Genomic DNA, 57,671 nt, shown 5'->3' on the forward strand with positions numbered 1-57,671 from the left:
GCCCGGCGCGTTATGCGCGGGGCGGCCTGGTTATCGAGCTGTTGCTATCAGCCGATGTGCGCCGAAAGATCGGGGATCATCCGGTAGACCTCGGACTCCCAGTTCCGCCAGTTGTGCACGCCGACGGGCGGGAAGCTGTAGGTCACGTTGCCCGCACCCAGCGTCATCATGCGGACCTGGAAGGCCCTGGTATTGACCAGTGCCAGCGCCTCGAGCGGCATGCCCTGGACGATGTCCAGCGGCGCGGTGGCGTCGGCAGGGCCGGGCAGGCCGCTACCGGCGGCGATCCAGAGCCGCGTGTTGTTGTCCTTGAGCCGCGGCGCGAACACGAACGGATCCATCCGCAGCCACTGCGGACCCCACGGCGGTGCCATGGCGTCGATGTTGTAGCCGCCCGCGCTCAGCATGGCCATGCGTAGCGCCTCACGCATACCCGGCGCGGAATTGTTCAGGTAACCGGAGTAGGAGCCGGCGAAGCTGAACTGATCCGGGTGATAGGCGGCCAATGTCAGGGCGGCGCTGCCACCCATCGACAGGCCGAAGACACCGTTGTTGTTCGGGTTGAAACCGAGCCGGTCACGCAGCGCCCAGCGCAGGTGCTTGGTGAGGAAGGTTTCCCACTTGTAGGTGTTGGTCTTGCCAAGGGTCTCGGTCCAGCCGGACGACCCGGTCGCCGCGGAGCCGGAGGACGAACCCGAGGACGAGCCCGCCGAACCGGTGTTGAGGCCGAGGAAGTCGCTCGGGCCGTTCCAGTCGGCGTAGAAGCTCGACGGTCCACCCACGGGCATGACCACGTTGATGTTCCATTTGGTCAGCTCACGGACGACCTCGGTCTCGATCTCCCAGCCGTTCAGGTCGCCACGGGCCCGCATACCGTCAAGGGCGTACACGACCCGGCCGGTATTGCCGTCCGCCGCGCGGAAGACGCGGGACTTGATCGGCCCCATCTCCGAGTCGACCCAGAAGTCGATCCCGGCGGGGTTGAATGCCGCCGATGCCGTCGCGCCGGGGCCTGCCACCGACGCCCCGAGCGGTAGCAGCACTGCCAGCGACATGAGCACCGATCGCTTCAACCAGGACCCTGCTCTTCGGACTCCCGGTCGGCCACCGTGCGCTCTGCGCGCGATCACGCCTCGCATGTGTTCTCGGCCTTTCGTCATGCGGCGGGTCGCCGCGTTCTTGGTGCCACCGTGCTCACGCCCACGTTTCGGGTAGAACACGGCGGGGTACCACGGCAGCCTAACCCGTGACCCATGCCGGAGCGTTATCAAAAAGAGACAAAGTGAGGCACGCCGCTTTGTTCACGACGCGCTCGACAACGCACTCAGCGCGGTGGTTGTGGGTAGGGATCGACCAACCCGCAACGCTGGATCTCGTACTTGGGCACCCGATCAATACGGTACTTCGCAAAGCTCAGCGCGTTGCGGAGGTTGTGCTTGAACCGATCCCATGTCAGCTCGTCCCGGTAGGAGAGCATCAGCGCATGGGTCTGTGGGCACGCCATCGCGACCCTGGCCTGAGTCACCCATTTCTCGTCCAGATACCAGGGCATCCACGGCTTCTGGTCCACCATGCCGGTGTCGACGATGACCCAGTCCGGGAACAGGCTCTTGTCGTGGCCGATGCGGCCGTCGTCGAGCCGGTCGGTGTGCGCGGCCAGCGGATAGGCCAGGCCCATCGGGTCGATCACCCGCACGTCCAGCGGGACGTTCATGCTGGTCATGCCCAAATTCAGGAAGTAGACCGTATGCCCGGCGCCGTCCTCGGGGATGGGCTGCGGCGGGGGCGCGACGTACCAGAACATGAACGACGGCGAATTCAGCAGCAGGCCGCCATTCGGATTGGCCATGATGTCGTTGACCATGGGCCGCATCCGGGCGTAGTCGAGGTAATCCTCGGCCAGGATCGGATGGTCGTGGCCGGTGTTGAGCACGTAGTAGACGCGTTCGTCGACGATGCCGGACGAGCTGATCTTGGTACCGGTCGTGATCGCGGTCGTGCCCATGGCGAACAGCGACCACACCACCGTGCCGACGACCGCGAGCGAGGTGACGGCGAAGGCGCCGCTGCTAGCGGAGACCGAGCGCAGCCCGCCCTCGGGCAGCCGCACCGGCAGCACCGCGACGGGGGCGATCAAGCAGAACAGCTGCGACAACAGCATCCGGCCGTGCATGAAGTCACCACCAACGCGCAGCGCGTAGATCGTCAGGATGACGCCGCTACCGAGCATCAGAGTGACGACAGCGCTCGGCGAGCGCAGCCAGGTACGGAACCGGACCGTCCACCGGACGCCTGCCTCCGTCGAGCTCTCCGCGGCCGCGGCCTTGTCGACGCCGACCCGCCCCGCCCGAGCCGCCACGATCCCGGCGACCAGCAGAATCAGCAGCGGCACCCACAGGGAGTACGGGTGGACCAGATCCCACAGATAGGTGAAACCCTGCTCCCATTTGGCGCCACCGGCATCCTTGGCCACCGCGGTGTTCGGGTACGGCAGACCGTAGTAGCCCATCCGCCAGATCTGGTAGCCCAGCGGCAGCAGACCCGCCACCGCGACGATGATCAACCGCAGCACGCTCGGGCGCAGCCGCGATTCGGGCATCGGCGCCAGGAAGATCATCATCAGCGCCAGACCGCCGACCAGAGTCATCTCCGGACGGATCAGCGGGGCGAGCCCGGCGAGGAACACCAGCCCGAACAGGCTCGGCACCCGCACCCGTTCGGCCTGACTCCACCACACCAGCAGCCAGAACAGCAGGCCGAGCCAGGCGATGACCAGGCCGCTCTCCAGACCGGAGGTCACATAGTCACGCGCGGGCGGGACCGCGATGTAGACCAGTGCGCCCGCGGGAAGCAGCAGCGCCGAGGACGTACCGCCCCACAGCCGCGCCGCGCCGAGCATGGCGAATACGATCGCCAGCACCGACAAGGTCATCGCGACGCCGAGCACCACATACTCCAGGCGCGCCTGGGTGAGCCAGCTGAAGAACCAGACGATGTAGGTCCATGCGGTACTTGTGTTGGTTTCGACCCGTTCGCCCGCGTTGAACACCGGGCCGTTGCCCGCGAGCAGATTGCGCACCGTGCGCAGCACGATCAGGCCGTCGTCGGCGATCCAGCGGCGTTGCCAGCCGCCGATCGCGAACAGTGTGGCGGTGAGCACCACCCCACCGACGAATGTGGCCCGGGATAGTCGGGTGAAACGCGAAGCCGGGGCGGTCTGCTCTTCGGCAGCCGCCCGCTCCGCGTATTCGGTTCCGTCCACTCCCGCTACCAGCATCTCGTCAGGTGAGATAGACAGCGACACCTACCGCTCCGATCCAGGCGATTGCGAGGAACTGGAGGATCCGATCCCCCAGTGCGATCTCTTCGGGTTCGCCGGCCTCGCCGCCATCGACGTCGACCGCGTACCGCAGGACTGCGATGGTGAACGGCACCATCGAAATCGCGTACCAGATGGTTTCGTTCTTTTCGCCCTGCTGGAACGCCCACAGACCATAGAAGATCACCAGGCCGGTCGCCGCGAGGGTCCAGACAAAACGCAGGTAGGTGGGGGTGTAATACTCCAGCGACTTGCGGATCTTGGCGCCGGTGCCCAGCGCGATCTGCAGTTCGGCGTAGCGCTTACCCGCCGCCATGAACAGCGAGCCGAACGCCATGACCAGCAGGAACCACTGTGACAGCTCGATATCGGCCGCCGCGCCACCGGCGACGGCGCGCAGCAGGAAGCCCGAGGACACGATGCAGATATCGAGCACGGCCTGGTGCTTGAGTCCGAAGCAGTAGGCGAGCTGGATGCCGATGTAGACCGCCATCACGATCGCGAGCTGCCACGACGCCAGCAGCGAGCCGAGGATCGAACCGGTCAGCAGCACAACGGCCAGCATGTAAGCCAGGTTCACCGGCACCACGCCGGCGGCGATCGGGCGGTACCGCTTGGTCGGGTGGGCGCGGTCGGCTTCGACGTCCATCGAGTCGTTGACCAGATAGATACCGGAAGCCGCCATGCAGAACACGACGAAGGCGATCGCGACGTGCCCGAGGACCGAGGCATCGCTCAGTACGTCGGGGCCCGCGGCCAGTGGCGCGGCGAGCACAAGGACGTTCTTGACCCACTGACGCGGCCGGACCGCCTTGATCAGGCCACCGGCCAGAGTCTTGGGCGGGCCCTTGACGACGGCTTCGGCCAGATCGGCGCCGGTCGGCTCTTCACTCATCTCAACCAAGGCCTTTTCTCGAGCGGTCACTGTTTCCGGGCCCGTCGTCGCTCACGTCGCGAAGCGAGTCGCTTCTCAGTACCGAGCAGCGCGGCAGCGGACGCGGCACCGAGCGCGGAACCGGCGAGCACGTCCGAGGGATAGTGCACCCCGAGAACGACCCGGGACAGCACCATCGGAGGGACGAGCACCGCAGGCAAGGGTAGCCCGGTCAATCGGCCGAGCAACACCGCAGCGGCCGCGGTGGAGGTCGCATGCGAGGACGGAAAGCTCAGTTTGCTCGGTGTCGACACGTTGACCTGCACCGATGGATCGTTCGGACGCGGGCGGCGGACAACCCGCTTGATCACGATCGAGGCCGCGTGCGCGCCGACCGCACCGACCGCGACCCCCGCCCACTGCCTGCGCCGCGGCTTGTCGACCAGCCAGCCCGCGGCAGCGATACCGACCCAGCCGAGCGCGTGCTCACCGAAGTGCGACATCCCACGTGCCGCCGAGACCACGGCAGGATTGCTGCCGATGGTGGCCTGCACAGCGTTGATGATCGCGACCTCGGGCGGGACCTCCACGTATTCGCCGCTGCAGGCGCAGTCGCCACCGCAGCCCTCGTCGACCAGCTCGACCTGGGGCAGGCTCGGGTTCATCGCGTTCACTTCTCGGTTCCGTTCTGACTGACGCCGAAGGTCTTCTCCCATGCCGCTGCGCTGGTCAGCTCGGCATGCGCGGCCCGGTAACGCTGCTGCATCTCCGGGAAGCGGGCCGTGAGCTCCTTGCGCAGCCGCAGCGCTTCTTTGAACAGGGCGGCCGCCTTGCGCGGGTCGCGCTTGCGGTAGACGACGCCGCGGCCGTCGGCGGTCGTCACGGTGACACCGTCGACCTGGGAGAGCAGGAACCACCGTGCATCCAGTGTCGGCACGTTCAACTGCGGGGTCTCGTGGTTGGCCGGATCGGCCTTGCGGAAGTTGTGCACCACGCCCTTGGCCAGGCGCGCCACCTTGGCGAGCGGATTGCCCGGCTCGCCGACCGCACCGACACTGTGGTGGCTGGGCAGCGGCAGTTCCGTCGACGACGGCAGCACCACCGCGTCCGGGTACTCCTTGCGCATCGCGTGAATCTTGCCGAGGGCACTCGGCAGTAGATCGAACAGTCCTTCGGGGCCTGCGAGGAAGTCGCGGATCGCCTCGTTCTGGATCGCGACCGTTGAGTACTCGAGGCACAGCAGGTGCTTCAGGGTGGCCTTGACCGTGTTCACGATCATCGGCTTGCCGTCACCCGGCAGATGCAGCGAGGCGACGACCAGGCGGTTACGCAGGTGGAAGTAGGCCTGCCAGTCGATGGCGTCGTCCTTGTCGGACCACGCCATATGCCACACCGCCGCACCGGGCAGGGTGACGGTCGGGTATCCGGCCACGCGGGCCCGCAAGCCGTACTCGACGTCGTCCCATTTCAGGAACAGCGGAAGCGGCTGACCGATCTCCTCGGCGACCTGACGCGGGATGACGCAGGTCCACCAGCCGTTGAAGTCGACGTCGATACGCCGGTGCAGCAGCTTGGAGTTGTCCCGGTCGCGCAGCGGGTACTTGGAGAAATCGTGGTCGTATTCGACATTCGGCGCGGCGGTCCACATGAAGATGCCGCGGTCGACGACCTCACCCATGGTGTGCAGATGCGAGCGTTCCTGCAGGTTGAGCATCTGCCCGCCGACCAGGATCGGCGATTTGGCGAACCGGGCGAAGGCCAGCGAACGCAGGATCGAATCGGGTTCGATCTCGATATCGTCGTCCATGTAGACGATGTACTGCGCGTCGGTGGTCTTCAGCGCCTCGTACATGACCCGGCTGTAACCGCCGGAACCACCGAGGTTGGGCTGGTCGTGGATGGCGAGCCGATCGCCGAGCACCGCAGCGGCCTCGGCGAAACCGGGTTCGTCGACCACCTTGCGGTTGCCCTGATCGGGAATGATCACGGCTTTCATCTGATCGAGCACCAGCGGATCGGAGCCGAGCGCCTCGAGTGTCTTCACCGCATCGGTCGGACGGTTGAAGGTCGGCATGCCTACCGCGATGCTGCCGTCACCGGGCGCCTCGACCGGGGCGTACCAGCCGCCCGCCAGCAGGGTGACCGCCGTGTCGGTGGTGATGTCGAACCAGATCCAGCCGCCGTCCTCGAACGGAGCCAGCTCGGTCTCGAACTCGACGAACACCGAATCGGTGCCCGGCTCGACGGCGAACTCCCGGCCCTGTACGTGGATGCGGGAACCGTCGGCCTTGGAGCGGTAGACGTCGACACGGCCGTGACCAGCCAGTTCCAGCCGCAGCACCACCGAGCTCAGGATGCTCCATCGACGCCAGTAGCTGGCGGGCAGCGCGTTGAAGTAGGTGCAGAACGACACCTCCGACTCCGCGCCGATCGACAGCGAGGTACGGGTCGGCGCGTGCGCGCGACGGGCGTTGGTCGGCGATTCCTCCAGGTAGAGGGTCCGCACGTCCAGCGGCTCACCCGGCCGAGGCAGGATGATGCGTTGTAGCAACGCCTTCGCTCGGGTCTCGGTCGTCATCTCTTCCAGAATCGGTTGCGAGGTCATTCGTTCCCTGTGGTCGCTTGGCCGGACATGCCTGCTAGGCGCGATTACGCCTGCGCGCTATCGACGAGCGGCGCGCCCGATTCCAGATGCGGCCTGAGCACATTGTCGAACATGCTCAGCGCGCTACCGATGGCCATGTGCATGTCCAGGTACTGGTAGGTACCCAGGCGGCCACCGAAAACGACCTTGGCCGTTGCGGTTTCGTTTTTGGCACGCTCGCGGTAGGCCAGCAGCTTGGCGCGGTCCTCCGGCGTGTTGATCGGGTAGTACGGCTCGTCGCCGGTCTGCGCGAAGCGGGAGAACTCACGCATGATGACCGTCTTGTCCGTCGGGTAGTCGCGTTCGGGGTGGAAATGGCGCGGCTCGATGATGCGGGTGTACGGGGCGTCGGCGTCGTTGTAGTTCATCACCGAGGTGCCCTGGAAGTCGCCGGTGTCGAGGACTTCGGTCTCGAAGTCGATCGTGCGCCAGCCCAGCTCACCCTCGGCGTAGTCGAAGTAACGGTCCAGCGGTCCGGTGTAGACGACGGGGGCGTCCGGGCTGGTGGCGCGGATCTCGTCACGCACGTCGAACCAGTCGGTGTTCAGGCGCACCTCGATGAGCTCGGAGGCGGCCATGTTCTCCAGCCACTTCGTGTACCCCTCCTTGGGCAGGCCCTCGTAGGTGTCGTTGAAGTAGCGGTTGTCGAAGGTGTAGCGGACCGGGAGCCGGGTGATATTGCCCGCGGGCAGTTCCTTCGGGTCGGTCTGCCACTGCTTGGCGGTGTAGTCGCGCACGAATGCCTCGTAGAGCGGGCGACCGATCAGCGAGATCGCCTTCTCCTCGAGGTTCTGCGCGTCGGCGGTCTCCACCTCGGCGGCCTGCTCGGCGATCAGCGCCTTGGCCTCCTCCGGGCTGAAGTAGCGGCCGAAGAACTGCGAGATCAGCCCGAGGCCCATCGGGAACTGGTACGCCTGACCCTTGTGCAGGGCGAAGACCCGGTGCTGGTAGCCGGTGAACTCGGTGAACTGGGTGACGTAGTCCCATACCTTCTTGTTCGAGGTGTGGAACAGGTGCGCGCCGTACTTGTGGATCTCGATACCGGTTTCCGGTTCGGGTTCCGAGTAGGCGTTACCACCGAGGTGATAGCGGCGATCGAGCACCAGCACCCGCTTGCCGAGCTGCGTGGCGGTGCGTTCGGCGACGGTCAGCCCGAAGAAGCCGGAGCCGACGACGATCAGGTCGAAGGGCGATGATGCGACGGTCACGGGAGCCCAGAGTATCGGACTTCGGCGGGAGGTCCCGGCCGAGTCATGGCCTGCGGTCGCGGCGGGCGTTCTGCCACTGCTTTCCCTACATGTACGGCGGGTGATCGTCGACAGGCGGGACCATCGGGATCGCTCATCGTGGTCCGCTGCGACGGACATGTTCGAGCCGCCTATCCAGCGCGGCTCGAACAGACTGCCCCGTCAGCCGGCGGTGGGTCCGCTCACTGGTACGGGTACTGCCCATACATCGGCGCGGCGACAGCCGGTGTGCGGGGGGCGCGGATCCAGCGGCCGGTGGCGCTGAGGGAGGCCAGGATCAGGACGGCGGCCACCAGGGCGAGGTCGATGAACATCGGGCCGACGACGGTACCGATAACGCTGATCGCCCACGCGATGTTGATCAGCGCCAGGACGCTGGCGATGATGACCGTAACGCGGCCGAACTTGGTGCGGCACAACAGCAGCAGGCCGCCGAGCAGCATGAGGAAGGCGATGAAGCCGGTCAGCCACAGCATCATGTCGGCGGTGTTCTGCGTGAAATCGAGGTCGATATCGATATCACTGCGGGAACCGCTGCTGCTGCCGCCGCCCCCACGCCGGCGCGCGCCACTCATCACCGGCGCGCCGAGCTCGTTGGACAACTGCACCGCGCGGAAGACGCCCCAGACATAGAGGCCGCCGCAGATCAGCGCCAGAATTCCTGCCGTGATACCCGTTCCGCCGCTTGCCGATTGCTGCGGCTGGGGCGGCGGGTAGTACCCGGGCGGCTGGCCGTACGCAGGCGGCGCGCCGTATCCGGGTGGCGGCCCGTAGCCGGGCTGCGCGGGGTATCCGGGCTGACCCTGACCCGGATGACCATATGGATAACTCATGGGACTCTCCCCCCTCTCGATGTCGGCGGAACTCTACCGCGCGCCGCCGACAGGCAGCCAGCGGAAGACGCCCGCACGCGGGAGGTTCCCCGTGCGGGCGTCGTCGAAACAACGATGGGTCGGCACCGTCGGCGGCTAGCGGAGGTTGCGCTCCGCGTAGATCCGCATGGCGTCACGGATGAGTTCGGCCGTGCCCGCGCCGTGCACGTCGTAGTTCGCCGCGAATCGCGGGTCGGCGACGTACATCTCGCCGAGGCCGGCGAAATGGTCGGCGCCCGGGCGCTTGCCCTGTGAGCCGCCCGTCACCCAGTCGTAGTGGCGCGCGGTGATGGCCTGCACCTCATCACTACCGGGGTCGAGACCTGCCGCGCGGGCCCTGCCGAAGTCGGCGGCGATATCGAGCTGGGCCTGCTGGAAGGCCTGCTTGTCGGCGGCGCCCAGCGAACGCCACCACCGGTCTCCGCTCTCGTAGGCCTCTTTGCCCCACCGCTCGATGACCTCGTCCTTGTACTGGGTGTGGTCGAACCCGTCGAAAACTTCTGCTGCCACGAGCTTTTCACCTCTTTCCATTTTCTGCAGCGTGGAGTTCACCGACTCGATCCGACGCCGGATCCGATCCTGTTCCTGCCGGAGCAGTTCCAGGTGCGTATGCAGTGCAGCGGTGGTGTCCTGTTGACCCGCGAGGACGTCGCCGATGACCGGTAGGCCGAGGCCGAGTTCTCGCAGCAGCAGGATGCGTTGCAACCGCACGAGGGAATCCTGGTCGTAGTAGCGGTACCCGTTGGTCCCGATCCGGCTCGGCGGCAGCAGCCCGAGCTCGCCGTAGTGGCGCAGCGTGCGACTGGTGGTACCGGCCGCCTTGGCCAGATCCTGAATGGACCATTCACCGGTCCGGGTGCCCGTCCCCATGACCTGACTCCTTCCTTGTCGAGGCGGTGCAACCAGCTTGCAAGTTGACGCTACGTCAAGGTCAAGAGTTGTTTCAGTGTGTCAGGCGCCGCCCGGAGCTCGAGGTACACCGAGGACGTCGGCTTCGCTCGGCAGCTCCGACCAGACCGCCGCACCAGGGGGCTGGACCTCGGGTATCCCGGCAGCCGGAGTGCGCTGTGTGTCCGGCGTACCGGTTGTCGGCGGGGCGGGTTCGGCGGAGGCTGGAGCTCCAGGTGCACCCTGACTTTCGACCGACTCGCCGGGTCCGGTTTCTGTACCGTGGGACGGCTCACTTCCATTCGGCGTATCGGATGTACCGGGCTCCGCGCTGCCGGGCGCGGAGTTGGTCAGGTCCGGAACCAGTTCGAGCAGAGTCGTGAAATCGACGACCTGGGCGCCGAGTGTGGGTGTGTAGATGATGACGCCGTTGCTGTAGAGCCGGTAGATACCCGCGTTCTCCGGCAGGATCATTTCCGGTCCGATCGGTTCACCGACCGAACTCGCCGCGCCGCCGAGCCGTGCGTATTCGACGTCGATCGGGGATTCGGTGTCGGAGGTCCGCGTGCGTGGGGCGGGGCCCGGCGGCGGCGAGCCTACGCTCAACTCGGCAGGCGTCGGGCCTACCTCGAAGGTTTGGATATCGGCGGGCTGGCCTCCGTCGGGCGCGGCGGAGTACTCCGAGCGCAGGATGTGTCCGTCACGCAAGAGCACCATGCCCGCAGTCGAGGCCACCGCGTCCGCGGTGCGCGGATCCTCTTTGGCGGTACCCGGATAGACCTGACAGTCGGTGGTGTCGCAGGTCTGCGCGTAGGGATAGCGCGTCTCGGCCAGCGCATACGACCGGGCCGCGATGGCCTGGGCGCGCAGGGCTTCGACGGCGCCCTTGTCCGCCCAGTTGGCCTGAACTTCGGCCGGGATGACGCCGAGCAGATAGTCCTCGACATCGACCCGGTTCACCGTGCGCGCCGCGCCGCCCTCGGTGGCCACCCCGAGCGAACCGCGATACGCACCGCCGCCGCAGAGGGTCAGGTGTTCGGCGGCCGGCCTGCCGGGTGACGGGTCCACCGGATAGACCCAGGGATCCGCGGTCGAGGTCTGCCACAGCACTTCACCGTCGCACCCGGTAGTGACCACGACATTCGCGCTGCCGTCGGGTAGCGCGGTGAGGTGGGCGGCTTCACCTGGGCCAATGATCCGGCCCGCCACCCGCGCACCCGAGTCGGAGTAGGCGTCGAGGGTCGAATCGTCCTGCGCCATCAGCCGGACGGCGAGGGTGGTCGGGCCGACCGCACCGAGTGTCGCGCCCGGGTAGTAGTGGCCGAGGATCCGGTCGGCTGTCCAGCCGTCTTGCGCACTCTGCAAGGCGCCGTGCTGGCTCATCCCGCGGCCGTGCCCCGGCCCGGCAAGCGGCCTATACACGTCGTCGCCGGTCCACAGCAGCAACGGTCCGGCGGCGAGCAGGGCGGTCGTGCCGACGACGAGAATCGAACTCCGCCTGCCTCGGCGCCGACGCATCGACTGCGGTAAATGCGGCGCTGCCAGCACATTCTTCGCCTTTGACGCAAACTCGGCGCTTGCGCTGTCGTTTCGTTGCGGCATCCGTTCACTCCCCTTGGTTTTCAGGGACCGGACAGGGTTCGGTGCCTGTCGGCATGTCGTTTAGACCGGCCACGATCCGAGAGCTACATTCGAGCACACATAATCCTCAACCAGAGGTTTAGATATGTGAAATTTGTGACTAGTGTGATCCCTGGGACATCTGGACGCAAGCATCGAAAGCACACGGATCACTGGTTCGACCTGATTGGAGAAGCTCGTGCCGTACCGCAAACCGAAACGCTCCTACGTGCTCCCGGTTGTCACCACGCTTGCGGTAGCGGCCCCGCTGGCCACCCTTCTGCCGAGCGACTCCGACTACCGCACCGCCAATGAGGCCCAGCTCGCCGCCGTCCCCGCACAACTGGCCGAGGTCGTGCTGAATTCCGCGCCCGATATCGTGCTGCCGCTGCGTGAATTGACCGGCCTCAACCTGCCCGACCTGCGCCTTTCCGATCTGCGCAAGATTCCGCTTCCGGCCTCGGTTCCGGTGCCGCCCGGCCTTCCGTTACCGCCTGGCATTCAATTACCCAGCGAAATTCCTTTACCCCAGTTCGACTCCGGCCAATCCTCCGCACCGCAGCTGGAGGCAGTTCCAGGGCGCATACCCACCGGTGCGCAATTCATCGCCGATCCCGCCGCAGGCGCGGATCCGAACACCCCGGCCCTCACCCCCGGTGCGATACCCCCGGAACTCATGTCCGAGGTCGGCGCACAGGTCAAAGAACTTTCCCGCGACACGCCGTTCAGTGTCGTCGCCCTCACCGCCGACGACTTGCTGAACACCAAGGCCATGATCCGGGCCAAACAGCCCGACGGCACCTGGGGACCCTGGTACGAGACCGAGCCCATCGATACCGCCGCCGCCGACAACGCCGCGCCGACCGGTACCGAGGGCACCGAACCCATCTACGTCGGCAACACCACCGCGGTGCAGGTCCTGGTGACGCGCAAGCCTGCCGCCGCGCCCGCCGGTCAGCCCGCACCGCAGGACCACGGTGCGCCGATCCAGCCGACGCCCGCCGCCGCACCCGCCGACGACCAGCCGCAGCCCGAACTCAAGGCGGTACTGATCGATCCGGGTCGCGGGGCCATTGATGGCACGCTCGGCGACGTCGCGGCCGCGCTGCCCGGTGGCGGACCGAATGTGATCACCCGCAGCCAGTGGGGCGCGGACGAATCCATCCGCTGCGACTCCCCAACCTACGACGACGGTTTGGGCGGGGTCACGGTGCACCACACCGCGGGCCGCAACGATTACAGCAAGGCCGAATCGGCGGGCATCGTCCGCGCGATCTACACCTATCACGCCCAAACGCTCGGCTGGTGCGATATCGGCTACCACGCGCTGGTGGACAAGTACGGCCAGATCTTCGAGGGCCGTTTCGGCGGACTCGACAAGACCGTGCAGGGCGCGCATGCGGGCGGATTCAACGAGAACACCTCCGGCGTCGCGCTGATGGGCAACTACGAATCCGAGACTCCGGCCACCGCGGCGATCAACTCGGTCGGACGGTTCGTCGGCTGGCGCACCAAGGTCGCCGGGCTCGACCCAAAGGGCTACACCACCATGTATTCCGAGGGCACCGAGTTCACCCCGTATGCCCAGGGGGAAGAGGTGCGGCTGCCGATCGTGTTCGCCCACCGCGATGTCGGCAACACCAGCTGCCCCGGTGACGCCGCTTACGCGATGATGGACCGGATCCGCGATATCGCGGCGGGCGCGCCCGGTGCGTCCGGCAGCACCCCGCCGTCCCGGCAAGTCCAATCCGATGTGGCCGCGCTGGCCAATCTGACCGCCAAACTGCTGACGATGGTCAACGACAACATCATCGCCAAGTACTGGGCCTCGAAGGGTGGGCCGGAGGGCCCGCTGGGTCAGGCCGCGTCCGAACCACTGCCTGCCGCGCACGGCGGACAGTACGCCAAGTTCGTCAACGGGTACGTGTACGCCACTCCTGAAGGCGCGGCGGTCGAGGTGGTCGGCAAGATTCTCGACCGCTTCCTCGAACTCGGCGCCGACGCGGGCGTGCTCGGCTTGCCGCTGGGCAACCCTTACGCCGTGCCCGACGGCCTGCGTGAGGACTTCCAGTACGGCTCGCTGATCCTGAACCAGGTCACCGGCATCGTCACCACTGTCTGGAAGACCTATAACGACACCTACCAGCAGGAGATGAACCGGCCGAACCCGGTCGCGGCACCCGATCCGGCCGTGCCCGGACCCCCGGCCGCCGCTCCTGCCCCGGCGGATGGACAGGTACCGGCTCCCGCTCCCACCGACGTTCCGGCACCGGTCCCGGGGCCTGCACCCGAGGCAGCGCCCGCGCCCGCACCTGAAGCTGCGGTGCCGGCTCCGGAAGCAGCTCAGGCCCCGGAAGCGCCGGCCCCGGCCCCAGCCCCGGACGCGCCGGTCCCGGCTCAGGTCGAGGCGCCGGAACCCGCTCCTGTTCCACCGGCGGCACCTGCTCCGGCCCCGGAAGGCTGACGAACAATCCACAATCGAGGCGCTGACCGCCTCGGTGACCAGGACGCATCGAACCCCGGAGTCGCAACGGTCCGACTGCTCGAGCAGAACGGACCGCCGCGGCGCCGGGGTTCGGTCGCTTCAACAGACTCGGAAGCTACTCAGACCCACCACCGTTCGAGAACCCGCGCCACACCGTCCTCGGCGTTGGTCGTGGTCACCTCATTGGCCGCCGCAAGGGCGTCGGGATGCGCGTTGGCCATGGCGACGCCGCGGCCTGCGAGGGTGAGCATCGGGATGTCGTTGGGCATGTCACCGAAGGCGATGGCGGAAGACGGGTCGACGCCGAGACGTTCGGCGACTGCGACCAGGCCCGACGCCTTCGTGACGCCGGGCGCGGACAGCTCGATCAGGCCGTGGTCGGTGGAGTAGGTGATATCGGCGCGGTCGCCGATCAGGGGAGCCAGTGCCCGCAGCATCTCACCGCTGCGGGCGCCGGGTAGCCGGATCAGCATCTTGATCGCCGGCGCGTCGATCACCTCGTGCCGCGCGACAGCGGTGTCGTCGGGGTTGAGCCAGGCGTGCTCGTATTCGGGTGAGCTGACGAATTGCGGGGTCACCGCGTCGTGCGCGCTGGCGCCGACCCGCTCGGCGGCCAGACCACAGCCGGGCAGCGTCTGTTCGGCGAGATCGGCGATCCAGGCCAGGGTGTCGATATCGAGGGTGCGGCTGGTCAGTACCCGGTCGGCGGCGCTGTCGTAGATGACCGCACCGTTTCCGCATACGCACAGCGGAGCGAAGCCGAGGCCATCCACCACCGGACCGATCCAGCGCGGCGGCCGACCGGTCGCGAGCACGAACGGCACGCCGTCGGCGACCAGCGCGCCGACGGCGGCTTTGGTGCGCGCGGTCACCCGCTCCTCGGGGTCGATGAGGGTGCCGTCCACATCGGAGGCGACGAGTTCCGGCTTCGGCAGATGCAAACGGGTCACCCATTCCATTGTGCTGTCTTTCCTCGTCGGGCGCCTCGCCCCCCGCCTCCAACGCCGAAGGGTTGCCGGGCTCCGCGCATTCGACATTGCCGATGGATGAACACGCAGGTAGCCCGTCGGGCGCGCGCGGCGGCCGGTGGCTCCCTATGATCAGGGGCTACACCAGGACTCGAGGGGACCGATGACCGGCTTTTTGCTACGACGTGCGCTCAACTATGTCGTGCTGTTGCTGCTGGCCTCATTTCTCACGTTCAGCCTCGCGTCACTGACCTTTCGCCCGCTGGACAGCCTGGAGCAGCGCAATCCGCGACCGCCGCAATCGGTGATCGACGCCAAGGCCGCGGAACTGCATCTGGACGAGCCGATCCCGCAGCGCTATCTCACTTGGATCAAAGGCATCCCGCAAGGAGATTTCGGCACCACCCTCTCCGGTCAGCCGGTGAGCGAGGAGTTGCCGCGCCGGGTCGCGGTCTCGCTGCGGCTGCTCATCATCGGTTCGATCATCGGCACCGTGCTCGGTGTGCTGATCGGTGCCGCCGGAGCGATACGCCAATACAAATTCAGCGATTACTTCACGACCATCGTGTCGCTGCTGATTCTGTCGACGCCGGTGTTCCTGCTGGCCACGTTGCTGAAATACGGTGCGCTGGAGATCAATTCGATGACCGGCCAGCAGATCTTCCTCTATACCGGGGAAACCTCGGCCAGCACCATCGAAGGCTTCGGCCCGCAACTGCTCGACCGGGTCCAGCATCTGGTGCTGCCGACGCTGACGCTCGCCCTCGGCGGTATGGCCGGTTACAGCCGCTACCAGCGCAACGCCATGCTCGATGTATTGCAGAGCGATTTCATCCGCACCGCCCGCGCCAAGGGTCTGACCCGCAGCAAGGCCCTCTACAAGCACGGCCTGCGCACCGCGCTGATCCCGATGGCCACCCTGTTCGCCTACAGCCTCGGCGGCCTGATCACCGGCGCGACCTTCACCGAGAAGATCTTCGGTTGGCACGGTGTCGGCGAATGGCTGGTCGATTCGATCAACGCTCAGGATCTGTACGTCGTGGTCACCGTGACCGCGTTCGCGGGTCTGGTGGTGCTGGTATCGGGGCTGTTGTCCGACATCGTGTACGCGATTCTCGACCCAAGGGTGCGTGTGGGATGAGCGTCAGGCCCGAAGGAGGCAGCTTGCGTAACCACGTAGGGCCCGCGAATCCCACCTTGGGGGCAGCGTGACCGAAGCCGAGATCATCGTCCAGGGCGCCCCCGAGGTCGCCGCCACCGGACGACGCAAGCTGGTATGGCGCCGCTTCCTGCGCAACAAGCCGGCGGTGGCCGGTGCGATCACCCTGATACTGCTGTTCATCGTCAGTTTCGCGTTGCCGCCGTTCCTGCCGTACGACTATCAGGAGCTCGACTACACCGCACTGCTGCAACCACCGAGCCCGGAGCATCCGTTCGGCACCACCCAGATCGGCCAGGACGTGCTGGCCCAAACGCTGCGCGGACTCCAGAAATCGCTGATCATCGGTTTCTGCGTGGCCATCATGTCGACGACCCTCGCCGCACTGGCCGGTTCCATCGCCGGATTGCTCGGCGGGTGGACCGATAAGGCCGTCATGTGGCTGGTGGATCTGCTGCTGGTGGTGCCGAGCTTCATCATCATCGCCCTGTTCGCCCCGCGCACCAAGGGCAGCGGCTCGATCGCGCTGCTGATCCTGCTGCTGGCCCTGTTCGGCTGGATGATCAGCGCGCGGATCGTGCGCGGGCTGACGCTGAGCCTGCGCGAACGCGAATTCGTCAGGGCCGCACGCTATATGGGCGCACCAACCCGGACGGTGATCATCAGCCATATCGTGCCGAACATCGCCTCGATCCTGATCATCGACACCACGCTCACCGTCGGCGCCGCGATCATGGCCGAAACGGGACTGAGCTTCCTCGGCTTCGGTGTGCAGCCACCGGATGTCTCCCTCGGCTCGCTCATCGCCTCGGGAACCAAGTCCGCGCTGACCTACCCGTGGCTGTTCCTGTTCGCCGGTGGGCTGCTGATCATCACGGTGCTGTGCGCGAATCTGGTGGGTGACGGGCTGCGCGACGCGTTCGATCCGAGCGCCAAGCGGGCCCGGTCGCGGAAGGCGAAGGCGAAGGCATGACGGATACCGCTGGGACGACGTCCGAGAAGACGCCGCCGGAGAAGAACTCGACCACACCGCTACTGGAGGTCACCGACCTTCGGGTGTCCTTCCCCAGCGAGGAAGGCCGCGTCGACGCCGTGCGCGGGGTGAGCTACACCGTCTCCGATAAAGAGGTCCTCGCGATCGTCGGCGAATCCGGATCCGGTAAATCGGTGTCCTCGCTCGCGGTGATGGGACTGCTGCCGGAGCAGGCCAGGATCAATGGGTCGATCCGTTTGCGCGGGCGAGAGCTGCTCGGACTCGGCGATAAACAGCTGTCCCAGCTACGCGGCAGCTCGATCAGCATGGTGTTCCAGGACCCACTCTCGGCGCTGACACCGGTGTACCGGGTGGGCGATCAGATCGCCGAGGCACTGCTGGCGCACGGCGCGATGAGCAAGGCCGATGCGGCGAAACGAGCCGTCGAACTGCTGGAACTGGTGGGTATCCCGGATCCGGAATTGCGCGCGAAGGCATTCCCGCACGAATTCTCCGGCGGTATGCGCCAGCGCGTCGTCATCGCGATGGCCATCGCCAACGATCCGGCGCTGATCATCTGTGACGAGCCGACCACCGCGCTCGACGTCACCGTGCAGAAGCAGATCCTCAACCTGCTGCGCAAGGCGCGCGACATCACCGGCGCAGGCGTCATCATGATCACCCACGACATGGGTATCGCCGCCACCCTCGCCGATCGCGTCGCGGTCATGTACGCGGGCAAGATCGTCGAAACCGCCTCTACCACAGCGCTGTTCAGCACGCCGCGGATGCCGTACACGGTGGGACTGCTCGGCTCGATCCCACGTATGGACGGCCCAGCCCGTACTCCGCTGATCCCCATCGTCGGCGCACCGCCCGCCATGCACGCCTTGCCGCCGGGCTGCTCGTTCGCGCCGCGCTGCCCCATCGCGATCGACGATTGCCATGCCGCCGAACCGCCGCTGGAACGCACCGGTCCCGGACATTCCGCCGCCTGCATCCGCACTGCCGACGTTGGGTCGGCAGAGCTGTTCGAGGCCTATCGCAGCGAGATCACCGAACCGGAGATCGTCGCCGAAACCGACCCCGACGTGGTGCTGCGGGTGACGGACCTGGTCAAGACATTCCCGATCACCTCGGGCGTGGTGTTCCGCCGCCGTAAGGGCGAGGTCCGAGCCGTCGACGGCATCAGCTTCGAGATCCGCAAGGGCCGCACCCTGGCGCTGGTCGGTGAATCGGGCTCCGGAAAATCCACCACGCTCACCCAGATCATGGATCTGGTGCGCCCGGAATCAGGCAGCATCGAGATCATGGGCAGCGATATCGCGACCCTGACCAAGGCACGCAGGCGCGAGATCCGCCGCAAGATGCAGATCGTCTTCCAGGACCCGACCGCCTCCCTCGACCCGCGCCTGCCGATCCATGACGCGATCGCCGAACCCCTGCGCATCGACGGCCGCCCCCGCGCCGAAATCGCGCGCCGGGTACCGGAACTGCTGAAACAGGTCGGCCTGCGCCCCGAACACGCCGACCGCTACCCCGCGGACTTCTCCGGCGGCCAGAAACAACGCATCAGCGTCGCCCGCGCCCTTGCCCTCGACCCGGAACTGCTCGTCCTCGACGAACCGGTCTCCTCGCTCGACGTCTCCATCCAGGCCGGCGTGCTCAACCTGCTGCGCGACCTGCAAACCGAACGCGGCCTGTCCTACTTGTTCGTCTCCCACGACCTGTCCGTGGTGCGCAACCTGGCCCACGACATCGCGGTCATGTATCGCGGCAAGATCGTCGAATCCGGACCGGCAGAACAGATCTTCGGCGACCCTGAACACGAATACACCCGGTCATTGATCGACGCGGTGCCCGAGCCCGTCGTGAGCCGATAGGAGGTTTGCCGTGCGGATCCACTCCCTCGGTGTGCGTGTGGCCATCGCGGCCGTCGCGACCGGTCTGGTCCTGTCCGGATGCTCGCGTTCGGACGATCCGGCGCCCGGCGCCGACGTCGCCGCTCTCGGCACCTCCAACGACATCAATCCGCGCGATGTCTCCGAGCTGCGCGACGGCGGGAACCTGCGGCTGGCATTGAGTTCGTTTCCCGAGCAGTGGAACGCGCTGCATATCGACTCCGACGGCGAAGTCAGCGCGGTCGAACGTCCGCTGATGCCGCGCGCGTTCCACACCAGCGCTTCGGGTGAGCTGTCGGTCAATACCGACTACTTCACCAGCGTCGAACTCACCGGCACCGATCCACAGCGCGTCGTCTACACCATCAACCCGGAGGCCGTCTGGTCCGACGGCACACCGATCACCTGGGAGGACATGCGGTCGCAGGCCGCGGCGTTGAGCGGAGCGAACCCCGAATACCTGATCAAGATGACCTTCGGTTTCGACCGGGTCGAGAAGGTGGAGCGCGGTGTCGACGACCGCCAGGCGATCATCACCTTCAAGGAGCATTACGCCGACTGGCAGGGCCAGTTCGCGGGTGAGGCGTTCCTGTATCCGGCCTCGGTGACCGGCACGCCCGAAGCTTTCAACAAGAGTCAGCTCGAGAGCCTCGGCCTTTCCGCGGGTCCGTTCATCATCCAGTCCGTGGACCGGGCGCAGGGCCGTTTCGTGCTCGGCCGTAACCCGAAATGGTGGGGCGACACCCCCAAGCTCGACACCATCACTTTCACCGTGTTGGCGAGCGAAGCGGTGATCCCGGCATTGCAGAACAATGAGATCGACGCGGTGGGTATCGCCAGCATCGACGATATGCGCACCGCGCAGAGCACTCCGGGCGTGGAAATCCGCCGGGCACCGGGCAACAGCTGGTCGCACCTGACCTTCAACGGCGCACCGGGCTCGATCCTGGAAGATCCGCGGGTCCGGGTCGCGATATCGAAGGCCATCGACCGCAAGGGTATTGCCGTCGCCATGCAGAACGGTCTCGTGGCGAATCCCGAACCACTCAACAATCACGTGTACGTCCAGGGTCAGATCGGCTATCAGGACAACAGCTTGCCGTTCGATCCGGAAGCCGCCGCCCGCGAACTCGACGAACTCGGCTGGAAGCTCAACGGCGAGTTCCGGGAAAAGGACGGCCGTAGGCTCGTCATCCGCGATGTCATGTACAACGCGCAGAGCTGGGTGCAGATCGCGCAGATCATCCAGCAGAATCTCGCGCAGATCGGCGTCGAGCTCGTCATCGACACCCGACCCGGCCAGGGGCTGTTCACCGATGTCTTCCAGCCCGGCGATTTCGATGCCGGCCAATGGGTGTGGTCGAGCGATGTGTTCGCGCTGAAGAACCTTCCGCAGGTCTACCGCTACGACCCCAATGACCTGCAGGGCAACTACGGGCGCATCGGTTCAGCGGAAATCAACGATCTCATCGACAAGGCGCTGGCCGAGCTCGATCCGAAGAAGGCGATCGATATTGCCAACGAGATCGATCGCAAGCTGTTCGAGATCGGTTTCTCGCTGCCTCTGGTGCAGTCGGCGGGTAACGTCGCGGTCCGCGCGGACCTCGCCAACTACGGAGCTCCCGGGCTCGCGTCCTATGACTACACGAAGATCGGGTTCGTGAAATGAGCGCTGCGCCGCACTTCACCAGCAGGAAGGACATTTCATGAGGATCCGATCCATGGGCACCCGCCTAGTGATCCCGATCGCCGCGATCGGGTTGATCATGACCGGATGCAGTGCCGACAATGCCAATGTCGAAGGTGGTGACGTCGCCATCGGCACCAGCAACGACATCAACGCGCGCGATCGAAGCGAATTGCGCGACGGCGGCAATCTGCGCCTGTCGATCTCGTCTCTGCCTGCGACGTTCAATATCTGGCATGTGGACAGCGACGCGGATGCCTCCGAGGTTGTCGCGTGGACGATGCCGTCGGCCTTCCAGTCCGATGCCGCTGGCAAACTGACAGTCGACCACGATTACTTCACCAGTATCGAGCTGACGAATACCAATCCGCAGCAGATCACCTACACGATCAACCCGAAAGCGGTCTGGTCCGACGGCAGTCCGATCACCTGGGAAGACATGGCAGCCCAGGGCCATGCGCTGAGCGGGAAAGACCCTAACTTCCAGGTCTCCGCGAACATGGGATTCGACCGGGTCGAAAAGATCGAGCGTGGCGTCGATGATCGCCAGACAATCGTCACCTTCAACAACCATTACGCCGAATGGCAGGGGCAGTACGGGACCCTGCTTCCGAAGCAGGCCACTGCCACTCCCGAAGCATTCAACGATTTCTATCGCAATGGCATGCCGCTCAGCTCGGGCCCGTTCATGATCACCGCGATCGACCGCGGCCAGAACCGGATCACCTTGGGCCGTAACCCGACGTGGTGGGGCGATACCCCGAAACTGGATTCGGTGACCTACAGTGCGCTCGACATTCCGGCGCGAATCGCCGCGGTGCAAAACAATGAGGTCGACTCGGTGGATATCTCGGGTATCGAGGAAGTCACCACCGCCCGCAACACACCCGGTGTCCAGGTACTTCGGACCCCGCTCCCGCGTTTCTCGCATTTCACCTTCAACGGCGCACCGGGCTCCATCCTGGAAGACCCCGCACTTCGACGAGCCATCGCCAAGGGCATCAACCGGCAGGCCATTGCTTCGTCCACCCTGCTCGGTGTGGTGGATGACCCGAAACCGCTCAACAACCACATTTACATGCTCGGTCAGCAGGGCTACCAGGACAATGCGGGCGTGGTCGCCTACAACCCCGAGCAGGCGGCGAGGGAACTCGACGAACTCGGCTGGAAGCTCAATGGTGACGTCCGGGAGAAGGACGGGCGTCAGCTCGTGATCCGCGATGTCATGTACCAGCAGGACCTCTGGGTGCAGATCGCGCAGATCGCGCAGCAGAACCTGGCCGATATCGGCGTCAAGCTGGTCATCGAGACCTACCCCGGTCAGGGCCTGTTCACCGACATCATCGACCCGGGCAACTTCGATATCGCCCAGTTCACCTGGGTCGGTAGCGTTCTCCCGCTGGGTGCGTTGCCGCAGATCTACGCTTACGATCCCGCCCAGTCCCTGTCCAACAAGGGACGTATCGGCTCACCGGAATTGAACGACCTCATCGAGCGGACGATTTCCGAACTCGACCCGGCGAAGGCCATCGAACTGGCGAACGAGGCCGACACAATGATCTTCGAGGAGGTTCATTCGCTGCCGATCACTCAGTCGCCCGGCACCGTGGCTCAGCGCGTGGAGGTCGCGAACTGGGGCGCGTTCGGGCTCGCGTCGCCGGACTACACGAAAGTCGGCTTCCTGAAGTGATTCGCGGATCGGGCCGGAACGAACACCCACTGGCCTATCCGCTCACCGTCACCTTCGGCGCCCTCGCGGTCATTACCGCGTGGGCGCCGTTCGCCGATGTGGACCAGCTCAGTGCGCTCGCCGCGGTCGCGGCGGGGATCGTCGGGTATTCCGGGGTTCGCATCGCGCGGGCGGTCGGGTGGCTCGGTAGTGGGGTTGGTGTTCAGGAGCGGTTGGCGGTGAAGCGGGTGCGGCAGCAGCATCGGCTGGTCAGTCGGTCGTGGTTGGAGTTCACGCAGGGGCGCACGACTCGTTGGCTGCCGGTGTATTTCGATCCAGCGCTGATCACCTTGACCGAGGTGACGGCGGAAATCGATGAGCGGGCCGTCATTGTGGATGGGATTCGGCTCTACCCGTCGGGGCAGGCGCGCGATGCCGAACCGCCGGGTCGCTTGATCGATAATCCGTCCCGTCCCGATCCCAACGGCGCGGCCCAGGCTCGCGCGGCCGCTTCCCCACTTCGGCGGCTGCTGCTCGACGCGCAATCCGTCGTTGCGGCGCCGTTCGCCGGACTGTTCTGGATCTATATCGGCGGTGGGGGTATTTCCGCGTTCGCCGGCGCCACCTGCGTCGCCGCCGTCACCGCTATATGGCTCTCGGCCATTCGCGGCTCCGACCCGAGCTGAGCCGGCTCGGATCTGGACGCGTTCGCCCGGCTCCGCGCCACCAAGCCCGGGTTCGGGCAAATTGGTCTGACCACTTGACCTCCTGACCTATTGGGCGCACAGTGGACGCATGGCATTGCAACCTGTGGTGAAGCGGTCGGTGTCGGCGGATGTGTTCGAGCAGATCGCCGATGATGTGCTGAGCGGGGAACTTGCGCCCGGGACCGCATTACCGAGTGAGCGGCAGCTGGCGGAGGCGCTTGGTGTGTCGCGGCCTGCGGTGCGAGAGGCCTTGCAGCGGTTGTCGGCGGCCGGGCTGGTGGCGGTCCGGCAGGGAGATGCGACCACCGTGCTCGACTATCGACGCGGAGCGGGACTCGAGGTGTTGCCGCGGCTGCTGATTCGAGCGGGCACGCTTGACCCGGCCGTAGCGCGCAGCATTCTGGAAGCGCGGTTGCACAACGGGCCGAAGGTCGCAGAACTCGCCGCTACCCGAGTCGCGCGCGGTTCGGGTGCTCCGGCCGCGTCGGCCGCCGCCGACACTAGTGGAGCATCCGGCCGCCCGGACGTGGCCTGGCCGGTAGGGGCCACGAAGCTGTCCGATCCGACGCTCGGTGGCGGGCAGCCCGCCGGGGACGTCGGGGCGCTGGAAAGCACGTTGGTCGAACTGGTCGATTCGATTGCCGCCGCCGAATCCGATCCGATCGCACAGCAGCGGATCGCATTGGAATTCTGGGATCACATTGTCGACGCGGCCGATTCGATCGTGTTCCGGCTGATGAACAACATGCTGCGAGCGGCCTATGAGCCCGCACTCGCGGCATTGGCTCCGATCATGTCCGCCGAGGTGGGCAATGTGGCGGGCTACCGCGAACTGGCCGACGCCATCGTCGGGGGTCGCCCATCCGAGGCCGCCGATCGGGCGCGAGCACTGCTCGAGCCGGCGACCACCGCCCTGATCAGGGTCCTCGACGGGCACTGAGTACTACTTCGGGAAGCATCATGACCACAGCTCAACCCTCCGAATCCGGCTCGATCGACGCCACCGCGCGCGCCCGGGTACGCCGCGACGAACGCGCCCTGCGTCGCGGTCTCACCCTCGGCGCGGCGGCGCGCGAATTCATCCGGCACCCCTCGCCCTGGCTCATCGGCATCACGCTGGTCGCGGCGGTGACCGGCCGGTTCGTCGTCGGCGACTGGCAGCCGACCGACGCGCTGGTACCCGTGGTGATGCTCGCGGTCTTCCCGATTTTCGAATGGGTCGTGCATGTGACCGTATTGCATTGGCGCCCACGCAGGGTCGGCCCGATCGCGATCGATAGTGAACTGGCCCGTAAACATCGTGAACATCATGTGGACCCGCGGGATATCCCGCTGATCTTCATCCCGTCGAAAACACTTGCCGTGCTCGTCGTCGTCTTGGTCGCGCTCGCCCTGCTGGCCTTCCCTCGCATCGGCCTCGGGCTGACCTTCCTGCTCACCATCACCGCGCTCGGTCTCGGCTACGAGTGGACGCACTACCTCATCCACACCGACTACAAGCCGAAACACTCGCTCTACCGGTCGATCTGGCGCAATCACCGCCACCACCACTACAAGAACGAGCATTACTGGTTCACGGTCACCACATCGGGCACCGCCGACCGCCTGTTCGGTACCGCCCCCGACCCGGCCACAACGCCGACCTCACCCACCGCGCGCCGCCTGCACGCCACCTGAACCACCGCGGGTAGCGCTCGCGGCCCGACCGACGCACCGGCACCCACCCCAGCCGGCCTCTGCGTGGACCTGCCCGCCACCTGCCGCCGGCTCCCCACTCCAGGTCGCCGCACACAGGGGACACCCCGGCCGCCCCTTCAGCACATACGTCGACCCTCGCCTTCGCGCCGACCTGATCGGGCTCGCCCTCCACACCTGAGCCATCGAGCCGAACTCCCTGTTTCCCCAGTTCAATCCGATTGCGCCGACACCTCTCCGGTGTCGGCGCAGTCATTTGCAGCTCGAGCCTTGACAATTCAATACCCTAGGGGGGTATGGTACTGCGCAGTTGATACGGCTTCCGGAAGGGAAGGGACTTCTGATGACTACGCAGACCAGATCCACCACGAAAAAGTGGTGGGCGCTCGCGGTGATCGCCGCGGCGCAATTCATGGTCATCATGGACACCTCGATCATCGGGATCGCGCTGCCCAAGATGCAGGCCGAACTCGGGTTCTCCCAGGAGAATCTGACCTGGGTCTTCAATGCCTACGTGATCGCACTCGGCGGTCTGCTGCTGCTCGGCGGCAGGCTCTCGGACCTGCTCGGCGCGCGCCGGGTCTTCGCCGCGGGCTGGGTCGTGCTGCTCACTGGTTCGGTGATCGCCGGCGCCGCAGGCAATGTCGCGACCGAACTGGCCGGACGCGCGATCCAGGGCGGCGGCGCCGCGCTCATCGCACCGTCGGCGCTGACCCTGCTCATGATGCTGTTCGGTTCTTCTCCACAGGAGCTGACCAAGGCGCTGGCGGTCTACGGAGCCGCGGCCCCCGCTGGCGGTACAGCCGGGGTGTTCCTCGGTGGCGTGATCACCGAATACATCAGCTGGCCTTGGGTTTTCTACATCAATATCCCGATCGCGATCCTCGCGCTGATCGCCGTACCGCTGCTGATGCCCGCGGCGCCCGCGCGGTCGGGTTCGGTGGACATCCTGGGTTCGGTCACCGTCACCGCAGGCTTGGCCGCGGCGGTCTACGCGATCGTGCAGGCGCCGGAGGTCGGCTGGGCCTCGGGTCAGACCTTGGGCGTGCTCGCGCTGTCGGCCGCGCTACTGGCCGGATTCGTCTACATCCAGTCGCGCAGCAATGAGCCGCTGATGCGCCTCGGCATCTTCCGCGCGCCGAACCTGGCCGCCGCCAATATCGCGCAGTTGCTGCTGGGTGCGGCCTGGGTGCCGATGTGGTTCTTCCTGAACCTCTACCTGCAGCAGGTGCTCGGTTACAGCGCGTTCCCGTCGGGCGCTGCGCTGCTGCCGATGACGACGCTGATCATGCTCGGAATGGTTGTGCTCGCCCCGCGGGCGATGCAGCGCTTCGGTGCCAAGCCGATGATCGTGACCGGTCTGCTCGTCCTCGGCGTGGGCCTGGCGATCATGTCGCTTGTGCGTCCGACCGGCAATTTCTGGGTCGACGTCCTGCCGGCGTCGCTGGTCGCGGCGGGTGGCATGTCGCTGGCATTCATACCCTCGTTGGGTACCGCGATCTCGGCGGCTCGCCCCGAGGAGGGTGGCCTGGCCTCCGGCATCGTCAACGTCAGCTACCAGGTGGGTTCGGCCATCGGCCTGGCCGCCATGACCGCGGTCGCCGCCGCATTCGGCGCCGATCAGACCGGTGACCTGCCGGAACTGACGAACGGATTCTCCGCGGCCTTCCTCGGCGCCGCCGTCATCGCCCTCGCGGGCGCCGGTATCACCGCCGTCACCATGCGTTCGCCCGCACAGGAAGGAGTCGCCGCCAAGGTTTGACAAGTTACCCTAGGGGGGTATGGTAATAATCAAGTCAGTCGACAGTCCGGCGGCCGGCCTCCAGCCGGCCTGCCGACCGAATCCATCCACAGAAATCCACAACCACTACCCGGAAAACGGAGCCTCCCGATGAACACAACCACCAAGTTCGCCGGATTCGCCCTCGGCCTCGCGGCGGTCTTCGGGATCGCTCTCGGCGTCGGCGCCGCGGTCGGTCCGGAACCCTCCAAACCGGCCGGGCACGACACCCACGCGGCCGGATCCGCCACCACCGGTGGATCCGGCTCGGTGGAACTGCCCGGCGGGCTGCTCGCGAGCGAAGCCGGCTACACGCTGGCCCTGGACAACGCGACGACCACCACCACCGCCGACGCCCAGCTGCGGTTCCGCATCCTCGATGACAAGGGCGCCCCCGTCACCCGGTATGTGCGGTCCCACGACAAAGACCTCCACCTGATCGTGGTCCGCCGGGATATGGCCGCCTTCCAGCATGTACACCCGGTGCTGGACGCATCGGGCACCTGGAGCGTCCCGCTGAACCTGTCCCGCGCCGGTGACTACCGCGTCTATGCCGACTTCACCCCCGACGGCGGCGAGGCGCTGACCCTCGGTGCCGATCTTCGAGTCGCGGGCCAGTACGACGTCCAGCCGCTGCCCGCCCCGGCGACCACCGCCACTGTCGGCGATTACACCGTGACGCTGGACGGAGCGATCACCCCGGGTCAGTCCTCGAAGCTCACCCTGTCGGTCAGCCGAAACGGACAGCCCGTCACCGACCTGCAGCCCTACCTCGGCGCATACGGGCACCTGGTTGCTCTGCGCGCCTCGGATCTGGCCTACCTGCACGTCCACCCCGAAGGTGAGCCCGGCGACGGTGTCACCGCTGCGGGCCCCGGCATCACCTTCTACGCGACGGCACCGACGACCGGCGACTACCGGCTGTTCCTCGATTTCCAGCACGAGGGCGTCGTCCGGACCGCTGAGTTCACCGCGACCGCCGGGCCCGCCTCGACCGCACCGGCACCCGACGCGGGCAACGGCGCCGAACAGCCCGGCCACGGACACTGACCGGCTCGAACAGACAAGGAGCTGACCATGAGCACCACCCGCCCCAACCGACCCGCCGATCCGGCGCACACGCTGCGGCAGGCGCGACAGCAACCACCTGCCTCGACGGCGCCGGTCCGCCCGCTGCCGGTATCCGAGCCGGTCCGCCGCTGTCACTGACCCAGCCCCCATACCCGATCCGATCCCACCGAGCGACAATTTCCACAGCACCACAGAAACGGAGCGCCCCATGACCACCGCGACACAACCACCCGCCACCGGGCAGGTCGAATTGGTGATCGGTGGCATGACCTGCGCGTCTTGCGCCAACCGCATCGAGAAGAAGCTGAACAAGCTCGACGGCGTCACCGCGACAGTGAACTACGCGACCGAGAAGGCCCGCGTCGACTTCACCGGCGACATCTCCCCCGACGATCTGATCGCCACCGTCGAGCAGGCCGGCTACACCGCCGAACTGCCCGCACCGAAGGTAGAGGCAGCAGCCGCGGAACCGGCAGAGGAGGATCCCACCGCCTCGCTGCGCACCCGGCTGCTGGTCTCGCTGGTGCTCACCGTTCCGGTGATCGCCATGGCGATGATCCCGGCGCTGCAGTTCACCAACTGGCAGTGGCTCTCGCTCACGCTGGCCGCGCCGGTCGTGGTGTGGGGCGCGCTGCCGTTCCACAAGGCGGCGTGGACCAACCTCCGCCACGCCACCGCCACCATGGACACGCTGGTGTCGATCGGCACACTGGCCGCGTTCGGCTGGTCGATCTACGCGCTGTTCTGGGGTACGGCGGGCACGCCGGGCATGACCCACCCGTTCGAATTCACCATCTCCCGGATGGACGGGTCCGGCAGCATCTATTTAGAGGCCGCGGCCGGAGTCACCACCTTCATCCTGGCCGGACGCTTCTTCGAGGCCAGGTCCAAGCGGCGGGCCGGTGCCGCACTGCGGGCACTGCTCGAGCTGGGCGCCAAGGAGGTTTCGGTGCTGCGCGGCGGGTCCGAGCAGCGGATTCCGGTGGAGCAGTTGGCCGTCGGCGACCGGTTCGTGGTGCGGCCCGGTGAGAAGATCGCCACCGATGGTGTGATCGTCGAGGGTTCCTCGGCGGTAGACGCGTCCATGTTGACCGGTGAATCAGTGCCGGTCGAGGTCGGCCAGGACGACACCGTGGTCGGTGCGACCGTCAATGTCGGCGGACGGATCGTGGTGCGCGCAACCCGCATCGGTTCCGATACCCAGCTCGCGCAGATGGCCAAGCTGGTCGAGGACGCGCAGACCGGTAAGGCGCAGGCGCAGCGGCTGGCCGATCAGATCTCGGGCATCTTCGTGCCGATCGTCATCGCGCTGTCGGTGGCAACGCTCGGCTTCTGGCTCGGTACCGGTGGCGCGATCGCGGCGGCGTTCACCGCGGCGGTCGCGGTGCTGATCATCGCCTGCCCCTGCGCCCTCGGCCTGGCCACGCCGACCGCACTGATGGTCGGCACCGGGCGCGGCGCCCAGCTCGGCATCCTGATCAAGGGCCCGGAGGTGCTGGAGTCGACCCGTCGGGTGGACACCGTGGTGCTGGACAAGACCGGCACCGTCACCACCGGCAAAATGACCCTGCTCGACGTCGTCGTCGCCGACGGCGAGGACGAGGACCGGGTGCTGGCCCTGGCCGGCGCGCTGGAGGATTCCTCCGAGCACCCGATCGCCCAGGCCATCGCCAAGGGCGCCCGCGAGAAGGTCGGTGAGCTGAAGCCGGTCGAGGGGTTCGCCAATATCGAGGGCCTCGGTGTGCAGGGTGTGGTGGACGGTCACGCGGTGATCGTTGGCCGGGCCCGGCTGCTGGCGGACTGGTCGCAGCACCTGGACGTCGACCTGGAGCGTGCCATGGCGGCCGCCGAGGCCGAGGGCAAAACCGCCGTCGCCATCGGCTGGGACGGTAAGGCCCGCGGTGTGCTCGTCGTCGCGGATGCGGTGAAGCCGACCTCCGCGGAAGCGATCACCCAGCTGCGCGCACTCGGCCTGACTCCGATCATGCTGACCGGCGACAATGCGGCCGCCGCCCGCGCGATCGGTGATCAGGTTGGCATCGACGAGGTGATCGCGGAGGTGCTGCCGCAGGACAAGGTCGAGACCGTCAAGCGGTTGCAGGCCGAGGGCAAGGTGGTGGCCATGGTCGGCGACGGCGTCAACGACGCGGCCGCGCTGGCCCAGGCAGATTTGGGTCTGGCGATGGGCACCGGCACCGATGTCGCGATCGAGGCCAGTGACCTGACCCTGGTGCGTGGCGATCTGCGCGCCGCCGCGGACGCGATCCGGCTCTCGCGGCGCACCCTCGCCACCATCAAGGGCAACCTGTTCTGGGCCTTCGCCTACAACGTGGCCGCGATCCCGCTGGCCATGGCGGGGCTGCTGAACCCGATGCTGGCCGGCGCCGCGATGGCGTTGTCCTCGGTCTTCGTGGTCAGTAACAGCCTGCGACTGCGCAACTTCCGCTCCACCGCGCAGTAACAGCACAACAGAAACGGGCGGGACGGCGATCGGCCGTCCCGCCCGTTCTTCTTTGGGAGGCATCATGTCGAATCGTCTGCTGGTCATCGCCAGGCATCCCGTCACCCGTGCGGTGCTGCACTGCGCCGCCCTGTGCACGGTGCAGGCCATCGGCCGAGGAATGAGAGGAGAAGTGCGGAAGGAAGTTCCGGAAGAATCAAAGAGCGGATGACGGGATTCGAACCCGCGACCCTCACCTTGGCAAGGTGATGCGCTACCAGCTGCGCTACATCCGCATTCGCACTGTTCAGCGGGAGGTGCGACCGCTCCGCGTCATCGTGCGACGCCAAACTTTAGCCGGAAGGCCCGTCGGCTACCAAACCGGCTTGTCACCGGGGCTCTGCTGACCTACCTATTGCTGTGCGGTGTTCTTGCGTTCGGCCCGGGCGGCGGCCTTCGCCGCGGCCTCGGCGGCATCCATGGCGTCGGCCTCCTCCAGCGTCGGCGCGGCACCACCGAGTCGCGCAGGCACCCAGTAGGCGTCGGGCTCGTGCCGGTAATCGCGCTGCACCTCGAGCAGCATGCGCTGCATGGTCTCGCGCAGCTGCGCGGTGAGGTCGGCGGCGGGCTCATAGGGCTGGATGGGCTCGCCGACGGTGATCGAGATCGGAGTGTTGGTGCGGCCCAGGCGCTTCGGGAACCCTTTGGTCCACACCCGCTGCGCGCCCCAGATGACGATCGGAATGATCGGGACGTCGGCTTCGAGAGCCATACGGGCCGCGCCGGACTTGAATTCCTTGATCTCGAAGCTGCGGCTGATCGTCGCCTCGGGATACACACCGACCAACTCACCGCGACGCAGGTAATCGACGGCGGCCTTGTACGAATCCGCGCCTGCGGCCCGATCGACCGGAATGTGTTTCAGCGCCCGCATGATCGGGCCGGAGATCTTGTTGTCGAAGACCTCTTTCTTGGCCATGAACCGGATGTAGCGCTTGGGCGTGCGCACCGGCAGTCCGGCATAGGTGAAGTCCATGTATCCGGTGTGATTCACCGCCAAGACGGCACCGCCGGACGCCGGGATGCGTTCATCGCCGGTGACGGTGAACTTCAGACCTTCAACGAAGAAGACGGTACGGGCCAAGCCGATGATCGTCCGGTAGACGGGTTCCACAATTCCGCTAGCGTAGTCGCTGCCCGTCCGATCCGGCAGTGCGCCGCGGCAACGCGCGCGGCGACCGGCCTTTCGCCCTCGTCCGCGAGTCGCGGCGCCGGCTGGTGAGCCGCCATCGGCATCGGGCGATCGACCCAAGGGCACCTCAGCATGTACGAGGAAAGGTGATTGTCGAAGTGGAACGCGCGGAGTCGGTATCGCAGGAACCTCGCAGCGCCTCGGCCGCCGCTCGACGCGGGGCGACGCGGAGCCATCAGGTCGGCGATCCGGCGACCCGCGACCACAGGCGTCGGGCCGCGACCGGGGCGAGCAACCGGAGCCGAACAGCAGCGGTAACTTCCGTGGCGCGGCCGGCGTTGATCGGTGGTCTTGTCGTTGGCGCCGCACTGCTCGCCGGATGTGATTCGGCGAGCGGCATCCCCGGCGACGGCCCGGAGGCGACCGCCGCCGTCACCACCATCACCCCGCCCGCGGCGATTCCCACCCAGACGACCCCGCTCGCCCCGGCGGCCCCGCCGATTCCTACCGATGCTCCCCCGGTCGGTGCGGTACCCGGACTGCCCGAGGCTGCGCCGGCGGTGCAGCGCTGGGCTGTCGACCTGGAATCCAGCACGATCGCCCAACTGCAAACCACCTGCTGGACGCTGCCACCGCTGACCGTCGCGGAGATGTACGCCGATCCGCAGCCGGTACTCGCGGCATTGGCCGAGCCGGGCGCGATCACCGACGATGTCATCAGGTGGCGCGGCGCGGGCACCACCGTCACCGTGGACCGGGCCGCGATCGAATCCGGTTACGCCTGCCCACGGGTGTTCCCTGCCGGCGCCGAACCGGGATACGACGACGCAGACGCCCGCCACACCGTCCGCCGCTACCTGGCCCGGCTCACCGGTGAACCGCTGGACCCGGCCGACAAGGAAGGCACGCATCCGCTGCTGTGCGCGGCGACCCCGGCCACCTGGGATTCGCAGGGCACCGGAAGCCCGGTGCGCGCACCGCTGGCCGACAATCCGGGCCGATTGACCGGCACGACCGCCTTCGCCGACCAGCAGATCAACTCCTCGCAGCTGCGCGCCGGATATGTCCGGGTCCAGGTGCCCGTCACCAACTCCTCGGGTGTGACGCAGAGCCGGACCTTCACCTTGCGTGAGGGATCAGACGGCTACTGCATCGGGGACGTCTCCCCGTAACGACTACCCTGGACGACCGGCTGACAGTACGGAAACACCGCGGTTCAGGAGGAACAAGCTCGTGCAGATCACCAGCGTCGGACATGCGGGTTTCCATATCCAGACGACGGCCGGGTCGATCCTCTGCGATCCCTGGGTGAACCCTGCCTACTTCGCCTCATGGGTCCCGTTCCCGGACAACACCCAGCTCGACTGGGATGAGCTGGGCAATTGCGATTTCCTCTACGTCTCGCATCTGCACCGCGACCACTTCGACGCCGAGAACCTCGCCGCGCACGTCAACAAGGACGCCACTGTCCTGCTGCCGGACTACCCGGTCCCGGATCTGCGCCGTGAACTGGAGAAGCTCGGATTCCACAAGTTCTTCGAGACCGAGGATTCGGTCAAGCACACGGTGACCGGTCCCGGTGGCGACCTGGACGTCATGATCATCGCGTTGCGGGCGCCCGCCGACGGTCCGATCGGTGACTCCGGGCTGGTCGTCTCCGACGGTGAGACCACCTGTTTCAACATGAACGACGCACGTCCGGTGGATATGGACGTGCTGCACGACGCGTTCGGGCACATCGACATCCATCTGCTGCAGTATTCGGGCGCCATCTGGTATCCGATGGTCTACGACATCCCCAACCGCACGAAGTCGAACTTCGGTAAGCAGAAGCGTCAGCGCGGCATGGACCGGGCACGCAGCTATATCGAGCAGGTCGGCGCGACCTGGGTGGTGCCCTCCGCCGGGCCGCCGGTCTTCCTGGACGACGAGCTGCGCTATCTCAATGACGACCGCGGCGATGAAGGCAACATCTTCCCTGATCAGATGGTGTTCCTCGAGCAGATGCGGATCCACGGCAACGAGGGCGGGGTCCTGATGATCCCGGGCTCGGTGGCCGATGTGCGCGGCGCCGAGCTGGCGCTCACTCATCCCTTCGACCCGGCCGAGATCTACGACGACAAAGCCGGATACATCGAGCGCATGGCCGAACGCCTGGCGCCGGTGCTCGCGGCGGAGAAGGCGTCCTGGGCGACCGGAGAGGGGTCGCTGCTCGACCCGCTGAAGGCGCTGTTCGAGCCCATCATGGCGCAGAGCGATCTGATCTGTGACGGTATCGGCTACCCCATCGGTCTGGTGATCGGCGAGGAAACCGTGGTGCTGGACTTCCCGAAGCGCCTGGTCCGCGGCCCGATCGAGGGCGAGGGCAAATACCGCTACGGCTTCCGCATCGCACCGGAGCTGGTGCGCACCGTCCTGCGCGATAACGAGCCGGACTGGGTGAACACCATCTTCCTGTCCACCCGCTTCCAGGCGTGGCGGATCGGCGGCTACAACGAGTTCCTCTACACCTTCTTCAAATGCCTCACCGACGAGCGCATCGCCTACGCCGACGGCTGGTTCGCCGAAGCACACGACGATTCCGCCTCGACCGAACTCGCTGGCTGGGAAATCCAACGCCGCTGCCCCCATCTCAAGGCCGACCTGTCCAAGTTCGGTGTCGTCGAGGGCAACACCCTCACCTGCAACCTGCACGGCTGGCAATGGGACCTGGAATCGGGTCGCTGCAAGACCTCGAAGGGGCATGAACTGCGCTCAAAGAAGCTCGGCTGAGCCCTCCCGTCCCTGGGTCAGGAGGGCCGCTCCGCCCGGCTGCCACTCGGTACACCCGTCGCCAAGAGCACCGCGACCAGCGTGAGCGCACAACCGGCAACAGCCGTCATCGACAGCCCCGCCCCGGTCGGGATGGCCACATCGAGGGCGATCGAGGCGAGCAGCTGGCCCGCCACCGAGGTGAGGCCGAGGAGCAGGACGCCGATCCAGCGGACGACCAGGACCGCGAGAGCGATGAACACGACGCCGATCGCGCCGCCGAGATAAAGCCATGGCTCGGTGGGGAATTCGGTGGGCAGTCCGGCACCGGCGACGACCACGGCCTCGACCGCGAACAAGCCGACGAGGCCGACCGCGAAGTTGATACCGGTCGCCGGGAACGGTCCGCCGACCGCGCCGACCCGCCCGTTCACCGCCTGCTGCCAGGCCAGTCCGATACCCGCGAGCGCGGGGACCAGGATGAGCACCGCGTGCGGGACGTCGGCGAGGGCGGTCGGCGCCGACAATGCACCGCTGACCTGCGCGCTACCGAGACCTGCGAGCGCGACCGCGAACACCCCGAGCCCCGCTGCACCGATGCGGCGCGCCGTCACCGGGGTTCGCCCGTTGGGCGCCAACCCGAGTCGATCCACCACCAGGCTGCTGAGCAGCTGACCGGCCACCACCGCCACAGTGAACGCGGTGACCCCCAGTGCGGCAATGGTCAGGCCCTGACTCGCGACGAACGCCGCACCGCACAACCCGCCAAGCAACTGCCACGGGCGCAACTCCCCCGCTGCCACCGCCCGCCGGACATCGCCGAGCCCGGACCGCAACCGCTGCGAACACGCGAAGGCCACGGCCAGCACCAGCAGCCCGGTGCCGAAACTGACGACGGCGGCGGCGATTCCGTCGTGCAGCCGCTCGCCGAGTGCGCCATTGATCCTGGCCTGCACCGCAACCCCGGCCCCGATGGACATCCCGAGACCGAGCCCAAGCCGCGTCTGCACCGCCACCGCGCCACCCTATCCCCGGGTCGGTGCGCGGCTGTGGACCTACTGCGGGCTGCCATTGATGCCACCGGCTGATGTCCAACAGTCCGCGATCACGCTCTCACCGCGCCGGTGGGAGACGCCTCCAGGTCCTCACACAGCCTGCACCGGCCGCGCCGCATATGTGTCGTGCCGCGCGTAGGTCCGGTCGCCACCATTGCGGGCGATCGATGTGCGCACCATGTTTGCGCGCATGCGGGCCCCGAGACGTTCCTGGAAGCGGGTCGCTCCGGGGATGAAGCGCCGCGGAATTTCCAGCGCGCCGTTGACAACGGCCGTGGTCACTACCGCCGCCTGGAAACGCTTATCGTCTTCCAAGCCGAGGAAATCGGCATTGCTCGGGCCGAGCACGATACGGCTGTAGGCGACAAGGTAACTGGTCACGAACCGGCGGATGGCACGCTGCGCCGGGGTGCGACAGCCGATGAACAGGCCCCCGATCGCCGGGACGAGCGCCTGGGCCAGTCGTCGCGAATCCTCGTCCGGGATGAACTCGGTGTCGGCCAGGATCCAGAACGCACGCCAGGTGTCGGTTTCGCTGGTCGGCAGAATCTGCGGGTCGATACCGAGCAGGAAGCCGACGTAGCGCCAGAGATGGAATACCGCGTCCTTCTCGGCGGCCGAGAATTGCAGCCCGAGGGCTTGCGAACCGAGCAAATTGGCCATCGAGAACAACCCGAGGGTCCCGACCGTGAGCACCTGGTTGACCGGATGGTCCCAGGCCTCGTGGTCCCAGTCGGCTCGGCGGTTCATACCCGCCCGCACCAGTGCGTGCATCAAACGCACCCGAAGCGCGCTCTGGTAGCCGATCCGATCGCGTTGCAGCCCACCAGGAGTGGTGACATCCAGCCACCACTGCGTGGTCTCGGCGAGTCTGCGCGGCGCCATCGCGGCGAGGTCGCCGGTTCCGACCAGCGTCTTGTCCGCTCGCGAGGCGAGATATCCGCCCATCAGCGCGAACATGCCCATGGCGATACCGCCCCACACGCCGGTCCGCTGCACCACTCGTGCGCCGCGCTCGAGTTTCTTGCGGTCGAGCCAGTAAGGCTCTGCCTCGACCTGTTCGAAGAAGGCCACCAGTTCCGGTGGCGCATCCGGCACCGCCGCTATCCCGCCCGTCACCGCGGTGTCGAACATGCGGCGGCCCGCGCCTGGCGGCAATCGCCGGAACATCGCGACGACGTCGTCTGCGAGCGGATCGCCGACCTGGGCGAACCTGCGGAAGGAATCGCGTTGCGCCGCCGTGCATGGCAGGTTCGGCGGAGCGAGCAGCGGGAGGGCATAACGGAACGGGAATTCGGTGAACAGCTGCGGCGTGGGCAGCGGCCCGTCGCCCGCTGAAAGGTTGTCATGCGCCATTGCATTCCACCCATCAGGTCTCGGCACTCGGCGTCGAGTACATCTGGAAAGACGGTCCCACAGAATCAAAAATCTGGCAATAGGTGCTACCAGAATGCGCGGCGCACCTCAGCGAACTCGGCGAGCCACACCACCGCCGCCCGGCTGCGAATTCAGCGCGCCGAATCGGTCGCGCGGCGGTCCACGGCACGATAGCGACGGATCATCCGCTGAGGTCGACATTCCGGCTCGACACGGTCGACCGGCGCGGCAGCCACGCCGGAGTCACCGCCGCAATCGCCAACACCCCGAATCCGAGCAGCGCGACCGTTGCCGACATCGACAACCACACCGTCACCAGCGCGACGAAACCGAACGCGGCGAGCGAGACAACCTCCGACAACAGCCCCGACACCGAGGTCACCGTTGCCCGCGCCGGACCCTCGATCGCATCCTGCAACCGAGCCGCCGACACGACGGTCGCGTTGTAGACGATGCCGTACGAAATACCGAGCGCGATGAATCCCGAACCGGTCAGCACATACATCGCCGCAGGCCAGCGCACCGCCAACCCGACCACCACCGCACCAGCGATGAACAGCACACCGGCCACCGCGACGGCGATCCCCATGGTCCGCGCCCGCATCGTCTCGGTTCGGCCCGCCGTCACCGAACCGATCAGTGAGCCGACCACCGTGATGCCGACCAGCACCGGCACCACCGCGGTCGCGACTCCCGCCTCGCCCGCCACCAACGCGAAGTACTCATCGAAGGCGGTGATCCCGTACAGCAGCGCACCGAGCAGAACGCCGTTGCGGACGCTCTTGATCCGCGTCGCCTCCCCTACGCCGGATCGCAACATGGACAGGTATCGCGTGATCGGCCGCGCGGTCGGGGTGGTCGCTGCGGCGGGCACGGTATCGGGTTCATCTTCCAGCTCATCCACCTCGCCCGCCGACACCGACTTGGGCGCGGCGGGAAGGGTGAGCGCGACGGCCGTATGCGCCACCGCCATCGCGACACTGACCCAGCCGATCAACGGATACCCACCGACCAGATACAGCGGCGTCGCGGCAAGGATGGCGATCAACACCGCGGTCTCGGTGGCCGCTCTGGTGTAGCCGAGGATCCGCGGGAAGGCCGAGGGTTCACCGCGGACGCTGAGTTCGTCATAGAGCAGCGCTTCGAACGTTCCGGATCGCAAGGCTCCCGACACGCCCCACACCACGAAACCAGCGGCGAAGCCGAAGTAATTCGGCACCACCGTCCACAGGGTGAAACCCGTCGTCAGCAGCACACCGCTGAGCACGAGCAAACCGCGCCGCGACACGGTGTCCGCCCATGCGCCCGACGGCACTTCCAGCAGGAACGCCGTTGCCGACCACAGCGCGAACAGCGAGGAAATCTGCCCGGCGTTCAGGCCGTGATCGGCGAACAGCAGGGCGTAGATGGCATAGAGCGGGAAGAAGTCACCGAGTCCGGCGAACAGCACCGCCCGTACGGTGAGGGCACGCATACCGATCGCCTCGGCCGACTTACTCGGGTCGAATCAACAGCCGTAGATGAGCAAACGCATGTGACCAGCATCGTCGTCGACAGTGACACCGGTCAAGGGAATTTCAGCCGAGTGGAACCCAGCCGTTGCGATCGGCGTCGGCACCGGGACCCACCCGGCCCTGGCTCTGATTCAGATCGCTGATCAGTTCCGCGACCGGATGCGAATCGCTGTAGTGATAGCCCTGCGCCAGCGCGAAACCGAGCTCGGTGAGCACCGCGGCTTGGTATTCGGTCTCCACGCCCTCGGCGATCACCTGCAGGTCCAGCGACTTGCTCAGCGCGGCGATCACGCCGAGCAGCGGCGGCGCGGGCGAATCCGAACGGATCGCGGCCACGAAGGACTGATCGACCTTGATGATGTCGCTCGGCAACGTGGCCAGCCTGCTCAGCGAGGAGTAGCCGGTGCCGAAATCGTCGATCGCGATGCGGACACCACGGTCGCGCAGCGTGTGCAGATTCGCGATGGCGGTCTGGGATTCGGCGGCCAGCTCGCTTTCGGTCACCTCGAGCACCAGCTGATCGGCAGGCCATCCGGTGCTGTTCAGGATGTCGGTGACCCGATCGGCGTAACCCGTTTCGGCCAGCTCCAGCCCGCTCACATTGACGTTGAGGGTGAGATCGAGCTGGGCGAAGGTCTCCTGGAGCCGCGCGGCGTCGGCACAGGCCCGGCGCAGCACCAGCTCGTCGAGATCGGAGATGAGGTCGTATTCCTCGGCCACCCGGATCAGACCCTCGGTGGTGACGTCGGGCTGCGCGCTCGACGACCATCGCAGCAGCGCTTCCACGCCGACGGCTTTGCCGCCGCCCTCGCTCAGGCTGACGATCGGCTGATAATGCACGTCGAGTGCACCGCGGTCGATGGCCTCGCGCAGCTCGACCGCCAGCGGCAGCTGTCGCGAGGACTCCAGCACCGTCCGGTTACGTCCGGCTTGCTTGGCCCGGTACAGGCCCACATCGGCCCGGCTCACCAGCAGCGAACCGGATTCGCCCGGCTGCCAGGACGTCACACCGGCCGAGCAGCCGGTGGTGACGGCGGCGCGCAGCTGTTCGGTGAGCAGGATCGCGGCCTGTTCGGTGGTGCCAGGCAGCAGCAGGGCGAAGACATCGCCGCCGTAGCGGGCCAGCCGCTGATCGGGGGCGAGCAGCTTGCCCCAGGTGTCGGCGACGCGCTGCAGGACGGCGTCGCCCGCACGGTGCCCGAGATGATCGTTGACCTTCTGGAACCGGTCCAAGTCGACCAGCACCAGCGCCAGCCCCTCCTCGGAGCGGGTGGCGTTCTCGATGGCGGTATTGAGCGCCCGGTCGAAACCGCGCCGGTTCAGCAACCCGGTCAGCACGTCGATATCGGCCTCCGACGCCATCCGGGTGAGGATCCCGACGACGACACCGACACCGAAGGTCACCCCGGCCGGGATCAGACCCGACCACCAGGGCAGACCCTCGCGGGTCGGTAGCACCCACAGGCAGGCCGCCATTGCGAACGCGATATGTGCCATCGCCAGCGGCCAGACGAAGAACAGCGCAGCGTCACAGGCCACGAACACGTAGAACGAGGCGAGCGTGATCGCACCGACGGTGTTCGGGAAGGCATAGACGGCAATGGTGACCAGGATCGTCGCGATGGCGACATATCCGTGGTGAATGGTGTGCGGCAGCCGCGGACCCCAGCCGAGCAGGCTGATACCGAGCAGCAACGCCACCGCGGCCGCACTGCCGACCAGCGGACGGTTGCCCTCGTCGCCGGGTGCGACGGCGGTGATCACCAGGCCGAGCGCACCGCCCATGACATAGAAGGCCCCGGTGGTCCTGGACATGACCATGGCCGTCGCCAACGCAGACGCGGCCCGAACCCGGGTTCGGGTATCGCCGCGAGACCCGATTCCTCGCACGAACGACAGCCTAGACAAGAGCCAACCCCCCGGTTGCCACATCACAGGAATCAGACATCAGGACCGACCACGGCCGAACATGCGCGCTACTTCGGGACCGTCAACACATCGGTGCCGACGAACGGAACCAGTGCTTCGGGGACCCGGACCGAACCGTCGGCCTGCTGGTGATTCTCCAGCAGCGCGACGATCCATCGGGTGGTGGCCAGGGTGCCGTTGAGCGTCGCGGCGATCTGCGGTTTGCCGTTCTCGTCGCGGTAGCGCACCGACAGCCTGCGGGCCTGGAAGGTGGTGCAGTTGGAGGTGGAGGTCAGCTCCCGGTAGGTCTGCTGGGTCGGCACCCATGCCTCGCAGTCGAACTTGCGGGCGGCCGAGCTGCCAAGATCGCCTGCTGCGACATCGATGACCCTGTAGGGCACCTCGATCGCGGCGAGCATGTCGCGTTCCCAGGCCAGCAATCGCTGATGCTCGGCATCGGCGTCCTCGGGCCGGCAATAGACGAACATCTCGACCTTGTCGAACTGGTGCACCCGGATGATGCCGCGGGTGTCCTTGCCGTAGCTACCCGCCTCCCGGCGGAAGCACGACGACCAGCCCGCGTAGCGCTTGGCGCCGCCGCTCAGGTCCAGGATCTCGTCGGAGTGATAGCCGGCCAGCGGCACCTCCGAGGTACCGACCAGGTACAGATCGTCATCGGCAAGGTGATACACCTCGGCCGAATGCTGGCCGAGGAATCCGGTGCCCGCCATGATCTCCGGGCGCACCAGCACCGGCGGGATCATCATGGTGAAGCCGTTGGCGACCGCGCGCTGCGCCGCCAGCTGCAACAGACCCAGCTGCAGCAGCGCGCCGTAACCGGTGAGGAAGTAGAAGCGGGCACCCGAGACCTTGGCGCCGCGTTCCATATCGATCAGGCCGAGCGACTCGCCGAGCTCCAGGTGATCCTTGGGCGTGAAGTCGAACTCCGGCGGCGTGCCGACAGTCTCCAACAGGACGTAATCGGCTTCGCCTCCGGACGGCGCGCCCTCCTGTACGACATTGGAGATGGCGCGCTGCGCAGCATCCAGATCGGCGTCCGCGGCATGCTGAGCCGCCTCGGCCTCCTTCACCTTCGCCGACATCTCCGAGGCCTCGGCGAGCAGTGCGGGGCGCTCCTCTTTGCTCGCCTTGCCGATCCTCTTTCCCATCGCCTTGTGCTCGGCGCGCAGATTGTCGGCGGTGGCGACCGCGGCCCGGCGCGCCGCGTCGGCCTCGAGCAGCGCGTCCACGAGCGCGGGATCCTCACCACGCGCCCGCTGCGAGGCACGGACGGCGTCAGGATGCTCGCGCAGGAATCGGAGGTCGATCATGGCTGACCAGCCTAGTTGGCGGCACCTGTACGGCGTAATCGGATATCGGTTCGACACTCCCCGCCACACACCGCACCGTGCCGCCGGATCGGCCGATGTTCGCCGGGAACCCGTCCGGAGGCGCATAGTTGTTCTGTGGCCACCACTTTCGACGACACAGCCATCGACAACGCACTGGCCGAGCTCGCAGCGGGTGAAAAGGCGTGGGCGAGCACGCCGCTGCGCCGCCGCCGCGAACTCCTCGACGATATCCACGCCCGTACCGCGCGCTTCGCCGCCGACTGGGTGCGAGCCGCATGCACCATCAAACAGCTCGACCCCGATTCCCCGCTGGTCGGTGAGGAATGGATGTCGGGCCCCCTGACCCTGCTGCAGGCCACCACCGCACTCTCGGAGACGCTGAGCGCGCTCGAATCCGGCCGCAACCCACTCGACGGCATCGAGCTGACCTCCGCGCCCGGCGACCGCATCGCGGTGCCGGTGCTGCCCCACGGCACCTACGACAAACTGCTGCTCAGCGGGTTCTCCGGGGAGGTCTGGCTGCGTCCTGGCGTCGATGCCGAGACCGCGCGCCGCAAGGCGGGGCTCGCGCAGCTCGCTCCGGCCGCGACCGGCGGTGTTGGTGTCGTCCTCGGCGCGGGCAACATCATGTCGATCGCCCCGCTCGACACCCTGTACGAGCTGTACGCGAACAACCGGGTCGTCGCGCTGAAGTTGAACCCGATCACCGATCCCCTGTACACGGTGTTCGAGATGATCTTCGCCCCGCTCATCGAGCTCGGGGTGCTGCGCATCCTCACCGGCGGCGCCGCCGAGGGCGGATATCTGGTGCGCCATTCCGGGGTCGCGCACGTACACATGACCGGCAGCGCCCAGACTCACGACGCCATCGTGTGGGGCACCGGCCCGGACGCGGTGGAGCGCCGTCACGACCGGCGGCCACTGCTGACCAAGCCGATCACCAGCGAGCTCGGCGGCGTCTCGCCGACCATCGTGGTGCCAGGCGACTGGTCCGAAGCCGATCTGCGCTACCAGGCCGCGCACGTGGCCACCCAACGCCTGCACAACGGTGGCTACAACTGTGTGGCCGCCCAGACGATTGTGCTCAGCGCGGAGTGGCCGCAGAAGGAGCAGTTCCTGCGTGAGCTGCGCGAGGCGATGGCCAATGCGCCGCAGCGTCCGGCGTACTACCCGGGCAGCGACAAGCGGGTTTCGGATGCGCTGGCGTCCTATCCGGATGCCACCCGGCTCGGTCCGGAGTCCGGCAGGCTACTGGTGGAAGACCTGCCCGCCGCCGAAACCGCACTGCTGCGCACCGAATATTTCGCACCCGTGCTCGGCGTCGTCGAGCTGCCCGCCGCGAGCGGCGGTGAATTCGTGCAGCGGGCCGTCGACTTCGCCAACGATGAGCTCACCGGCACGCTTGGGGCCAACATCATCGCGCATCCGGTCACCATCAAGCGGCTCGGCATCGCCTTCGATCGCGCGGTGGAGCGGCTGCGCTACGGCACCGTCGCGATCAACGCCTGGACCGGGCTGGCATTCCTGACCCCACGCGCCTCCTGGGGCGCATACCCGGGGCACACCCTGGAGGACGTGCAGAGCGGCGTCGGCATCGTGCACAACGCCTTGCTGCTCGACGACGTGGAACGCACCGTCGTGCGCGGCCCGTTCCGCCCCGCCCCACGGTCGGTGCTGCACGCTGAATGGGCACTCTCGCCCAAACCGCCGTGGTTCGTCGACAACACCACCGCCGCGTCAACGGGTCGCAAGCTCACCGAGTTCTACGCGGCGAACAATCCCGCCCGGCTGCCCGGCGTGTTCGCCTCCGCGCTGCGGGGTTGATCAGGAGTCGACGCGGCGGACGACGTCCAACGGCCGGAGGACCGACCGGCGCCCACGGCGATGGCCACCCAGCCGGCCAGGGCCCGATCCATGACGTCGCGGCCGGGGAACCGCCCGGTCAGGGGCCTGTTCCGGCAGCCCTCGTGGCACGGTGAGCCAGAACACTGCCATGATGGGTCGCGATGACCTCCGATGACGCGCACACGCCCCCGCCGGTGCCCGAGCCCTCTCGGGACGGTGATCCGTCGCGGCCCGCCGCAGGCCGCCCCGGTCGTGGCTCCGCCGGCAGGCGCTCGCCCGGCGCCGCGTTCGGCCGGTCGAAACCCCGGTCCGGCCGCAGGTCGACGAGTGCGGCTGTTTCGGCGGAGAGCGCGGACAACACCGCGTCGTCCGGGTCCAAGCTTCGCCTGTCCGCGCCGAAGCTGCGCTGGGGTTTGCTCGCGGTCGCCGTGGGCGCGGTCTCCGCGGCCATGGTGACGCTGTTCGTCACCGGCTTCGAGAACGACTCCGGCCTGGAAGCGCACAACCCCGCCGTCGCCGTCCCGGCAGGCGCCGAGAAGACCTTCGGCACCGCCACTCGCGGCGACTGCCTCAGCTGGACCGCGCCCGACCGGTCCGATCTGGTCGAGGTCGACTGTGCCGACAAGCATATGTTCGAGGTCACCGCCGATATCGACCTGAGCAGATACCCCGGTAAGGAATTCGGTCCCGGTTCGCGCTTCCCGGATTCGCTGCGGTTCACCGAACTCAAAGAGGAGCACTGCGTCACCGCCGCCCAGCAGTACCTCGGCGGAAAGTTCGATCCGCGCGGACGTTTCGTCGTCGGCCTGATGTACCCGAGCCCCGAGGGCTGGGCCAAGACCGGAGATCGCAAGCTGCGCTGCGGTCTTCAGGCCGCAGGCCTGACCGGAGCTGCTTCGGCGCCGCTGCCGACCACCGGCAGCGTGCTCGACAACGATCAGTCCAAGGTGTTCGCGCCTGGCATGTGCCTGGGGATCAACCAGAACCTGCCCACTGACCCGGTCGACTGCACCCAGCCGCATGCGGTGGAGATCGTGGCGACCGTCGATCTCGGCGCGCGTTTCCAGGGACCGCCGCCGCCGAAGGAGGAGCAGGACAAGTTCGTCGAGGGCGAATGTGCGCGCCTGTCCACCGAGTACCTCGGTGGCCCGGATGTGCTGCGCAACAAGACGTTGACGCTGTTCTTCGACTACATCGACGCACGCAGCTGGCTGGCGGGCAGCCGCAAGCTCGACTGCATGGTGGGCAAGGGCGCCGACCAGGAAGGGTTCGCACCGATCACCGGATCGGCCAAGGGCGAGATCCAGATCAACGGTCAGGCGCCGGTCCCGCCGCCGAGCGACGGCCGCTACACCCCACCGCCGCTGCCCGGCGCCGCACCGCTGCCCGCGCAGCCGCGATAGGCGGTCGACGACGTTCATGCCGGTCTCCATGTCCGAGGACCGCTTCGAAGAGCTGGTCGGCGACGCCCTCGATCTCATTCCGGCCGAACTCGCCCGAGCCATCGACAATGTCGTGGTGCTGATCGAGCCTCGCAATCTGGAGGATCCACATCTGCTCGGGCTGTATCACGGAATTGCGCTGACCGAGCGCGACAGTCAATACGGGGGCGCGCTGCCGGACACGGTGACCATCTATCGAGACGCCCTACTGGACATATGCGCCGACGAAGAAGAGGTGGTGGAGGAGGTGGCGATCACCGTGATCCATGAGATAGCACACTATTTCGGGATTGACGAAGATCGGCTCCATCAGCTGGGATGGGGCTAGTCTTAGCCCGAGCTGTATGCGAACCTATGGATGGGGGTTCGTATCCGGCACGTAAGACCGGAAGAAACTCTGGATTGGATGGAACCGATTGCGGTGCCGTCGCGTCCAATGTACTCGTAGGGGGAATTCTCGTGGTTCCGCCGAACAGCTACCACTAGAAGGAGTCGAGACATGATTGGCAACGTGCACGTCACACCAGAAATCATCCTCGCCGCAAGTGTCGAGCTGGATCTGCTCGCCGACCGCCTGGCAGGTGTGGCCGCTCTGGCCGGCCCGGCGACGCACGTCCTCCCCTCGGGCGCCGAGGAGGTGTCCCTGCTGGCCGCGAATCACTTCAACCACGCGGCCGTCACCCACGACAAGGCCATCGCGCAGGGGATTCTCGAACTGCACCACGCCGCAGCGATCCTGCGCAGCCAGCTCGCGCAGTACCTGGCCGAGGACGCCACGTCCGCCGGAATCGTCACGCTGACCGGCGCGCCGTTCAACTCGATCGTCGCCTAGCCAACCGCCGAGCCGGCTCCGAGCTTCACACAAGGGGAGAAACCACTCATGACCGCAGGAATCACCGGGGTGTTCTGGCTACCCCGCATGGCCGAATTCAACTCCGTCGCGCTCAACGCGGGCGCACATGCCGTTCCGATCTCCGCCGCCGCCACCTCCTGGGGGACGCTGACCGCCGCATGGGTGGACGCCACCGCGACCGTCACCCGGGTCATGGCCGAAGTCGGCGTCGGCCTGCAGAGCATCAACGGCATCGGTGCGCTGGCCCGGCTGGGTGGATTCACCGCGTGGGCAGGCCAGCAGGGAATCATGGCCGCCACGATGGGCTCCAAGGCCGCAGCCAACGCGACCGCCTACACCGTCGCCTCGCTGGCCATGCCGAGTTTGCCGGAGATCGCTGCCGTCAACGCCGCGTATGTGGCGTCGGCGAACCCGGCGGGCGCGATGTCGGGTGCCTATGAGGCGGCCGAAGTCGTCAAGCGCGCCATGGACATTCGCGCGGCACTGGTGATGGAGACCTACGAGGCCGCCACCTCCGCGACCGTCGTCACCCCGGGTGAGTTCATCAACCCGCCGCCGATCGCCAACGGCGCGGGCTCGGCCGAGGCCGCGAGCAACGCAGACCAGGCGTTCCAGAGCAGCAACGGCGACCCGGTGCAGACCGCACTGGCCGCGGCGGGCGCGGTGGTCAACAACCCTGCGATCAGCAGCGCGGTTACCCAGGTCGCGAATGTGGCCGGTTCGGTGGCCACCAGCGGTGTGAGCACCGTCGGCAACCTCGGCGCCAACGCCATTGCCGCCGCCACCAGCTCTGGCGCACCCGGTGTCGCCTCCATGGCGCCGATGAGCATCGCGACCGGTGGTGCCGCAGCCGCGGCAGGTGCCTCCACTCGGGCCGCCGGTATGGGTACGTCCGTCGGCATGGGCGGCAACAGCACGTTCAAGGTGCCCGAGGGCTGGGGTGCGCCGCCGCTCAGTGGCGGTGCGGGTGCGGCCCTTCCGGTCACCGAGGTCGCGGTCGCGCGTACCGAGCCGGCCGCGCCGATCCGTCCCAACACCGCGCCGACCAGCCCGCTGATGGGTCGTGGCGCGGCCAACTCCGACGACGACGAGACCGAGCACAACGGCGCCGATTACCTGCGGGCCGACCACTTCACCGACGGCCGCCTCGCGGCCGACGGTGTCATCGGTGGCGATCCCGCCGGAACGGCCAAATGACGGTTCTCGGTGCCGGTCGCGGTCCGGCGACGCTCGGCGCCGTCACGCTGTCGCTCGACGAAATGCAGTTCCTGCTGGAACTTCTGCAGATCGACGAGGTTCCCGTCGTGTTGAACGCGATAGGGCGCTACGACAACGAGGCGGCGCACGACGCGGCAATGGCCGTGGCCGCGAAGTCGCTCACCGAACGAGAACTGCTCGACGGTGAGGTCGTGCATCCGGAACTCGCCGACCGACTGTTCGGGCTGTATCGCCCGCACTGGGTGATCGCGCTTCGGCTGGTCGTCGAGGGTCAAACGAGTCGGATGTGTCTGTCGAAGGGTGACGATCTGGTGACCGTCGCCCTCCGCGGGCCCGACTCCTATGTGATCCACGAGGCCGACGACGATCTGCCCGGCCCGGTGCTGTCGGCGCTCGGACCGGCCGAGGGGCTCGAGCTCACCGGGATGAACGCCCCGACCGAGCAATTGATCCCGATCTTCGAGGACCTCGGCGATGCAGCGGCCATGACAGCACGCCTCACCAAGGTCGGCAACCCGCCGCGGGATGCGCAGGCGATCGCCTCGGCGATGGTGCATCTCGAGTCGCACGCCGAGATCGTCGGTGTGATCTACGGCGACGGCACCCGGGAGATGGCCGACAACCACATCGCCGTGTACAACACCCGCGCCGGTCGTTTTTTAGCGACGGCGAGCATGTCCGACGACGGCGTCAAGTGGACCTCGTTCAGCGGCGGCAGCAACGCCCGGTTGCGTACGGCGCTACTGGATCTGATCAATTCCCTGCCGGAACGCGAAGACTTTCCCGGCAATCCGGCGTTGGCCTGATCCGGTGTCGATTTGATCGACCGAATACCGCGCCCGGTCACCACAGGTGACCGGGCGCGGTGTCGTTTCGGCTGGATATCGGCGCGAATGCCGGACGCGACCGAGGAATCACCCCATCGGGTCGTCGGCGCCGAGCGCGGGGGCGCGGCCGAAGGGCGGTGTGAACCGGCCCCAGCGCACACACTCCCAGGTGCCGTCCGGATGCGGTGCCAACTCGATGGTCTCGGTGTTGTCCAGGTGATTGTCGATGGTGAACGGCGGGGCGACACCGGTCAGCGTCCGCGCCACCAATCGCATGGCGGCACCGTGGTTCACCAGCATCACATCGCCGGCATCGACACCGGCCAGGTAGCCGTCACGCAGCTCGGTGATCGCGGGCAGGAACCGGTCGAGCACATCCTGTCCGGATTCCCCACCTGGCAGCCGCTGCGCCAATTCGCCCTCATGCCAGGACCGGTAGACGCGCAGGAACAACTCGTGCGCCTGCTGGCTGTTCTCCCCCTCCAGTTCACCGACCTGCACCTCGTGCACACCGTCGAGTATGCCGGCCGCCACACCCGTCGCGCCTTCGATGAAGCCCGCGGTCTGCCTGGCCCGCAACGCCTGCGAGGACAACAGCAGACGCGGCGGGATCGTCAGCCGCGAACCGAAGGTCTTCGCCTGCGCCGCACCACGTTCGGTGAGTGGCAGTCCGGGCAGACTGGTATCGAGAATGCGCGCGACATTGCCCTCGGTCTCACCGTGGCGCACCAGAATCAGTTTGCCTGTCACAGGTCGGCAACCCCCTTTCGTAATTGGGTCAGCCACTGCGCGGACTCCTCGTCCGACGGCGGCGGTGCCCCGGTGGCCGAGGTGGCGGGCCAGGAACCGAGGAATCGAATCCGTGCCGTGCGGTGCAGGGCCTTGAGCGCCTCGGCGACCGCCGCATCGTCGATGTGGCCGACGCAGTCCAGGTAGAACCGATAGGTGCCCATACCCGTCCGGGTTGGTCGTGATTCGATTCGGGTCAGATCGATGCCACGGGTGGAGAACTCGCCGAAGGCTCGCATGAGCGCACCGGGTTCGTTCGGCAGGTCCAGCACGATGGAGGTGCGATCGGCACCGGTAGGCTGTGGTGCCACGCGCGGCCTGGTGACCAGCACGAACCGGGTGATCGCGTCCTCATGGTCGGCCACGCCTTCAGCAAGGGCCGCCAGGCCGAGACGTTGTCCTGCCAGCGTGGTGGAGACGGCAGCGTCGGCGTGGCCTGCGAGCACATCCTCTGCCGCGGCCGCGTTCGAGGCCGATACATAACTCACGGCGCCGGGTAGGTTGCGTTCGAGCCAGAGGCGCACCTGCGCGGCGGCGACCGGATAGGCGGCCACCGACCGCACATCGCCGAGCTCGGTGCCGGCAGGGGCGAGGATCGCGAAGCTGACTTCGAGTTCGGTCTCGGCGATGATCTGCAGCCGCGGCCCGACGGCCAGCGAATCCAGCGTCGCGGGGATCGAGCCCTCCACCGAGCTCTCGATCGGCACGACGGCGCCGTCGACGTCACCCGAACGGATCAGATCGAGCGCGGCGCCCTGACTGGGCGCGGCGATCCGCTCGACCGGCCCGTCGAAGGACCCCGAGGATTCGAGTTCGGCGAGGGCCATCTCGGTGAAGGTTCCGGAGGGCCCGAAATACGCTATTCGCGGCACGCCTACGAGATTACTTGCGTAGCCGAGCGTGTCTCGCTGACTTCCCCGGGCCGGGAACGGTCGGGCTATCGGTCGGCGACTGGACGCAGCACCTCGCCGAGCGCGCGACCGAGCTGGTCCGGGTACTCGGTCTCGATGGCGAGCAATACTCCGCGCACCGCCTCGATCGCCTGCGGATTCAGGCCGGTGAGGAAGGCGATATCGGGTGTTGTCAGCGCGGTGCGGATGTCCTCGCCGCACAGGGCGGCGGCGGTACCGGCGACCATGGCCAGCGCGCGATCGGGAACGGCGGTCCGTGCGATCAGGCCGGTGTCGGAGTGGGCGGCTTCGGCGAGGATGTCGGCGATCTCGGCATCCTCGGCATCCGCGTCGATCACCCGGCCCGCCGGTGCCGAACCGGGCGCGACCACGAGGCCGTCGACCAGGCTCCGCCGCGCGGGCACCGTCAACGCGACCAAGACCGGCTCGCTGCTCATGGCATTCAACTTACTCACCGGCCGCGATCTGGTGTTGCGGACATCCCCACGTTCGCTTAGGTTAGGTTAACCTAATTGAGTAGTTGTGAAGTGGGGCACGGTTCACCCAGTGGAGGTTTGTATGCCGGAGACGATCAGCGCACCGACGACCGCCGAGCGGGTCCGTAGCGCGTGTGCGCATGCCGAGTATTCGGTGCTGGCGCTGCCCGGCACCGATCCCATCCCCACCTCGGTGCATCATCTGCGCGAATGCGGCGACGCCGTGATCGCCGTCCCCCGCGACAGCGCCGCCGCGCATGCCGCGGCCTCCGGCGCCGCGGGCGCCCCGGCCGTCCTCGAACTCACCGATCACGCACCGCTGCCGCTGCGCGAGCCCGTCCGCGCGCTGGTGTGGCTGCGCGGCTGGGTGCGGGCGGTCCCCGCACAGGCACAGCGCGCGCTGGCCACCGAAGTGGCCAAGGAGAACCCCGATCCCGGGCTGCTCGACGTCGGGCATACCGCCACACTGTTGCGGCTGGTGATCAATTCGGCCGTTGTCGCCGATTCCACCGGCGCCGAATCGGTGTGTGTGGAGGAGCTGCGGCTGGCCCAACCGGATCCGTTCTGCACCATGGAATCGGCCTGGCTGCAGCATATGGACGCCGATCACGCCGATGTCGTCTCCCAGCTCGCTCGCCATCTGCCGCCCCGGCTGCAGCGCGGCAGCGTGCACCCATTGGCCATCGACCGCTACGGGGTCACGCTTCGCGTCGAGGGCCAGGACGGCGACCACGACTTCCGCCTGCCCTTCGCCACACCCGCCGACGACATCGAATCCCTCAGCCGAGCGGTCCGCCTGCTGGCCGGTTGCCCCTTCCTCAACGGTCTGCGCCGCATCTGAGAGCACCGTCCGCACCCGCGGGCAATAGATTCGCCCCATGCGCGATGACGTCGGCCGGGCGGACACCGGTGAGCTGACCGATCGAGAACGGACCGGTATCCGGATCGAGATCCTGGTGGTCCTCGGCGTCACCTTCGGATTGAGTGGGCTCACCGCGGCGCTGTCGCTGGTGGAGAGTGCGCTCGAGCCGGGCGACGTCAGCGAGCAAACCGTCGCACTCAATGCGTCTCGCTCGGCCCAATCGATCATCGATCTGCTGTTCCAGCTGCTCAGCGTGTTGCGGCTGACGGCGTGGGCTGCGCTCGGGCTGTACCTGCTGTGGCGTAGCGGCATCGGACCCCGCGCTATCGGACTGGCCCGCATGCGATGGCGTCCTGATGGTCTGCACGGTCTGGCGCTCGCTGCCGTGATCGGGCTGCCCGGGCTCGCGCTGTATCTGATCGCGCACGCGGCGGGCGTCAGTGTGACGATCGTGCCGAGCTCGCTCGACGATCACTGGTGGCGGCTGCCCGCACTCATCCTGTCGGCCTGCGCCAACTCCGCCGCCGAAGAGATCATCGTGGTGGCCTACCTGATCACCCGCCTTCGTGCCCTCGGCTGGTCGGACAACCGCTCCCTGCTGGCTTCGGCTCTGCTGCGCGGCAGCTACCACCTCTATCAGGGCCTCGGCGGTGGGCTGGGCAATATCGTGATGGGCCTGGTCTTCGGCCGCTACTGGCAGCGCACCGGCCGCCTGTGGCCGCTGGTGATCGCCCACGCGCTGATCGATGCCGTCGCCTATATCGGCTACACGGCGCTGCGTGGACGGGTCGGCTGGCTGCCGTGAGCGACGACACCGGTGTTTCACCCAGCCGTCGGGTAACAAACGCGGCCGAAGTGGGTAAGTAGAGTTCAACATGATGAACGGCGACGACCCACGGAGGCGCCGGGTCCCGCCGCAGGGGTCGCCCGGGCAGCCCAGCGCGCATCCAGGCGAACCGGGTATGCCCGGCCCCCGGCCAGGTGGGCATCCCGCCGACCCCGGCAGGCGCCCCGCACCGGACGAGCGCCATGGTCGACCACAACCCGGTGCGGGCAGACCCGCCCCCGGCGCGCGCCCCTCCGACCACGCCGGATATCCCGACGCCCGCAGGGGCGAGCCGCCGGCTCGCCGTCCCGACCCCGGCCGACGCCCCCCGGCGCCCGGCCCGCATCCCGGTGAGCGGGGTATGCGCCGTCCCGAAGCATTCCGAGGCGATCCAGGACAACGCAAGGACGGTCCGCGCCGGGAGCAGGACGATCCCCGGCTGCGACGACCCGCGCCGTCCGCCGATCCGCCACATATCGAGCCGACCCAGGTGATGCATCGTGACGGCCGCGGTTACGCGCCGCCGCTGGCCTGGTCGGAGGTACCTGACACCCCCGCCGACCGGCGGTCACCGCCGCCCGCTCACGACGGCAGGACCAAACGCGAGACGGTCGCCTCCCACGATCAGGCATACGCCCCGCCGCCGTACCGCGAATCCACCCACGCGCCGACGCAGAAACCCGTCCCGTTCCGCGAGGACGAACCTCCGGGCAGACGGCGCGGCGATGTTCCGCCACCGCCGCCGAGCCGCCCGCCACGCGGTGGTGGGCGGGCGCCGCGACCGCCGCGGCCCAAGCGCAAACGGCATATCTTCCGGTGGATCCTGGTCATGCTCGTCGTGTTCGCGCTGCTGATAGTGACCGCGGTCATCCAGCTCGATCGGACCTTGCACCGCATCGACGCTCTGGCCGACTACGCCGATCGCGTCGGCGATACCCCGGGAACCAACTGGCTGCTCGTCGGTTCGGACAGTCGATCCGGCCTGTCGTCCGATCAGGAGCAGGGCCTGGCCACCGGTGGTGAGGTCGGTCCGGAACGCACCGACACCATCATCCTGGTGCACGTCCCACCGTCGGGCCGAACGACGCTGGTGAGTCTGCCGCGCGACTCCTATGTCAGCATTCCGGGCTACGGCCAGGACAAGCTCAACGCCTCCTTTGCCTTCGGCGGCCCGCAACTGCTCGTGCAATCGGTGGAGATCGCCACCGGCCTGCACATCGACCATTACGCGCAGATCGGATTCGCCGGATTCGCCGGCGTGGTCGACGCGCTCGGAGGCATCGACGTCTGTGTGCCGCAGCCCATCGACGACCCGCTCGCGGGCGTCAACCTCGCCGCGGGCTGCCAGACCTTGAACGGCCCGCAGGCCCTGGGTTTCGTGCGCAGCCGCGCCACAGCGCTCGCCGATATCGACCGGATGAACAACCAGCGGCTGTTCCTGTCCGCGCTCCTGGAGCAGGCCACGAGCCCGACAACGCTCGCCAACCCGTTCAAGCTGTGGCCGATGGCCCGGGACACCGCGACATCGCTCACCGTCGACAACGGGGACCACATCTGGGATCTGGCTCGGCTCGGCTGGGCGCTGCGCGGCGACACGCTGGCCACGACAGTGCCGATCGGCGGCTTCAGCGACACCTCCAGCGGCAATGTGCTGCTGTGGGACAAGGCCAATGCGAGCCGATTCTTCGAGGCGCTCGCGGCCGGTCGACCCATTCCGGAGGACCTGCGCGGCGAGTAACGTCGGACACATGCCCGACACCGACGTCGGCCGGTCGTTCCCGGCCATGCTGCGCGATCAGATCCGGCACGGATTCACCGCGGGCCAGCAGTATCTGGCTGCCGCGGTGTACTTCGAGGCCGACCGACTACCCCAGTTGGCACGACATTGTTACGGCCGCTCCGACGAACATCGCGGGCATGCGCTGCGCATGGTGCAGCATCTGCTCGACCGTGATCTCGAGGTCGCCGTCGGCGGTCTGGACGAAGTCCGGCCCAGCTTCGAATCCCCCCATGCCGCATTATCTTTCCTGCTCGCCAGGGAGAAGACACTGACCGATCAGACCATCGAGCTCGCGAAGGCCGCCCGCGCCTCCGGTGACTATCTCGGTGAACAGTTCGTGCAGTGGTTTCTGGAACAGCAGATGGACGAGGTCGCCGGGATGACGACGTTGCTGACGGTGCTCGAGCGGGCCGCGGGCAACCTGTTCGATGTCGAGGAATTCGCCGCGCGTGAGCTGCGTACTCCCGTCAAGCCTGCCGCCGACACGATGCCGAAAATGGCTGGGACAGTGCGCAACTAATTAGGAAACACTATCCTCAATAAGGGTCGACTTGGATGACAAGGGCGCTGACCAGCGATAACGTCTGTGTCATGTCCAGCCATCCGGAAAACCCACGCAGCAAATTCCACAGCCTGCTCCACGATCAGATCCGGCATGAATTCAATGCCGAGCATCAGTACATCGCGATTGCGGTTTGGTTCGACAATGCCGACCTGCCGCAGTTGGCAAAACGCTTCTATGCCCAGGCCGTAGAGGAACGTAACCACGCGATGATGATCGTGCAGTACTTCCTCGATCGGGATATCAGCATCGAACTCGGCGGCATCGACGGTGCGAAATCGCATTTCGAGAATGCCCGCGAGCCCATCGCATTGGCGCTGGCGCAGGAGAAGACGGTCACCGACCAGATCATCCAGCTGGCGAGCACCGCCCGCGAAGAGGGTGACTACCTGGGCGAGCAGTTCATGCAGTGGTTCCTGAAGGAGCAGGTCGAGGAGGTTGCCAATATGAACACCCTCCTGACGATCGCCGATCGCGCCGGGTCGAACCTGTTCGATCTGGAGGAATTCATCGCCCGCGAAATGAGCGGCCCCAGCAATACTTCGGGTGCGCCGTCAGCCGCGGGTGGGTCGGTGTAAGACCGCTTTACGAAACCGTCAGACAGAGCAACGGCAGGCCCAGCACTTCGCGACGCGCTGGGCCTGCCGAATTGCGCACGCGTCAGCCCGCGCTGGCGCTCAGGCTGCTGATAAGCGTGGTCAGAAGCTCGAGAATGGCGTCCATGAATTTCCCTACTTTCCTCATCGGCCGGTGAGGTTTCCCTCACCTTCACCAGCTTTCGGTGATGCAGAGAACGTAACGGAGCCGAGATTAGAAAGGAGTGTTTTTCACAAAATTACTCCGATGGAATTTCGAAGCCGCCAACAGCAACGGCTCCGGGCCCGGCACACCGCCGGACGCCGAAGCCGTCGTCATGTCTCAGCGCAGCGTCAACCGACCGCGCACCGCTCTATACGCATTCAGCGCAGCGTGACCTGGCGCGACCGCAGCCCGTCACGCGAACGCCGCTCCTCCGCCGACATCGGCGCATCCGAGGCCAACGCCTCCGCCAGCCGGGCACCGAACTCGATCGCAGGCGCGGTCCACTCGGACGCGTGACGCTCGGGATCCAGATCGAACACCGGCACCAGCAGCCCGTGGGTCCGGAAGGAGCCCGCGAAACGCGAACCCTCGCCCAGATGCAGGCCGCCCGCGGCGTGCAACCGGGCCAGCGCCAACATCAGATCGTCTTCCGGTTCCGGCCGCACCCAGCGCAGATGGGCCTTGTCGCCGGCGTCGACCCACCACGCCGCGCCGATCGCGTCGCCACCAAGATCCAGCCGATCCGAGGGCATGATCGCCTGCTTGGCCTGCTCGATCGTCGCGGCCACCTGCGGATCGGGCTCCACGCCTTCGGGCACCCACCAGTCGAAGTCCTGATGCACCGTCAACTCGAGCGCGGCGCCCGGGTCGATGACGTCGGTCAGTGCGGGCCCACCCTCGACGCTCTCGGCGGAGGACAGCGATTCGCCCGGTTCAGCCGACTGGGTCCACAGGATGGCGGCGGCGATATCGGCGGCGGGATTCTCGCCTTCGGCCTGTACCTGTACGCCGACATAGCCGGTCGGCTCGTCACCGGCGCGCACCAGCGCGGCGACCGCACCCGGTAGCACCGTGGCGAGAACGACCGAACGCTCGGCCGCCGCACCCGGCGACAGCTTCAATGTCGCGGTCGCTGACGGCACGAACTCGCGCAACGCGACGAGATCACACTCGGCGGCCACACCCTGGAACGGGCGCGTGACGGACGCGGCGGCCTGTTCCTGCGCGGCACGCCGTTCGGCGAGACGCTGGGCCCGGTTCCCGCCGGGCTTCGGACTGTTGCGCTTGCTCTTACCCACGGCTGGTCAAACTACACCGATACCGGGCCCGGGCTCCGCGCGCCACGCCTTCGTTCAGGGGCAGCATGGGGCCAACCCTAAGTGGTGGCCAGCAGCGCTTTGGTGCGGCCGGGATGATTGGTCGCCACCCAGCTGACGCCGAGGTCGGCGCACAACCGCACGTCCTCGGGGTCGTCGACGGTCCAGCAGTAGGTGGCGCGGCCTGCGGCAGCCGCCTTGTCCACCAGGTCGGGATGCTCGCGCAGGGTCTTCACCGACGGGCCGACGGCGGTGGCGCCGACGGTGGTCGCGGCACTGCCGCCCAGGTAGCGCGAGGATTCACCGAGCAGCACCGTCGGCAGCAACGGGGCCGCGCGCCGGATCCGCCACACCGCGGTGGCCGCGAACGACATGACCACAGCCCTGGAGTGATCGGCGGAGGCCGGAGTGGCGATGCCGAAGCGCTGCAACTCGGCGAGCAATTTGTTCTCCACCAGTGCGCCGTAGCGGACCGGATGTTTGGTCTCGATGAACAGCTTGGTCGGGCGGCTGCGCCAGTCCAGCACGAGGCCGATCAGCTCAGCGAGCGTGAGGACCGTGGCCGGCTCGCCCGTGGCGCCGAAATCCAGCGCCTTCAGCTCGTCAAGGGTGAGTTCGCTGACCAGACCGCTGCCCGAGGATGTCCGGTCGACGGTGCGGTCGTGCACGCAGACCAGATGGCCGTCCCTGGTCAACCGGACATCGCATTCGACGCCGTCCGCGCCCTCCTGTAGGGCCAGCTCATAGGCGGCGAGGGTGTGCTCGGGGCGTTCGGCGGACGCGCCACGGTGCGCGACGACGAATGGCGCGCGATCGGACTGGTTCACTTCGCGACAACCTCCTGCTCCAGATGCTCACGGTCGGCCTCGCCACTCGGCTCCGCCGCCGGTTCCCCATCGGCGGTCTCGACGCGCGCCGCAGCCGTAACCATGCCCGGCTGCACCGGTTCGATGACGGGCACCGCGGGATCGGCGGCGACCACCCAGCGATGGGCCATGTGGGCGCGGCCGAGCAGATCCCGGCCCTCGACGACTCGCACCACCCACAGCGTCGCGACCGCGACCGCGGCGGCAACGGCATCGGTGAAGGCGCTGAACAGCACCCCGTCGGCTTCGGCTTGCAGCGAGTCGGCGGTCCGCCAGAACAATGCGGCAACCGCGCAGGCACCGCCGAATATCCACACCGCCCACCACACGCGCACCGCGCGCAGCGCACGTGGATCGTCGCGACCTGCCACCATCTCGGTCAGGTAGACACCCGGCCACAGCAGGTTGACCACCGGAATCACGCAACCGAGCACCAGCGTGCGCGGCGAGCGCGGATCACGCCTGCCGAGGCGTTCATAGGCGGCGTGGCGCGCTTCGATCAGCCAGCCGACCGCGCCGATGGCCGCGAGCAGCGCGAGGACGGCAGCGAAGAGGGCGGAGGCGTTGACCATCGCGTCCGAGAAGTTCAGCAGCAGTGGATCGATCAACCGGGTGCGGTTGTGCATCAGCAGCAGGTAGCGGCCGAGTTCGGCACCCGCCGCGATACCGAACATCAGCGCCACGCCGACCAGCAGACCGGGCAGCCAGCCCGCGAGCACATTCAGCGGTCTGCGCGGCGCGGCGGCGACCGGCGCCGGGACATCCCGCAGACCCCAGCGCGGGATCTGGGTGTAGCGGGGCGTCGGGGTTGGTCCGGTGCGGCCCGGCGCGACGGGACCGCGCGGACGATGGTCTGGCCTGCGGGCGACCCAGCGATAGTTTCGCCGTTCGGCGGGTGCGTCGATCGGCCCGGGCGAGAGCAGCACGCCACGGCATCGCGGGCACCAGTGCATCGGCGCCGCCTGCTGTACGGCCCAGCGCGCGCCGCAGCGCGCACAGGGTTGCACCACCGTACTCAAAGCCGTCGCACCTCGCTCTTTCGTCAGTAGATCTTGGGCTCGCGCTCGCCCTCGCCCATCAGCGGACGACCGATACGCTGCCACTCCACCATGCCGCCGACGACGAACACGGCATCGAATCCGACGTGGGTCAGGTATTTGACCGCCTCGATGGACCGTCCGCCCTGTCGACAGATGACATAGAGCTGGGCGTCGTAATCCAGTTCGTCCAAGCGCGCGGGGATGTCGTCCACCGGAATGTGGATCGCGCCGGGCGCGTGCCCGAGTGCCCACTCGTCGGGCTCACGCACGTCGAGCAGGATCGCCTCGGCCTTGTGCGCGGCAGCGCGCACGCTGTCGTCGAACGCAC

At 67.2% G+C, this 57,671-nt stretch carries 50 protein-coding genes and 1 tRNA gene (1 of these 51 running past the window's edge); 27 read left to right on the forward strand and 24 right to left on the reverse strand.

Annotated features, from left to right (window positions below; genetic code table 11):
• Nucleotides 1-47: 47 nt before the first annotated feature.
• From GV792_RS03965 to GV792_RS04005, 9 genes are all read right to left on the reverse strand, one after another.
• On the reverse strand, nucleotides 48-1,139 hold the full coding sequence (locus GV792_RS03965) for an alpha/beta hydrolase (protein WP_375154343.1): 1,092 nt from the start codon (nucleotides 1,137-1,139) through the stop codon (nucleotides 48-50).
• A gap of 185 nt (nucleotides 1,140-1,324) precedes the next feature.
• Nucleotides 1,325-3,277, reverse strand: coding sequence for a flagellar motor control protein ZomB (gene zomB / locus GV792_RS03970; RefSeq protein WP_163822669.1), 1,953 nt, complete (start codon nucleotides 3,275-3,277; stop codon nucleotides 1,325-1,327).
• Between the two features lie 4 nt (nucleotides 3,278-3,281).
• Nucleotides 3,282-4,214: a decaprenyl-phosphate phosphoribosyltransferase gene (locus tag GV792_RS03975; protein WP_163822268.1), complete on the reverse strand. Its 933-nt coding sequence runs from the start codon at nucleotides 4,212-4,214 to the stop codon at nucleotides 3,282-3,284.
• A 26-nt stretch (nucleotides 4,215-4,240) separates the two neighbouring features.
• Nucleotides 4,241-4,858: a phosphatase PAP2 family protein gene (locus tag GV792_RS03980; protein ID WP_175583946.1), complete on the reverse strand. Its 618-nt coding sequence runs from the start codon at nucleotides 4,856-4,858 to the stop codon at nucleotides 4,241-4,243.
• 5 nt (nucleotides 4,859-4,863) lie between these two features.
• On the reverse strand, nucleotides 4,864-6,798 hold the full coding sequence (locus tag GV792_RS03985; protein WP_163822269.1) for a glycosyltransferase: 1,935 nt from the start codon (nucleotides 6,796-6,798) through the stop codon (nucleotides 4,864-4,866).
• Between the two features lie 44 nt (nucleotides 6,799-6,842).
• Nucleotides 6,843-8,045, reverse strand: coding sequence for a UDP-galactopyranose mutase (gene glf, locus GV792_RS03990; RefSeq protein ID WP_309138611.1), 1,203 nt, complete (start codon nucleotides 8,043-8,045; stop codon nucleotides 6,843-6,845).
• Nucleotides 8,046-8,266: 221 nt separating this feature from the next.
• A complete protein-coding gene (locus GV792_RS03995) occupies nucleotides 8,267-8,917 on the reverse strand; it encodes a hypothetical protein (RefSeq protein WP_163822247.1) in 651 nt (216 codons plus the stop codon).
• Nucleotides 8,918-9,052: 135 nt separating this feature from the next.
• On the reverse strand, nucleotides 9,053-9,826 hold the full coding sequence (locus GV792_RS04000; protein ID WP_163822270.1) for a MerR family transcriptional regulator: 774 nt from the start codon (nucleotides 9,824-9,826) through the stop codon (nucleotides 9,053-9,055).
• Nucleotides 9,827-9,907: 81 nt separating this feature from the next.
• A complete protein-coding gene (locus tag GV792_RS04005) occupies nucleotides 9,908-11,362 on the reverse strand; it encodes a SpoIID/LytB domain-containing protein (protein ID WP_175583132.1) in 1,455 nt (484 codons plus the stop codon).
• 301 nt (nucleotides 11,363-11,663) lie between these two features.
• Here GV792_RS04005 and GV792_RS04010 point away from each other — a divergent pair, with 301 nt between their 5' ends.
• Nucleotides 11,664-13,928: an N-acetylmuramoyl-L-alanine amidase gene (locus tag GV792_RS04010; protein ID WP_163822271.1), complete on the forward strand. Its 2,265-nt coding sequence runs from the start codon at nucleotides 11,664-11,666 to the stop codon at nucleotides 13,926-13,928.
• Nucleotides 13,929-14,068: 140 nt separating this feature from the next.
• Here GV792_RS04010 and GV792_RS04015 read toward each other — a convergent pair whose 3' ends face one another.
• Nucleotides 14,069-14,908: an HAD family hydrolase gene (locus GV792_RS04015; RefSeq protein WP_163822272.1), complete on the reverse strand. Its 840-nt coding sequence runs from the start codon at nucleotides 14,906-14,908 to the stop codon at nucleotides 14,069-14,071.
• A 172-nt stretch (nucleotides 14,909-15,080) separates the two neighbouring features.
• Between GV792_RS04015 and GV792_RS04020 the strand changes: the two genes are divergently transcribed.
• From GV792_RS04020 to GV792_RS04075, 13 genes are all read left to right on the forward strand, one after another.
• Complete coding sequence (locus GV792_RS04020) at nucleotides 15,081-16,058, forward strand: ABC transporter permease (protein ID WP_163822273.1); 978 nt, start codon at nucleotides 15,081-15,083, stop codon at nucleotides 16,056-16,058.
• A gap of 67 nt (nucleotides 16,059-16,125) precedes the next feature.
• Nucleotides 16,126-17,049 carry an ABC transporter permease gene (locus GV792_RS04025; RefSeq protein WP_163822274.1) on the forward strand — a complete coding sequence of 308 codons (924 nt, stop codon included), beginning with the start codon at nucleotides 16,126-16,128 and terminating at the stop codon, nucleotides 17,047-17,049.
• Complete coding sequence (locus GV792_RS04030) at nucleotides 17,046-18,932, forward strand: ABC transporter ATP-binding protein (RefSeq protein WP_163822275.1); 1,887 nt, start codon at nucleotides 17,046-17,048, stop codon at nucleotides 18,930-18,932. Before GV792_RS04025 ends, GV792_RS04030 begins: the two co-directional genes overlap by 4 nt.
• Nucleotides 18,933-18,942: 10 nt before the next feature.
• Complete coding sequence (locus GV792_RS04035; protein ID WP_163822276.1) at nucleotides 18,943-20,619, forward strand: ABC transporter family substrate-binding protein; 1,677 nt, start codon at nucleotides 18,943-18,945, stop codon at nucleotides 20,617-20,619.
• A 37-nt stretch (nucleotides 20,620-20,656) separates the two neighbouring features.
• On the forward strand, nucleotides 20,657-22,327 hold the full coding sequence (locus GV792_RS04040) for an ABC transporter family substrate-binding protein (RefSeq protein WP_163822277.1): 1,671 nt from the start codon (nucleotides 20,657-20,659) through the stop codon (nucleotides 22,325-22,327).
• Nucleotides 22,324-22,992, forward strand: coding sequence for a hypothetical protein (locus GV792_RS04045; protein ID WP_309139071.1), 669 nt, complete (start codon nucleotides 22,324-22,326; stop codon nucleotides 22,990-22,992). The genes GV792_RS04040 and GV792_RS04045 overlap by 4 nt, the downstream gene beginning before the upstream one ends.
• 109 nt (nucleotides 22,993-23,101) lie before the next feature.
• On the forward strand, nucleotides 23,102-23,953 hold the full coding sequence (locus GV792_RS04050) for a FadR/GntR family transcriptional regulator (protein WP_163822278.1): 852 nt from the start codon (nucleotides 23,102-23,104) through the stop codon (nucleotides 23,951-23,953).
• 20 nt (nucleotides 23,954-23,973) lie between these two features.
• Nucleotides 23,974-24,690, forward strand: a complete 717-nt coding sequence (locus GV792_RS04055; protein WP_256668079.1) for a sterol desaturase family protein — start codon at nucleotides 23,974-23,976, stop codon at nucleotides 24,688-24,690.
• A 361-nt stretch (nucleotides 24,691-25,051) separates the two neighbouring features.
• On the forward strand, nucleotides 25,052-26,470 hold the full coding sequence (locus GV792_RS04060) for an MFS transporter (RefSeq protein WP_163822279.1): 1,419 nt from the start codon (nucleotides 25,052-25,054) through the stop codon (nucleotides 26,468-26,470).
• A gap of 129 nt (nucleotides 26,471-26,599) precedes the next feature.
• Complete coding sequence (locus GV792_RS04065) at nucleotides 26,600-27,538, forward strand: hypothetical protein (protein WP_163822280.1); 939 nt, start codon at nucleotides 26,600-26,602, stop codon at nucleotides 27,536-27,538.
• 27 nt (nucleotides 27,539-27,565) lie between these two features.
• Complete coding sequence (locus GV792_RS29490) at nucleotides 27,566-27,697, forward strand: hypothetical protein (RefSeq protein ID WP_256668078.1); 132 nt, start codon at nucleotides 27,566-27,568, stop codon at nucleotides 27,695-27,697.
• Between the two features lie 70 nt (nucleotides 27,698-27,767).
• The gene (locus GV792_RS04070; protein WP_163822281.1) at nucleotides 27,768-30,020 is read left to right on the forward strand and encodes a heavy metal translocating P-type ATPase; all 2,253 of its coding nucleotides are present in this window, start codon (nucleotides 27,768-27,770) and stop codon (nucleotides 30,018-30,020) included.
• A 64-nt stretch (nucleotides 30,021-30,084) separates the two neighbouring features.
• Nucleotides 30,085-30,231, forward strand: coding sequence for a hypothetical protein (locus GV792_RS04075; RefSeq protein WP_163822282.1), 147 nt, complete (start codon nucleotides 30,085-30,087; stop codon nucleotides 30,229-30,231).
• Here GV792_RS04075 and GV792_RS04080 read toward each other — a convergent pair.
• Nucleotides 30,223-30,295: transfer RNA gene (locus GV792_RS04080), tRNA-Gly, on the reverse strand. The two genes, GV792_RS04075 and GV792_RS04080, sit on opposite strands and share 9 nt — an antisense overlap.
• A 116-nt stretch (nucleotides 30,296-30,411) precedes the next feature.
• Nucleotides 30,412-31,173, reverse strand: coding sequence for a lysophospholipid acyltransferase family protein (locus tag GV792_RS04085; RefSeq protein WP_163822283.1), 762 nt, complete (start codon nucleotides 31,171-31,173; stop codon nucleotides 30,412-30,414).
• A 341-nt stretch (nucleotides 31,174-31,514) separates the two neighbouring features.
• On the opposite strand from GV792_RS04085, the gene GV792_RS04090 reads away from it, so the two are divergent.
• On the forward strand, nucleotides 31,515-32,363 hold the full coding sequence (locus tag GV792_RS04090; RefSeq protein ID WP_309139072.1) for a hypothetical protein: 849 nt from the start codon (nucleotides 31,515-31,517) through the stop codon (nucleotides 32,361-32,363).
• Between the two features lie 61 nt (nucleotides 32,364-32,424).
• Nucleotides 32,425-33,963, forward strand: coding sequence for a Rieske 2Fe-2S domain-containing protein (locus GV792_RS04095; protein WP_163822284.1), 1,539 nt, complete (start codon nucleotides 32,425-32,427; stop codon nucleotides 33,961-33,963).
• A 17-nt stretch (nucleotides 33,964-33,980) separates the two neighbouring features.
• Here the strand turns inward: GV792_RS04095 and GV792_RS04100 are convergent, their stop codons facing one another.
• From GV792_RS04100 to serS, 5 genes are all read right to left on the reverse strand, one after another.
• Entirely contained in the window at nucleotides 33,981-34,958 is a 978-nt protein-coding gene (locus GV792_RS04100) for a DMT family transporter (RefSeq protein WP_309139073.1), read from the reverse strand.
• 129 nt (nucleotides 34,959-35,087) lie between these two features.
• Entirely contained in the window at nucleotides 35,088-36,353 is a 1,266-nt protein-coding gene (locus tag GV792_RS04105; protein WP_163822285.1) for an oxygenase MpaB family protein, read from the reverse strand.
• A gap of 202 nt (nucleotides 36,354-36,555) precedes the next feature.
• On the reverse strand, nucleotides 36,556-37,848 hold the full coding sequence (locus GV792_RS04110; RefSeq protein WP_163822286.1) for an MFS transporter: 1,293 nt from the start codon (nucleotides 37,846-37,848) through the stop codon (nucleotides 36,556-36,558).
• 103 nt (nucleotides 37,849-37,951) lie between these two features.
• Entirely contained in the window at nucleotides 37,952-39,703 is a 1,752-nt protein-coding gene (locus GV792_RS04115; RefSeq protein ID WP_256668077.1) for a putative bifunctional diguanylate cyclase/phosphodiesterase, read from the reverse strand.
• Between the two features lie 161 nt (nucleotides 39,704-39,864).
• Nucleotides 39,865-41,127, reverse strand: coding sequence for a serine--tRNA ligase (gene serS, locus GV792_RS04120; protein WP_163822288.1), 1,263 nt, complete (start codon nucleotides 41,125-41,127; stop codon nucleotides 39,865-39,867).
• 135 nt (nucleotides 41,128-41,262) lie between these two features.
• On the opposite strand from serS, the gene GV792_RS04125 reads away from it, so the two are divergent.
• From GV792_RS04125 to GV792_RS04150, 6 genes are all read left to right on the forward strand, one after another.
• Entirely contained in the window at nucleotides 41,263-42,972 is a 1,710-nt protein-coding gene (locus tag GV792_RS04125; RefSeq protein WP_163822289.1) for an aldehyde dehydrogenase family protein, read from the forward strand.
• A 182-nt stretch (nucleotides 42,973-43,154) separates the two neighbouring features.
• Nucleotides 43,155-44,396: a septum formation family protein gene (locus tag GV792_RS04130; protein WP_175583298.1), complete on the forward strand. Its 1,242-nt coding sequence runs from the start codon at nucleotides 43,155-43,157 to the stop codon at nucleotides 44,394-44,396.
• A 16-nt stretch (nucleotides 44,397-44,412) separates the two neighbouring features.
• On the forward strand, nucleotides 44,413-44,763 hold the full coding sequence (locus GV792_RS04135) for a metallopeptidase family protein (RefSeq protein ID WP_163822290.1): 351 nt from the start codon (nucleotides 44,413-44,415) through the stop codon (nucleotides 44,761-44,763).
• 171 nt (nucleotides 44,764-44,934) lie between these two features.
• Complete coding sequence (locus GV792_RS04140) at nucleotides 44,935-45,267, forward strand: PE family protein (RefSeq protein WP_163822291.1); 333 nt, start codon at nucleotides 44,935-44,937, stop codon at nucleotides 45,265-45,267.
• 48 nt (nucleotides 45,268-45,315) lie between these two features.
• Nucleotides 45,316-46,485, forward strand: coding sequence for a PPE domain-containing protein (locus GV792_RS04145; RefSeq protein ID WP_163822292.1), 1,170 nt, complete (start codon nucleotides 45,316-45,318; stop codon nucleotides 46,483-46,485).
• A complete protein-coding gene (locus tag GV792_RS04150) occupies nucleotides 46,482-47,312 on the forward strand; it encodes an ESX secretion-associated protein EspG (RefSeq protein ID WP_163822293.1) in 831 nt (276 codons plus the stop codon). Before GV792_RS04145 ends, GV792_RS04150 begins: the two co-directional genes overlap by 4 nt.
• Nucleotides 47,313-47,420: 108 nt before the next feature.
• Here the strand turns inward: GV792_RS04150 and GV792_RS04155 are convergent, their stop codons facing one another.
• The 3 genes from GV792_RS04155 to GV792_RS04165 form a co-directional block, all read right to left on the reverse strand.
• Nucleotides 47,421-48,083 (reverse strand): histidine phosphatase family protein, encoded by a 663-nt coding sequence (locus GV792_RS04155; protein WP_163822294.1) that lies wholly within the window; start codon nucleotides 48,081-48,083, stop codon nucleotides 47,421-47,423.
• A complete protein-coding gene (pheA, locus tag GV792_RS04160) occupies nucleotides 48,080-48,994 on the reverse strand; it encodes a prephenate dehydratase (protein ID WP_163822295.1) in 915 nt (304 codons plus the stop codon). Before pheA ends, GV792_RS04155 begins: the two co-directional genes overlap by 4 nt.
• Before the next feature lie 65 nt (nucleotides 48,995-49,059).
• A complete protein-coding gene (locus GV792_RS04165; RefSeq protein WP_163822296.1) occupies nucleotides 49,060-49,470 on the reverse strand; it encodes a hypothetical protein in 411 nt (136 codons plus the stop codon).
• 121 nt (nucleotides 49,471-49,591) lie between these two features.
• Here GV792_RS04165 and GV792_RS04170 point away from each other — a divergent pair, with 121 nt between their 5' ends.
• The 5 genes from GV792_RS04170 (at nucleotide 49,592) to GV792_RS04190 (ending at nucleotide 54,117) form a co-directional block, all read left to right on the forward strand.
• A complete protein-coding gene (locus GV792_RS04170; RefSeq protein ID WP_163822297.1) occupies nucleotides 49,592-50,350 on the forward strand; it encodes a DUF2470 domain-containing protein in 759 nt (252 codons plus the stop codon).
• 37 nt (nucleotides 50,351-50,387) lie between these two features.
• Nucleotides 50,388-51,176 (forward strand): CPBP family intramembrane glutamic endopeptidase, encoded by a 789-nt coding sequence (locus tag GV792_RS04175; protein WP_163822298.1) that lies wholly within the window; start codon nucleotides 50,388-50,390, stop codon nucleotides 51,174-51,176.
• A gap of 511 nt (nucleotides 51,177-51,687) precedes the next feature.
• Nucleotides 51,688-52,935 carry an LCP family protein gene (locus GV792_RS04180; protein ID WP_163822678.1) on the forward strand — a complete coding sequence of 416 codons (1,248 nt, stop codon included), beginning with the start codon at nucleotides 51,688-51,690 and terminating at the stop codon, nucleotides 52,933-52,935.
• A gap of 10 nt (nucleotides 52,936-52,945) precedes the next feature.
• Nucleotides 52,946-53,497 (forward strand): ferritin, encoded by a 552-nt coding sequence (locus tag GV792_RS04185; RefSeq protein ID WP_163822299.1) that lies wholly within the window; start codon nucleotides 52,946-52,948, stop codon nucleotides 53,495-53,497.
• A 71-nt stretch (nucleotides 53,498-53,568) separates the two neighbouring features.
• Nucleotides 53,569-54,117 carry a ferritin gene (locus tag GV792_RS04190; protein WP_163822300.1) on the forward strand — a complete coding sequence of 183 codons (549 nt, stop codon included), beginning with the start codon at nucleotides 53,569-53,571 and terminating at the stop codon, nucleotides 54,115-54,117.
• Between the two features lie 381 nt (nucleotides 54,118-54,498).
• On the opposite strand, the gene GV792_RS04195 is transcribed toward GV792_RS04190, so the two are convergent.
• From GV792_RS04195 to GV792_RS04210, 4 genes are all read right to left on the reverse strand, one after another.
• The gene (locus GV792_RS04195; RefSeq protein WP_163822301.1) at nucleotides 54,499-55,419 is read right to left on the reverse strand and encodes a DUF5926 family protein; all 921 of its coding nucleotides are present in this window, start codon (nucleotides 55,417-55,419) and stop codon (nucleotides 54,499-54,501) included.
• 77 nt (nucleotides 55,420-55,496) lie between these two features.
• Entirely contained in the window at nucleotides 55,497-56,264 is a 768-nt protein-coding gene (locus GV792_RS04200) for a glycerophosphodiester phosphodiesterase (RefSeq protein WP_163822302.1), read from the reverse strand.
• A complete protein-coding gene (locus tag GV792_RS04205; protein ID WP_309138662.1) occupies nucleotides 56,261-57,313 on the reverse strand; it encodes a DUF4328 domain-containing protein in 1,053 nt (350 codons plus the stop codon). The genes GV792_RS04200 and GV792_RS04205 overlap by 4 nt, the downstream gene beginning before the upstream one ends.
• Nucleotides 57,314-57,345: 32 nt before the next feature.
• Nucleotides 57,346-57,671, reverse strand: partial view of a rhodanese-like domain-containing protein gene (locus GV792_RS04210; protein ID WP_163822303.1) — the 3' portion only. Its footprint extends 46 nt past the window's final position; only the last 326 of its 372 coding nucleotides appear in the window; its start codon lies off the right edge, out of view; it ends in the stop codon at nucleotides 57,346-57,348.

The sequence above is a fragment of the Nocardia cyriacigeorgica genome, assembly GCF_010868145.1.
Lineage (GTDB): Bacteria > Actinomycetota > Actinomycetes > Mycobacteriales > Mycobacteriaceae > Nocardia > Nocardia cyriacigeorgica_D.

Excerpts from the sequence above, each read along its gene's own strand:
- GV792_RS04105 (WP_163822285.1), bottom strand. The coding sequence starts at position 36,353 with ATGGCGCATGACAACCTTTCAGCGGGCGACGGGCCGCTGCCCACGCCG.
- GV792_RS04140 (WP_163822291.1), top strand. The coding sequence starts at position 44,935 with ATGATTGGCAACGTGCACGTCACACCAGAAATCATCCTCGCCGCAAGT.
- GV792_RS03995 (WP_163822247.1), bottom strand. The coding sequence starts at position 8,917 with ATGAGTTATCCATATGGTCATCCGGGTCAGGGTCAGCCCGGATACCCC.
- GV792_RS04060 (WP_163822279.1), top strand. The coding sequence starts at position 25,052 with ATGACTACGCAGACCAGATCCACCACGAAAAAGTGGTGGGCGCTCGCG.
- GV792_RS04130 (WP_175583298.1), top strand. The coding sequence starts at position 43,155 with ATGACCTCCGATGACGCGCACACGCCCCCGCCGGTGCCCGAGCCCTCT.
- GV792_RS03975 (WP_163822268.1), bottom strand. The coding sequence starts at position 4,214 with ATGAGTGAAGAGCCGACCGGCGCCGATCTGGCCGAAGCCGTCGTCAAG.
- GV792_RS04175 (WP_163822298.1), top strand. The coding sequence starts at position 50,388 with ATGCGCGATGACGTCGGCCGGGCGGACACCGGTGAGCTGACCGATCGA.
- GV792_RS04165 (WP_163822296.1), bottom strand. The coding sequence starts at position 49,470 with ATGAGCAGCGAGCCGGTCTTGGTCGCGTTGACGGTGCCCGCGCGGCGG.
- GV792_RS04020 (WP_163822273.1), top strand. The coding sequence starts at position 15,081 with ATGACCGGCTTTTTGCTACGACGTGCGCTCAACTATGTCGTGCTGTTG.
- GV792_RS04190 (WP_163822300.1), top strand. The coding sequence starts at position 53,569 with ATGTCCAGCCATCCGGAAAACCCACGCAGCAAATTCCACAGCCTGCTC.
- GV792_RS04070 (WP_163822281.1), top strand. The coding sequence starts at position 27,768 with ATGACCACCGCGACACAACCACCCGCCACCGGGCAGGTCGAATTGGTG.
- GV792_RS04065 (WP_163822280.1), top strand. The coding sequence starts at position 26,600 with ATGAACACAACCACCAAGTTCGCCGGATTCGCCCTCGGCCTCGCGGCG.
- GV792_RS04040 (WP_163822277.1), top strand. The coding sequence starts at position 20,657 with ATGAGGATCCGATCCATGGGCACCCGCCTAGTGATCCCGATCGCCGCG.
- zomB (WP_163822669.1), bottom strand. The coding sequence starts at position 3,277 with ATGCTGGTAGCGGGAGTGGACGGAACCGAATACGCGGAGCGGGCGGCT.
- GV792_RS03965 (WP_375154343.1), bottom strand. The coding sequence starts at position 1,139 with ATGCGAGGCGTGATCGCGCGCAGAGCGCACGGTGGCCGACCGGGAGTC.
- GV792_RS04005 (WP_175583132.1), bottom strand. The coding sequence starts at position 11,362 with ATGCGTCGGCGCCGAGGCAGGCGGAGTTCGATTCTCGTCGTCGGCACG.
- GV792_RS04185 (WP_163822299.1), top strand. The coding sequence starts at position 52,946 with ATGCCCGACACCGACGTCGGCCGGTCGTTCCCGGCCATGCTGCGCGAT.
- GV792_RS04000 (WP_163822270.1), bottom strand. The coding sequence starts at position 9,826 with ATGGGGACGGGCACCCGGACCGGTGAATGGTCCATTCAGGATCTGGCC.
- serS (WP_163822288.1), bottom strand. The coding sequence starts at position 41,127 with ATGATCGACCTCCGATTCCTGCGCGAGCATCCTGACGCCGTCCGTGCC.
- GV792_RS04170 (WP_163822297.1), top strand. The coding sequence starts at position 49,592 with ATGCCGGAGACGATCAGCGCACCGACGACCGCCGAGCGGGTCCGTAGC.
- GV792_RS03985 (WP_163822269.1), bottom strand. The coding sequence starts at position 6,798 with ATGACCTCGCAACCGATTCTGGAAGAGATGACGACCGAGACCCGAGCG.
- GV792_RS29490 (WP_256668078.1), top strand. The coding sequence starts at position 27,566 with ATGAGCACCACCCGCCCCAACCGACCCGCCGATCCGGCGCACACGCTG.
- GV792_RS04050 (WP_163822278.1), top strand. The coding sequence starts at position 23,102 with ATGGCATTGCAACCTGTGGTGAAGCGGTCGGTGTCGGCGGATGTGTTC.
- GV792_RS04055 (WP_256668079.1), top strand. The coding sequence starts at position 23,974 with ATGACCACAGCTCAACCCTCCGAATCCGGCTCGATCGACGCCACCGCG.
- GV792_RS04150 (WP_163822293.1), top strand. The coding sequence starts at position 46,482 with ATGACGGTTCTCGGTGCCGGTCGCGGTCCGGCGACGCTCGGCGCCGTC.
- GV792_RS04145 (WP_163822292.1), top strand. The coding sequence starts at position 45,316 with ATGACCGCAGGAATCACCGGGGTGTTCTGGCTACCCCGCATGGCCGAA.
- GV792_RS04075 (WP_163822282.1), top strand. The coding sequence starts at position 30,085 with ATGTCGAATCGTCTGCTGGTCATCGCCAGGCATCCCGTCACCCGTGCG.
- GV792_RS04135 (WP_163822290.1), top strand. The coding sequence starts at position 44,413 with ATGCCGGTCTCCATGTCCGAGGACCGCTTCGAAGAGCTGGTCGGCGAC.
- GV792_RS04015 (WP_163822272.1), bottom strand. The coding sequence starts at position 14,908 with ATGGAATGGGTGACCCGTTTGCATCTGCCGAAGCCGGAACTCGTCGCC.
- GV792_RS04030 (WP_163822275.1), top strand. The coding sequence starts at position 17,046 with ATGACGGATACCGCTGGGACGACGTCCGAGAAGACGCCGCCGGAGAAG.
- GV792_RS04115 (WP_256668077.1), bottom strand. The coding sequence starts at position 39,703 with ATGTCCAGGACCACCGGGGCCTTCTATGTCATGGGCGGTGCGCTCGGC.
- GV792_RS03980 (WP_175583946.1), bottom strand. The coding sequence starts at position 4,858 with ATGAACCCGAGCCTGCCCCAGGTCGAGCTGGTCGACGAGGGCTGCGGT.
- GV792_RS04110 (WP_163822286.1), bottom strand. The coding sequence starts at position 37,848 with ATGCGTGCCCTCACCGTACGGGCGGTGCTGTTCGCCGGACTCGGTGAC.